This window comes from Serratia sp. AKBS12, from assembly GCF_024793895.1.
GTDB lineage: Bacteria > Pseudomonadota > Gammaproteobacteria > Enterobacterales > Enterobacteriaceae > Serratia_F.
Map to the genome: position 1 here is coordinate 115344 of NZ_JANUSB010000015.1, position 57671 is coordinate 173014.

General features: G+C 56.5%; 45 protein-coding genes and 2 pseudogenes (1 of these 47 only partly in view). 21 read left to right on the forward strand and 26 right to left on the reverse strand.

Going from position 1 to position 57671, the window contains the following annotated elements:
- The 13 genes from NYE85_RS10445 to NYE85_RS10505 form a co-directional block, all read right to left on the reverse strand.
- Positions 1-139, reverse strand: partial view of a mannitol dehydrogenase family protein gene (locus NYE85_RS10445; protein ID WP_259004663.1) — the start only. 1334 nt of this gene lie to the left of the window's left edge; only the first 139 of its 1473 coding nucleotides appear in the window; the start codon lies at positions 137-139; the stop codon falls past the left edge of the window.
- A gap of 56 nt (positions 140-195) precedes the next feature.
- A complete protein-coding gene (locus NYE85_RS10450; protein ID WP_259004664.1) occupies positions 196-1482 on the reverse strand; it encodes an MFS transporter in 1287 nt (428 codons plus the stop codon).
- A gap of 88 nt (positions 1483-1570) precedes the next feature.
- Complete coding sequence (locus NYE85_RS10455) at positions 1571-2587, reverse strand: Zn-dependent oxidoreductase (RefSeq protein WP_259006300.1); 1017 nt, start codon at positions 2585-2587, stop codon at positions 1571-1573.
- A 14-nt stretch (positions 2588-2601) separates the two neighbouring features.
- Positions 2602-3816, reverse strand: coding sequence for a starvation-sensing protein RspA (gene rspA, locus NYE85_RS10460; protein WP_259004665.1), 1215 nt, complete (start codon positions 3814-3816; stop codon positions 2602-2604).
- Positions 3817-3995: 179 nt separating this feature from the next.
- A complete protein-coding gene (yegS, locus tag NYE85_RS10465) occupies positions 3996-4895 on the reverse strand; it encodes a lipid kinase YegS (protein ID WP_259004666.1) in 900 nt (299 codons plus the stop codon).
- A gap of 405 nt (positions 4896-5300) precedes the next feature.
- Positions 5301-6653, reverse strand: coding sequence for a tRNA 5-hydroxyuridine modification protein YegQ (yegQ, locus tag NYE85_RS10470; RefSeq protein WP_259004667.1), 1353 nt, complete (start codon positions 6651-6653; stop codon positions 5301-5303).
- A 173-nt stretch (positions 6654-6826) separates the two neighbouring features.
- Positions 6827-7165 carry a YegP family protein gene (locus NYE85_RS10475; protein ID WP_004959869.1) on the reverse strand — a complete coding sequence of 113 codons (339 nt, stop codon included), beginning with the start codon at positions 7163-7165 and terminating at the stop codon, positions 6827-6829.
- 178 nt (positions 7166-7343) lie between these two features.
- Complete coding sequence (gene baeR / locus NYE85_RS10480; RefSeq protein ID WP_259004668.1) at positions 7344-8060, reverse strand: two-component system response regulator BaeR; 717 nt, start codon at positions 8058-8060, stop codon at positions 7344-7346.
- Positions 8060-9451, reverse strand: a complete 1392-nt coding sequence (baeS, locus tag NYE85_RS10485; protein WP_259004669.1) for a two-component system sensor histidine kinase BaeS — start codon at positions 9449-9451, stop codon at positions 8060-8062. Before baeS ends, baeR begins: the two co-directional genes overlap by 1 nt.
- On the reverse strand, positions 9451-10815 hold the full coding sequence (mdtD, locus tag NYE85_RS10490; RefSeq protein WP_259006301.1) for a multidrug transporter subunit MdtD: 1365 nt from the start codon (positions 10813-10815) through the stop codon (positions 9451-9453). The genes baeS and mdtD overlap by 1 nt, the downstream gene beginning before the upstream one ends.
- Before the next feature lie 139 nt (positions 10816-10954).
- Complete coding sequence (gene mdtC / locus NYE85_RS10495) at positions 10955-14035, reverse strand: multidrug efflux RND transporter permease subunit MdtC (protein ID WP_259004670.1); 3081 nt, start codon at positions 14033-14035, stop codon at positions 10955-10957.
- Positions 14032-17151 (reverse strand): MdtB/MuxB family multidrug efflux RND transporter permease subunit, encoded by a 3120-nt coding sequence (locus NYE85_RS10500; RefSeq protein ID WP_259004671.1) that lies wholly within the window; start codon positions 17149-17151, stop codon positions 14032-14034. The genes mdtC and NYE85_RS10500 overlap by 4 nt, the downstream gene beginning before the upstream one ends.
- The gene (locus tag NYE85_RS10505) at positions 17151-18398 is read right to left on the reverse strand and encodes an MdtA/MuxA family multidrug efflux RND transporter periplasmic adaptor subunit (protein WP_259004672.1); all 1248 of its coding nucleotides are present in this window, start codon (positions 18396-18398) and stop codon (positions 17151-17153) included. The genes NYE85_RS10500 and NYE85_RS10505 overlap by 1 nt, the downstream gene beginning before the upstream one ends.
- Before the next feature lie 362 nt (positions 18399-18760).
- Between NYE85_RS10505 and NYE85_RS10510 the strand changes: the two genes are divergently transcribed.
- Complete coding sequence (locus tag NYE85_RS10510) at positions 18761-19387, forward strand: pyridoxamine 5'-phosphate oxidase family protein (protein ID WP_259004673.1); 627 nt, start codon at positions 18761-18763, stop codon at positions 19385-19387.
- A gap of 155 nt (positions 19388-19542) precedes the next feature.
- On the opposite strand, the gene yegD is transcribed toward NYE85_RS10510, so the two are convergent.
- Complete coding sequence (gene yegD / locus NYE85_RS10515; protein ID WP_259004674.1) at positions 19543-20895, reverse strand: molecular chaperone; 1353 nt, start codon at positions 20893-20895, stop codon at positions 19543-19545.
- A 173-nt stretch (positions 20896-21068) separates the two neighbouring features.
- Between yegD and alkA the strand changes: the two genes are divergently transcribed.
- Entirely contained in the window at positions 21069-22562 is a 1494-nt protein-coding gene (gene alkA, locus NYE85_RS10520) for a DNA-3-methyladenine glycosylase 2 (RefSeq protein ID WP_259004675.1), read from the forward strand.
- An 18-nt stretch (positions 22563-22580) separates the two neighbouring features.
- On the opposite strand, the gene mgtE is transcribed toward alkA, so the two are convergent.
- The 4 genes from mgtE to ppk1 all read right to left on the reverse strand — a co-directional run bounded on the left by mgtE (position 22581) and on the right by ppk1 (position 28257).
- A complete protein-coding gene (mgtE, locus tag NYE85_RS10525; RefSeq protein WP_259004676.1) occupies positions 22581-24014 on the reverse strand; it encodes a magnesium transporter in 1434 nt (477 codons plus the stop codon).
- A 106-nt stretch (positions 24015-24120) separates the two neighbouring features.
- On the reverse strand, positions 24121-24273 hold the full coding sequence (locus NYE85_RS10530; RefSeq protein ID WP_259004677.1) for a YfgG family protein: 153 nt from the start codon (positions 24271-24273) through the stop codon (positions 24121-24123).
- A gap of 359 nt (positions 24274-24632) precedes the next feature.
- Complete coding sequence (gene ppx / locus NYE85_RS10535) at positions 24633-26183, reverse strand: exopolyphosphatase (protein ID WP_259004678.1); 1551 nt, start codon at positions 26181-26183, stop codon at positions 24633-24635.
- Between the two features lie 10 nt (positions 26184-26193).
- The gene (gene ppk1 / locus NYE85_RS10540) at positions 26194-28257 is read right to left on the reverse strand and encodes a polyphosphate kinase 1 (protein WP_259004680.1); all 2064 of its coding nucleotides are present in this window, start codon (positions 28255-28257) and stop codon (positions 26194-26196) included.
- A 236-nt stretch (positions 28258-28493) separates the two neighbouring features.
- Between ppk1 and NYE85_RS10545 the strand changes: the two genes are divergently transcribed.
- From NYE85_RS10545 to NYE85_RS10605, 13 genes and pseudogenes are all read left to right on the forward strand, one after another.
- A complete protein-coding gene (locus NYE85_RS10545; protein ID WP_259004682.1) occupies positions 28494-30671 on the forward strand; it encodes an ABC transporter permease subunit in 2178 nt (725 codons plus the stop codon).
- Complete coding sequence (gene pstA, locus NYE85_RS10550) at positions 30668-32317, forward strand: phosphate ABC transporter permease PstA (RefSeq protein WP_259004683.1); 1650 nt, start codon at positions 30668-30670, stop codon at positions 32315-32317. Before NYE85_RS10545 ends, pstA begins: the two co-directional genes overlap by 4 nt.
- Before the next feature lie 28 nt (positions 32318-32345).
- On the forward strand, positions 32346-33158 hold the full coding sequence (gene pstB / locus NYE85_RS10555; protein ID WP_259004684.1) for a phosphate ABC transporter ATP-binding protein PstB: 813 nt from the start codon (positions 32346-32348) through the stop codon (positions 33156-33158).
- A 497-nt stretch (positions 33159-33655) separates the two neighbouring features.
- Positions 33656-35335 carry a ShlB/FhaC/HecB family hemolysin secretion/activation protein gene (locus NYE85_RS10560; RefSeq protein ID WP_259004686.1) on the forward strand — a complete coding sequence of 560 codons (1680 nt, stop codon included), beginning with the start codon at positions 33656-33658 and terminating at the stop codon, positions 35333-35335.
- A 65-nt stretch (positions 35336-35400) separates the two neighbouring features.
- A complete protein-coding gene (locus NYE85_RS10565) occupies positions 35401-41283 on the forward strand; it encodes a DUF637 domain-containing protein (RefSeq protein WP_259004687.1) in 5883 nt (1960 codons plus the stop codon).
- Positions 41284-41288: 5 nt separating this feature from the next.
- Positions 41289-41651, forward strand: coding sequence for a DUF596 domain-containing protein (locus NYE85_RS10570; protein ID WP_259004688.1), 363 nt, complete (start codon positions 41289-41291; stop codon positions 41649-41651).
- Positions 41652-41790: 139 nt separating this feature from the next.
- Positions 41791-42027, forward strand: coding sequence for a hypothetical protein (locus tag NYE85_RS10575; protein WP_259004689.1), 237 nt, complete (start codon positions 41791-41793; stop codon positions 42025-42027).
- Positions 42024-42341, forward strand: coding sequence for a hypothetical protein (locus NYE85_RS10580; protein ID WP_259004690.1), 318 nt, complete (start codon positions 42024-42026; stop codon positions 42339-42341). The genes NYE85_RS10575 and NYE85_RS10580 overlap by 4 nt, the downstream gene beginning before the upstream one ends.
- A 64-nt stretch (positions 42342-42405) precedes the next feature.
- Positions 42406-43104 (forward strand): annotated as a pseudogene (locus tag NYE85_RS10585) (DUF637 domain-containing protein); the annotation flags it as partial.
- Complete coding sequence (locus NYE85_RS10590; RefSeq protein WP_259004691.1) at positions 43101-43484, forward strand: hypothetical protein; 384 nt, start codon at positions 43101-43103, stop codon at positions 43482-43484. The pseudogene NYE85_RS10585 and the gene NYE85_RS10590, both read left to right, overlap by 4 nt.
- Positions 43485-43594: 110 nt before the next feature.
- Positions 43595-43756: pseudogene (locus tag NYE85_RS10595) on the forward strand (DUF637 domain-containing protein); the annotation flags it as partial.
- Between the two features lie 105 nt (positions 43757-43861).
- On the forward strand, positions 43862-44236 hold the full coding sequence (gene imm2, locus NYE85_RS10600) for an Imm2 family immunity protein (RefSeq protein WP_259004694.1): 375 nt from the start codon (positions 43862-43864) through the stop codon (positions 44234-44236).
- Positions 44237-44426: 190 nt separating this feature from the next.
- The gene (locus NYE85_RS10605) at positions 44427-44633 is read left to right on the forward strand and encodes a DUF596 domain-containing protein (protein ID WP_309600864.1); all 207 of its coding nucleotides are present in this window, start codon (positions 44427-44429) and stop codon (positions 44631-44633) included.
- Positions 44634-44843: 210 nt separating this feature from the next.
- On the opposite strand, the gene speG is transcribed toward NYE85_RS10605, so the two are convergent.
- From speG to purM, 3 genes are all read right to left on the reverse strand, one after another.
- Positions 44844-45395: a spermidine N1-acetyltransferase gene (speG, locus tag NYE85_RS10610; protein WP_259004696.1), complete on the reverse strand. Its 552-nt coding sequence runs from the start codon at positions 45393-45395 to the stop codon at positions 44844-44846.
- A gap of 187 nt (positions 45396-45582) precedes the next feature.
- The gene (gene purN / locus NYE85_RS10615) at positions 45583-46221 is read right to left on the reverse strand and encodes a phosphoribosylglycinamide formyltransferase (RefSeq protein WP_259004697.1); all 639 of its coding nucleotides are present in this window, start codon (positions 46219-46221) and stop codon (positions 45583-45585) included.
- Positions 46221-47258, reverse strand: coding sequence for a phosphoribosylformylglycinamidine cyclo-ligase (purM, locus tag NYE85_RS10620; protein ID WP_259004698.1), 1038 nt, complete (start codon positions 47256-47258; stop codon positions 46221-46223). Before purM ends, purN begins: the two co-directional genes overlap by 1 nt.
- A gap of 255 nt (positions 47259-47513) precedes the next feature.
- On the opposite strand from purM, the gene upp reads away from it, so the two are divergent.
- A complete protein-coding gene (gene upp / locus NYE85_RS10625) occupies positions 47514-48140 on the forward strand; it encodes a uracil phosphoribosyltransferase (protein ID WP_259006302.1) in 627 nt (208 codons plus the stop codon).
- Positions 48141-48334: 194 nt separating this feature from the next.
- Positions 48335-49624 (forward strand): uracil permease, encoded by a 1290-nt coding sequence (gene uraA / locus NYE85_RS10630; RefSeq protein ID WP_259004699.1) that lies wholly within the window; start codon positions 48335-48337, stop codon positions 49622-49624.
- Between the two features lie 99 nt (positions 49625-49723).
- On the opposite strand, the gene NYE85_RS10635 is transcribed toward uraA, so the two are convergent.
- Entirely contained in the window at positions 49724-50248 is a 525-nt protein-coding gene (locus tag NYE85_RS10635; protein ID WP_259004700.1) for an E3 ubiquitin--protein ligase, read from the reverse strand.
- 234 nt (positions 50249-50482) lie between these two features.
- Here NYE85_RS10635 and hda point away from each other — a divergent pair, with 234 nt between their 5' ends.
- Positions 50483-51190 carry a DnaA inactivator Hda gene (gene hda / locus NYE85_RS10640; RefSeq protein WP_039992615.1) on the forward strand — a complete coding sequence of 236 codons (708 nt, stop codon included), beginning with the start codon at positions 50483-50485 and terminating at the stop codon, positions 51188-51190.
- A 17-nt stretch (positions 51191-51207) separates the two neighbouring features.
- On the opposite strand, the gene arsC is transcribed toward hda, so the two are convergent.
- Together arsC and NYE85_RS10650 are read right to left on the reverse strand one after the other, a co-directional pair.
- Positions 51208-51561, reverse strand: coding sequence for an arsenate reductase (glutaredoxin) (arsC, locus tag NYE85_RS10645; RefSeq protein ID WP_259004701.1), 354 nt, complete (start codon positions 51559-51561; stop codon positions 51208-51210).
- Positions 51562-51578: 17 nt separating this feature from the next.
- On the reverse strand, positions 51579-53048 hold the full coding sequence (locus NYE85_RS10650) for a M48 family metallopeptidase (protein ID WP_259004702.1): 1470 nt from the start codon (positions 53046-53048) through the stop codon (positions 51579-51581).
- Between the two features lie 300 nt (positions 53049-53348).
- Between NYE85_RS10650 and NYE85_RS10655 the strand changes: the two genes are divergently transcribed.
- A complete protein-coding gene (locus NYE85_RS10655) occupies positions 53349-54419 on the forward strand; it encodes an AI-2E family transporter (RefSeq protein ID WP_259004703.1) in 1071 nt (356 codons plus the stop codon).
- 61 nt (positions 54420-54480) lie between these two features.
- Here the strand turns inward: NYE85_RS10655 and bcp are convergent, their stop codons facing one another.
- The gene (gene bcp, locus NYE85_RS10660; RefSeq protein ID WP_259004704.1) at positions 54481-54948 is read right to left on the reverse strand and encodes a thioredoxin-dependent thiol peroxidase; all 468 of its coding nucleotides are present in this window, start codon (positions 54946-54948) and stop codon (positions 54481-54483) included.
- 2 nt (positions 54949-54950) lie between these two features.
- Positions 54951-55514, reverse strand: a complete 564-nt coding sequence (locus NYE85_RS10665; RefSeq protein WP_259004705.1) for a glycine cleavage system transcriptional repressor — start codon at positions 55512-55514, stop codon at positions 54951-54953.
- A gap of 142 nt (positions 55515-55656) precedes the next feature.
- Here NYE85_RS10665 and dapA point away from each other — a divergent pair, with 142 nt between their 5' ends.
- Positions 55657-56538, forward strand: coding sequence for a 4-hydroxy-tetrahydrodipicolinate synthase (dapA, locus tag NYE85_RS10670; RefSeq protein ID WP_259004707.1), 882 nt, complete (start codon positions 55657-55659; stop codon positions 56536-56538).
- A 16-nt stretch (positions 56539-56554) separates the two neighbouring features.
- Complete coding sequence (bamC, locus tag NYE85_RS10675; protein ID WP_259004708.1) at positions 56555-57607, forward strand: outer membrane protein assembly factor BamC; 1053 nt, start codon at positions 56555-56557, stop codon at positions 57605-57607.
- Positions 57608-57671: the final 64 nt, after the last annotated feature.

Sequence of the window (57671 nt, forward strand, 5' to 3'; positions counted from 1 at the left end):
GCCTATCGGCGTAGACTGCCTGATGGGCGCGGTGAAAAGCGCCAAAACCGAGATGAACGATACGGGTTTTCAATTGTTCGCGCGCATAGCCGGGGACGGTAATCGTCGCCGGTAGCAGGCTGTTGCTGGAGAGTGCCATCATCATAGTCCTTTAAAGTGACCGGCGTTACGGGGCGGCAAATGCCGCCCCATGCATCAGTGTTGCGTTGCCGCGTTAGCCGCGTTACGTGGTGTTTTGATCACGAACAGTACCAGCAGGGCACCCAGCGCCGCGATGCCGCCGGCCAGCATGAAGGCGCTGTCGAACTTGCCGGTGTGCTGCACGATATAGCCGGTCACGATAGGGCCAACGATGCCGGAAATACTGCCGATCAGGTGGATAAACCCGCTGGTACCGCCGACGCGGGACTTGTGCACCACGTCTTGGATAATGGCCCAGTAGATCGCGCCGGTGATATACAGGAAGAAAATGGAAACCGACATCAACATTACTGCCGGCACCACGCTGGTCACCGTACCGGCCAGCGCTACGCAGATGGCCGCAGCCAGCAGGCTGAACACCAGCACGATTTTGCGCGACAGCAGCAATTTGCCGGTAATGTTGAAGATTTTGTCGGAGATATAGCCGCCAAGCGCCAGGCCGATGAAGCCGACGATCCACGGGATCATGGTGGTCAGGCTCATTTCCTTGATGTTCAGGTTATGCGCCTGCACCAGGTAAGACGGAAACCAACTCAGGAAGAAGAACAGAATGTAGTTGTAGCAGAAGAAGGCAAAGGCGGTGACCAGAATGATGGGTTGCTTCAGGTAATAGCCCAGCCCGTGTGCCGCATTGCTCAGCTCTTCTTCGGCGCTGTGGGTTTCGGCTTTCAACGCGTTGACCAATGCGTGTTCTTCAGCGGTGACGCGCTTGCTTTTCGCTGGGTTATCAGCAACCAGGAAGAACCACACCAGCATCCAGATGATGCCGATGGAACAGATGATCATGAACGCCGGGCGCCAGCCGAAGGCCAGTGCCAGATAACCGACGATCGGACCGGCTACCGCTCCGCCCAGGGGGGAGCCGGCGCTGAGCAGGCCCATGGCGGTGGCTGCCTGCTTCTTCGGGAACCAGCCGTTGATCATCTTGTTGGCGGAGGAGCAGATCGGGCCTTCGGCCATGCCGAACAGCACGCGCAGGATCAGCATGGAATAGAAACCGGTAGCGATGGCGGTCATACCGCAGAAAATCGACCATAGGCCCACCGCAATGCCCAGCACCAGCGTTGGACCAAACTTGTCGACCGCCAACCCGCCGATAAAGTTGAAAATCGCGTAGCCGAAGAAGAAACTGCCGAAAATAATGCCGAACTGTTCGGCGTTCAGCATCAGATCCTGCTCGATCATCGGCACGGTAATCGACAGCGCCACGCGGTCGAGGTAGTTAATCATGTAAACCATGAACAGCAGGAATACGATGGTCCAACGTACGTTCTTAATCATAGAAAGCACTCCACTTGGTGTCGTTTTAATCGTGATGCTTCATTGTCAAACAGAACTGCTTCCCCCGGTTGTTACGCCGGGGCATTGCTCAGTCGAAGTGCAACAGGACCTTGCAGCAGGTGCGGCGATCTTCCTCGAACAGTCGTAATGCGTCGGCGACCTCCAGCGCATCAACGCAGTGGGTAATCAAGCGCTGTGGATCGATCAGCCCGTTGGCCATCCAGTCGATCACCTGCGGGAACCGAGCGCTGTTCAGACGCGATGAGAACAGAGACAGTTCCTTGCTGGTAATGCTTTGCTGGGTAATGGTGCAGGGATCGGCGGAGAAGCCCATAATGCCGATCCGTGCGGCCGGTGATGCCAGCGCGATGGCCTCCGACAGAATGGCCGGGTGACAGGCGGCGTCGACGATCAGCGTCGGGCGAATGCCGCGCTGCTCCAGTTCGTCCGCCAACGACGCCTGGGCATTGTCAAACACCCAATCCGCGCCGTTTTCCAACGCCATCGCCAGCCGTTCGGTGACCCGATCGACGACGATCACCTGCCGTACGCGATAGACGCCCTTCAGGGTCTGGATCACCGTCAGCCCCATCGGCCCGGCACCGTAGATCAGCGCCACGTCCTGTTCGGTGGGTTGCAGATGGGCAGTGATATTGGCGGCGATGGTGAACGGTTCGATCATCGCGGCATGCCGATCGCTGATGGTGTCCGGTATGCGGTAGGCATTGCGCGCCGGCACACAGGCGTAATCGCTGAAGCCACCGTCGCGATGAACGCCGATCACCTGGAGGCTGGCGCACACGTTCGGCCGGCCTACCGAGCACGGATAGCACTGGCCGCAGCTGACCACCGGATCGACCGAGACGCGCTCACCGAGCTGCCTGTCGTCGACGTCGCTGCCAATGGCGTCTATCACGCCGAAGAACTCATGGCCAATCACCCGTGGATATTTGGCGAACGGATTGTGGCCGTGGAAAATGTGCACGTCGGAGCCACAAATGCCGGCGAACTTCACCTTTACCCGCACTTCATCGGCGGCAGGCTGCGGCAGTTCGCGCTGCTGAATTACCAGCTTGCCCGGTTGTTCAATCACTACGCTTTTCATTTTCAGCTCTCCCATTACCAGTTCCACAGCGTGCCGTCTTCGAGCCGCGCAACCGGCAGATAGGCGGGGTCATACGGGTATTTGGCCGCCAGTTTTTCATCGAACTCGATACCGATGCCCGGTTTTTCGCCCGGATGCATATAGCCGTTGTCGAAGGTCCAGCTGTGCGGGAACACCTCCAGCATTTGTTCGGAATAGCCCATGTATTCCTGTACGCCAAAGTTCGGTACCCATAAATCAAAGTGCAGCGCGGCGGCCATGCACACCGGCGACAGGTCGGACGGGCCGTGGGAACCGGTGCGCACCTGATACAGTGAGGCAAAGTCGGCAATGCGGCGCATGCCGGTGATACCGCCGGCGTGGGTCAGCGTGGTGCGGATATAGTCAATCAGCTGCTCTTCGATCAGCTGCTTGCAGTCCCAAATGCTGTTAAACACCTCACCGACGGCGATCGGTGTCACGGTGTGCTGGCGAATTAAACGGAAGCATTCCTGGTTTTCTGCCGGGGTGGGATCCTCCATCCAGAACAGGCGATATTGCTCGATGCTCTTGCCGAAGCGTGCCGCCTCGATCGGGGTCAGCCGGTGGTGCATGTCGTGCAGCAGATGTTCGTCAAAACCGAATTTATCGCGCACCGCTTCGAACAGTTTTGGCGTGAAGTCGAGGTATTTTTCCGTCGACCACAGCTGCTCTTCCGGCCAGTTGCCCTTGGTGGCGGGTTCATAGGCCTGGCCTTTGCCTTTGGCCATGCCGTAGGTGGTCTTCATGCCCGGCACGCCGCACTGTACGCGAATAGCCTTGTAGCCCATTTCCTTATGGCGGGCGTAATCGTCCAGCACTTCGTCAACCGAATGGCCGGTGGTGTGGCAATACACCATGACGCCGCTACGCGAGGCGCCGCCCAACAGTTGGTACAGCGGCATGTTGGCGGCCTTGGCCTTGATATCCCACAGCGCCATATCGACGGCGGAAATTGCCGACATGGTCACCGGCCCGCGGCGCCAGTAGGCACCCTTGTAAAAGAACTGCCAGATATCTTCGATTCGTTGCGCATCGCGGCCAATCAGCTGCGGGCAGAGATGGTCTCGCAGGTAGGAGGCAACCGACAGCTCGCGGCCGTTGAGCGTTGCGTCACCCAGCCCGGTAATGCCGTCGTCGGTGGTAATTTTCAGCGTGACAAAATTTCGGCCCGGGCAGGTAACGAAGACCTCGGCGTTAACGATTTTCATGATATCCACTCCTGTACTTGCTAGCGTTGTAATGGGCGAAAAATACGCTACGTGCCAACTACCATACAAGTATGATTTGTGGGATTTGCAGGAGGGGATCACACTTCGGCGCGTTAACGTCGCACGGGTTACAGTAAAAATAGGCGGGGGAAGCGAGCGCCAGACGGCGCTCGTCAAGGTTAGCCGAGCAGTTGGCAGTTAGGCGGCAGGCGGCATTGAATGGCGTGCGGCAGCACTTCGATGCGGAAGTGGGTGCCTTTCAGCGGTTCACCGTCAAGGTTGAAGGTCATGGTATGCGGCGCGTCAATTTCCACCCAAGGCAGCGATGCGCCAATGACGTTTTTGTTTTCTTCGCCGTTGAACAGGCTGGCGACCAGCGCCGGCAGCAGCTCATCGGCAATCAGCAGGCGTAGCTGTAGCAGACCGTCGTTGATCAACGCATCCGGGCATAGCTGCTGCCCGCCGCCCGCCTGCTTGCCGTTGCCGATGCCAATCACCATAGCGTCGCCGGCCCAGTTGAAGTCCGGGCCGCGAATTTCGCAGCGGTCGGCTTTCAAGGTGTCCATGCGCAGCAGACCATGAATGAAATAGGAAACGCCGCCCAACGCTGCTTTCAGTTTTTCTGGTGTTTCGGTGGTGATACGTGCGCCGAAGCCACCGGTAGCCATATTGATAAAGTAGCGATCTTCGTTCACCTTGGCCAGATCGATCGGCACGGCGCGGCCCTTGATCGCCAGATTCAGCGCCTGTTCGGGCACTAACGGGATATTGCACGCCATGGCGAAGTCGTTGGCGGTGCCCAGCGGCAGGATGCCCAGGATCGGGCGTTGCTGCTCGGGAAGGGTGACAAGTGCGGCGGCGACTTCGTTAATGGTGCCGTCGCCACCACCGGCAATAATGTTGCTGACGCCGAGTTTTACCCCTTCTGCGACGTAGCGCGCGGCGTCCCCGTATTCCCAGGTAGCGCGTACGTGCAGGATTTCACCCGCTTCTCTCAACGTGTGAACGGCAGCGCGCACCAGTTCATCGCCGGCACCTTTACCGTTGATGATAAGCAGCGTTGGCGCGTGTTGACTCATTTGCGAACTCCAGACCCGATCATGTTGGGATAAACGATAAACCACAAGCCGGCGCTAAACCATCAGAATATTCAGTTAACAGCGCAGGTGAACGGGATTTAAACACGGTGTTATTTTACTCAAGAGGAAATAATATATCGACTTAACCCGATGGGATATTAATATTATAAATAACGTGAATGTTTAAAATAATTTTCTTGGCTGGTTATTGACGCAATAGAAAAAAGAAAAAGCCAGCCCAAGGGAGATTGGACTGGCTAAGGAGGTGGTTCCTAGTATTGCTATGCAAGTATTTTTCGTTATTGGTTTTAAGCAGCCTGATATTAACCAGGCTGACAGCAAATTACCGTGATCCAATTCTAATATTTGCCAAAAAAACCGCGGCAGCGACGGCAACGGGGCTAATCAGGCGGTCGGGTTATTTCCCTGTGGTAAATTACGGATCAGTAACGCATATTCCAGCTCGATATCCTGCGGGATCGGTAAATAAACAATGTGGCCGTTACCCGGCGCCACGTCTATTGGCTGGTCTTTTTTATTGCGCATGTTCTCCAGCGTAAACTGGATGTTGCCGCCCGGCGTCATCAACTCAACGTTGTCGCCACAGGAAAATTTGTTTTTTACGTCAACTTCGGCCCAACCGTCGCGACGTACGCCGGTGAATTCCCCGACAAACTGCTGGCGTTCGGAAACCGAAGAGCCGTACTCATAGTTTTGCTGCGATTCATGGCTATGACGGCGCAGGAAGCCTTCGGTATAGCCGCGGTGCGCCAAGCCTTCCAGCGTGGTGAGCAGCGACGGATCGAACGGTTTGCCGGCGGCGGCGTCGTCTATCGCCCGGCGATAAACCTGAGCGGTGCGGGCGCAATAGTAAAACGACTTGGTGCGGCCTTCGATTTTTAACGAATGCACGCCGAGCTGCGTCAGGCGCTCTACGTGCTGGATGGCACGCAGATCCTTGGAGTTCATGATATAGGTGCCGTGCTCGTCTTCAAACGCGCTCATGTATTCGCCCGGCTTCTGCGCTTCGGACAGCATAAACAGCCGGTTGGTCGGCGCGCCGATGCCCAGCGTCGGCTCGACGGTTTGCAGCGGGATGGGCTCATGTTGGTGAACGATATTGCCCGCGTCGTCTTCCTTGCCGGGTTCCGCCTTGTATTGCCAGCGGCAGGCGTTGGTACAGGTGCCCTGATTCGGATCACGCTTGTTTATGTAGCCAGACAGCAGACAGCGGCCGGAGTAGGCCATGCACAGCGCGCCGTGGACAAAGATTTCCAGCTCCATGTCCGGCACCTGGCTGCGGATTTCCGCGATCTCTTCCAGCGACAGCTCGCGCGACAGAATGACACGCGTCAGCCCCATCTGCTGCCAGAATTTCACCGTCGCCCAGTTGACCGCGTTGGCCTGCACCGACAGGTGGATCGCCATTTGCGGAAAGGCTTCGCGCACCATCATGATCAGGCCAGGGTCCGACATGATAAGCGCGTCCGGGCCCATCTCAATCACCGGTTTCAGATCGCGCAGAAAGGTCTTCAGTTTGGCGTTATGCGGCGCAATATTGACCACCACATAGAATTTTTTGCCCTGCGCATGGGCTTCGTTGATGCCGAGCGCCAGATTTTCATGATTGAATTCGTTATTGCGTACCCGCAGGCTGTAACGCGGTTGGCCGGCGTAAACCGCATCGGCACCATAGGCAAAGGCGTAACGCATGTTTTTCAGCGTTCCGGCCGGGGAGAGGAGTTCCGGTATAAACATGAAGGTTCTCAGTCTGATTTCAGGTCAGTACCACGCCACCTGATGGCGCGGTGAAAGCGCAGAATTGTAACGGCAGCCCGCGCCAAAATCAGCAATTAACCGGAATTATTCAGGGGAGATTGATCTGCATCATGTGGAAAACGCGCGGCCGTGGCGCCGCGCGTAAAAAAGCCTCAGGCGCTCAGATCGCGCACGTCGGTCGTCGGGCCGTTCTTGATCACCGACTGGATACCGCTTTTGGCGCTGGCATCCGAGCTGTACATCTGGCTGACGCCGATGATCTGATGGTTTTTGGCTTTCAGCACGAAATACGGTTTGTCGCTGCTGCTGACCTTGGTTTCGTATTGCGCTTCGTTGGGGGAATTGGTTTGCACCGAAGCAATACCGTTCTCCGCCGACGCCTTGCTGGCGTACATTTCGCTGGAAAGAATAATCTCTCCATTACTGGCTTTCAGGGTGAAGTGGTACTGTCCGTTGGACGACTTTTTCAACTCATAGTGGCCGGTTGCCATGGGTCCTTCTCCTGTTGGGTCGATAATTGCAGTAAGTGTAGTCAATCCCTTGAATTTTGGGCGACTGTGCAAACAGACCTAATTAGCGTAGCGTAAAAAAACGCCGAAATATTTGCGGCCGTCGGAAATTTTCATTTTGCCGCAGGCACAACGCACAGGAAGCTAACCACCCGGTGGCTCAGAGAGGATTGACCAACCGGCACGCTTCCGCCTCCCAACGGTAACCGACACCATATACCGAACGGATAAACGCCTTTTCACCGTCGAGCGCTTCCAGCTTGCGGCGCAGATTCTTGATATGGCTGTCGATAGTGCGGTCGGTGACCACGCGATAATCGTCATACAGGTTGTTCAGCAGTTGCTCGCGTGAAAAAACGTTGCCGGGCTGGCTGGCGAGGGTTTTCAGCAGGCGAAATTCCGCCGGCGTGAGATCCAGCATCTGGCCTTGATAACTGGCCTGAAAACGCGGTTCGTCGATGTATAGCAGGGCATCTTCCTGCTGGGGTTCCTGCGGCCGGTAGCAGCGGCGCAGTATGGTTTTCACCCGCGCGACGACTTCACGCGGGCTGTAGGGCTTGCAAATATAATCATCCGCGCCGATCTCCAGCCCCAGCAGCCGATCGATCTCTTCGATTTTTGCCGTGACCATCACGATCGGCAGCTCGGTAAAGCGGCGCAGTTCGCGACAGACCGACAGGCCGTCGCTGCCCGGCAGCATCAAATCCAGCAGGATCAACGCCGGCGGCTGCTGATGCACCGCCGCGACTACCTCACTGCCGTTGGTCAGCCAGCGGGTGGCATAGCCGGCAGCCTGGAGATAGTCCACCAGCAATTGGCCCAGCTTGGGCTCATCTTCGACAATCATGATCTGCAATGGCTGATTTTGCGTTTCCATTAGGGCGCCTTGTTCTTTACCGACGAAATTAGGTCGGGGAATTCTACCGTAATACGCACGCCACCCAAAGGCGAGTGCTGCGCACGGATATGGCCGCCGTGCGCTTCGACGATGTTTTGGCTGATGGAAAGGCCAAGGCCTGAGCCACCGCTGGCGCGGTTGCGCGATGCCTCGGTGCGATAAAAACGTTCAAAGATGCGCGACAGTTGCTCGTCGTTGACACCGGGGGCGCTGTCCTGCCAATAGATAACCAGCCTGCTGGCGTGCGTTTCGATGCCGATCTCCAGCTTGCCGCCGGCGTCGGTATAACGCAGGCTGTTTTCCAGCAGATTGTTGAACAGTTGATTGAGACGATCCGGATCGCCGAACAGCAACGCGCGCTCCGGCAGGCGAGTGACAATCTCCAGGCCCTTGGCGTGGAAACGTTCGCGAAACACCGCAACGGCTATTTGCAGCAAATGCACACAGTCGACCCGGGATTTGCGGTAGGCCAGCGCGCCGAGATCGGACAGTGACAGCTGATGCAGATCGTCAACCAGTTTGGTCAGGGTGGACACTTCTGCCTGCAATGAGCTGAGCGACGCCGGCGTCGGCTGGCGCACGCCGTCTTGCAACGCCTCCAGCTCACCGCGCAGCACCGCCAGCGGAGTACGCAGTTCATGCGATACGTCGGCCATGAAGGCACGGCGCATCTGTTCGTTTTTTTCCAGCGAGGTGGCGAGCTGGTTGAAGTCCAGCGCCAGGCGACCCAGCTCATCCTGACTGCTGACCGCCACCCGCGCGCTGAAATCGCCGGCTGCCAGACGGTGGGTGCCGGCGACCAACCGCTTCACCGGTGCCAGCAGGCCGCGCGACATCAACAGCGTGACCGCCGCCGCCAGCAGGGTCGACAGCGCGACAATCCACCAGCTGGTGCGACGCTGCTGACGGTCGAAGTTAATGTCGGCGTTGCGGGTCAGGCGTTCCGGTGGGGTGGCGATCACCCAGCCGACAATTTGATTGTTGTAGCGAATCGGCTGGCGGTTGCCTTCCTGGGGAATGTGGCCGGCGTGGCCGACCAGCCGATTGTACTGGCTGTCAACCACCCAGAACTGGGTGCGCCAGCCTTTGGGTGGCAGGTTGTGGCTGCTGTCGCTGTTCTGTTCGAACGAACGCATGATCTGGTAGACCACCTGATCGTTGTTGCGCAGAAACTGCCAGTTGCCGTGGCGGCTGTATTGGTCTTCCAGCGCATCGCTGAGCATGGCGATACGCTGTTCGTTACTGTGCTTGATGTAATCGATAAAGCCGCGTTCGAAGCTGAGACGAACGCCCCAATGCATGGTGATCAACACCAGCATGCAGGTGGCGAAGATGGCTAAAAACAGCTTTGCGGTAATGCCTATTCTCATTAAATCCTCGTTGAGCTGTTACCCGGCCCTTTGGTCAATGTGCGGTTGGTGATGTTGATGACCGGTACGCGAGCGAAGGCCAGCGCCGGCAGTGCAATGATCAGCGCCATGCACAGGTAGCTGTAGATGAAGGCATTGTGGATCGCCGGGCTGTCGGCCACCACCTGATGGTGGGCAAAGCTGCCGATTAAAATGCCGGCGATGCTGACGCCGATGCTCATGGAAAGCTGCATCACCATCGACAGCAGGCTGTTGCCGCTGCTGGCGAGCCGGTCCGGCAGGTCTTTCAGCGTCAGCGTATTCATCGCCGAAAAGCGCAGCGAGTTGATCATGCCCTGGAACACCAGCACCACCGGCAGCAGATACAGCCAGCCCAGCATCGCCACCAGCAAAAATAGCACGGTGATCAGCGCCAGCAACAGGGTGGCATACACCAGCACGTTGCGATAGCCAAAACGGTTGACCACCTGCACCACGATGCGTTTCATGCCCATGCTGCCAAGGATCATCGGGATCATCATCAATCCGGCGTGGAACGGAGAAAACCCCATGCCGACCTGCAGGAACAGCGGGGTCATGAACGGTAGCATGCCGCTACCGATGCGCCCCAGCAGGCTACCGGACAGGCCGACCTTATAGGTTTCGGTAGCAAACAGCGACAGCGAAAACAGTGCCCGTGAATTGCCACGGGCATACCACCAGTAGCCTGCCAGCGCGGCGGCACCCAGCGCCACCAGGCCAGCGATGGCGGCCGCCGACAGCCCCATGCCCTTATGGCCGTCGAGCGCCAGCGTCAACGCCGCCATACCGATGGCCAGCATGATAAAGCCGCTGATGTCGAAGCGCCGGGTCTGCATGCGGTAGTTGGGCATCAGCATCAGCGTGGCGATGGCGCCGGCAATGCCGACCGGAATGTTGATCAGGAAAATCCAGTGCCAGCTGGCGTATTCCACCAGAAAGCCGCCGAGCGCCGGTCCCATCAGCGGGCCAATCTGCCCGGGCAGGGTAACGAAGGTCATTGCCGCCATGTATTGGTCGCGCGGCACGATTTTCATCACCGTCAGGCGGCCGACCGGCACCATCATGGCGCCGCCGATCCCCTGTACCACACGCCAGGCAATCAACTGGTTCAGCGTTTCCGCACGGGCGCACAGCAGTGAGCCGAGGGTAAATAACACGATGGCACTGAAAAATATCCACTTTACGCCGACCTTATCCGCCAGCCAGCCGCTGGCCGGCAGCATTACCGCCACCGTCAGCACATAGGAAACTATCACCGATTGCATGCGCAGCGGGCTTTCACCCAGGCTGACGGCCATGGAAGGTAACGCGGTATTGACGATGGTGGTGTCGAGCGTTTGCATGAAAAAACCAAATGCGACGATCCACAGTTGCCATTGTACGGACGCGGGTTGCTGTTTCACGAACCTTGCTCTCCCCCTGGTCTCTCACGCCGCGGATGGATGGGGCAGTGCCGAATCAGGCACCGCCCGGCCTCATCGGTTATTCAGGTAATGGTTGCAGTTTTTTGCCGCGGCGAAAACGCATTTGCAGCCGGTCGAAATACAGGTAAATCACCGGCGTGGTATACAGCGTCAGCAACTGGCTCATCAACAGCCCACCGGCAATGGTAATGCCCAGCGGCTGACGCAGTTCGGCACCGTCGCCGCTGGTCAGCACCAGCGGTAGCGCGCCAAACAGCGCGGCCAGCGTGGTCATCATGATCGGCCTAAAGCGCAGCAGGCTGGCCTGGAAAATCGCCTCGCGTGCGTTGATGCCGCCGTTGCGTTGCGCATCCAATGCGAAATCGACCATCATGATGGCGTTTTTCTTGACGATGCCTATTAACAGCATAATACCGATCAATGCGATCAGGCTAAACGAGGCATCGAACAGTTCCAGCGCCAGCAAGGCGCCGACTCCGGCGGAGGGCAGGGTGGACAAAATGGTCAGCGGGTGGATGTAGCTCTCGTACAGTATGCCAAGCACGATATACACCGTGGCGATGGCGGCGACGATCAGCAACAGCTGGGATTGCAGCGTCTCCTGGAATACCTGTGCGGTGCCGGCAAATGCGCCGCGTACCGTACCGGGCACGCCGAGCGCGGTCATGGTGCGTTCGATGGCCGCGGTGGCGTCTGACAGGCTGCCGCCGTCCGGCAGGTTAAACGAAATGGTCGAGGCCGCCGACAAGCCCTGATGGTTGACCGATAATGGCGCGTTGGCCGGTTGCCAGTGGGCGAAATACGACAGCGGGATCGCCTTGCCGTCGTTATTGATCACGAACATTTTTTCCAGCGAACTGACATCCTGGGTATAGGGCGGCGCCACTTCCATCACCACCTTGTACTGATTGAGCGGCTGATAGATGGTCGAAACCTGGCGTTGGCCAAAGGCATTATTGAGCAGGTTATTGGCATCGGAAACGGAAATGCCCAGCCGCGCCATGGTTTCGCGGTCATACACCAGATCCATTTCCGACCCCTTGTCCTGCTGGTCCGAATTGACGTCCGCCAGTTGCGGCAAGGCAGCCAGCGCGGTGCGGATCTTCGGTTCCCATTCGCGCAGCGCACTCAGATCGTCGGCCAGCAGGGTGTATTGATAGCTGGCGTTCGACTGCCGCCCGCCAACGCGAATATCCTGCACCGCCATCAGAAACAGACTGGCTCCCGGCTCCTGCGCCAGCTTGGCGCGCAGTCGGGCGATGACCTGCTGCGCGTTGGCGCGGCGTTCGGATAACGGCTTGAGCGAAATGAACATCGAACCGGCATTGGTGCGTGAACCGCCGGTGAAACCGGTAACGTTGTCGACGTCGGGATCTTCACGCACGATTTTCATAAAGTCTTCCAGCTTGCCGCGCATTGCCTGGAACGAAATGCTCTGATCCGCCTGTATGAATCCCATCAGGCGGCCGGTGTCCTGCTCGGGGAAAAAGGTTTTCGGGATGCTGACATACAGCCACACGTTAAGGGCGATGGTGGCGAGAAACACCGCAAGGATCCAGCGCGAATGGCCAAGCACCCAGTTGAGGGAACGCCCGTAGCCCTGCTGCAACGCCACCAGCAGTCGGCCGAATCCGCGATTGCGACGCTGGGCTCGCGCCGGCTGGTGGCGTAGCAGATAGGCGCACATCATCGGCGTCAATGTCAGCGAAATTATCAGCGACAGGCCAATGGAAACTGACAGCGTGACGGCGAATTCGCGGAACAGTCGGCCGGGCAAGCCGCTCATCAATAACAGCGGGATAAATACCGCCACCAGCGACACGCTCATGGAAAGCACGGTAAATCCGACTTCGCGCACGCCTTTCAACGCGGCGTGCAACGGCTTTATGCCGGCTTCGACGTGGCGCGAAATGTTTTCCAGCACCACGATGGCGTCATCGACCACAAAGCCGGTGGCAACGGTGAGCGCCATCAGCGACAGGTTGTTCAAACTGAAGCCGCACAGATACATGGCGGCGAACGAACCGATCAGCGAAACCGGTACCGCCACCGCCGGGATCAGCGTGGCACGGCCGGAGCGCAGGAAGATGAACACCACCAGAATCACCAGCCCAATGGCAATGGCCAACGACTGTTCGACTTCCGCCAGCGAGGCGCGGATGGTGGGGGAGCGATCCTGCGCGATGTTCAGATGGATCGAGGCGGGGATGGTTTCCTGCAACGTCGGCAGTTCGGCGCGAATGCGATCGACGGTTTCAATAATGTTGGCATCCGGCGCGCGGCTGACGGTCAGAATGATCGCCGGCTCGGCGTTGGTCATCCCGGCGTTGCGCACGTCCTGCACCGCGTCCTTGACCTCGGCGACGTCACCGAGCCGCACCGCCGAGCCATTGTTGTAATGCACGATCAGCGGCTGGTAGTCGGCGGCGGTTTTCAACTCGTCGTTGGCCTGTAGCTGCCAGCGCTGCTGCTGGTTTTCCACCGCCCCCTGCGGCCGGCGAACGTTGGCACTGCTGATGGCCTGCCGTACGCCGTCGAGTGAAATTCCCTGATTAAATAACGCACCCGGGTTGAGTTCCACCCGTACTGCCGGCAGCGAACTGCCGCCCACCGACACGTCGCCGACCCCTTCGGTCTGGGCGATTTTTTGCGCCAGCTGGGTCGAGGCGAAATCATACAGCTGCCCCTGGCTATAGGTGTCCGAGGTCAGCGTCAGGATCATGATCGGTGCGTCTGACGGGTTCACCTTACGGTAGCTGGGGCGATTGGGCATGCCGGTTGGCAGCAGGCTTTGCGCGGCGTTGATTGCCGCCTGCACGTCACGTGCCGCGCCGTTGATATCGCGATCCAGATCGAACTGCAAAATGACTCGAGTGCTGCCTAGCGAACTCATCGAGGTCATTTCGTTGACGCCAGCAATGCGGCCAAGCGCGCGTTCCAGCGGCGTTGCCACCGATGACGCCATGGTTTCCGGCGACGCGCCGGGCAGCGAGGCGCTAATGACGATCACCGGGAAATCCACCTGCGGCAGCGGTGAGACCGGCAATAGCCGGAACCCCATTACCCCGGCGATGGCAATCGCCAGAGTCAGCAGCGTGGTGGCCACCGGCCGGTAGATGAACAGGGCAAAGAATTTCACGGCAGCTCCTGCGGGTCGGGCTGACGGCGAGTATTACGCGCCAGTTTGTCAAACAGCAGGTAAATCACCGGCGTGGTGAAAAGCGTCAGGATCTGGCTCATGACCAGACCACCCACCATGCATACCCCCAGCGGATGGCGTAGCTCGGCGCCGACGCCGGTGCTGAGCATCAGCGGCAGTGCACCAAGCAGCGCCGCCAGCGTGGTCATCAATATGGGCCTGAAACGCAGCAGACAGGCCTGATAAATCGCATCGTACGGCGTCATGCCCTGTTCACGTTCGGCGGCCAGCGCAAAGTCGATCATCATGATGGCGTTTTTCTTGACGATGCCAATCAGTAAAATGATGCCGATAATGGCTATCACGTCCAGCTCGCTGCCCGCCGCCATCAATGCCAACAGTGCGCCGACGCCGGCGGTCGGCAGGGTGGACAGAATGGTCACCGGGTGGATAAAGCTCTCATACAACACGCCGAGCACGATATACATTGCAACAATTGCCGCCAGGATCAGCCACAGGGTGCTGCCAAGCGCCGCCTGGAATGCCAGCGTGGCCCCCTGGAACCGGGTGGTGATGTCATTGGGCAGATTGAGTTGCCGTTCCGCCTGGTTAATGGCGTCCACCGCCTCGCCCAGCGAATGGCCATCCGTCACATTGAACGACACCGTTGCCGACGGGAACTGGTCAAGGTGGTTGACCGACAGCGGACCAAAGCGCTGCTCTATTTTTGCCATGGCGCTGAGCGGCACAATGGTGCCGTTGCTGCTGGTCAGGCGAATATCGTTGAGTGCCGTCAGCCCTGGCGTCTGGCTGACGTCGTGCTCCAGCACCACGCGGTACTGGTTGGCCTGGGTGTAAATGGTGGAGATCAGCCGTTGGCCAAAGGCGTTATACAGCGCGTTGTCGATGTCGCTCATGCTGATGCCGAGGCGCGAGGCTGAATCGCGATCGACGTTGACGTAAGCCACCAGCCCCTGATCGAGCCAGTTGCTGGTCACGTCGGTCAACTCGGGCGTCTGTTTCAGCGCCGCCAGCAGTTTCGGCACCCACAGACTCAGCTCATCCAGCGACATCGCCTGTAAGGTAAATTGGTACTGGGTGCGGCTGACCTGGGTATCAATGGTCAAATCCTGCACCGGCTGCAGGTACAGTTTCATGCCGGGGAAATGCGCAGTTTGCCGTTGCAGGCGGGCAATCACCGCCGGAATGCGATCGCTGCGTTCATTGAGCGGCTTCAGATTGATCTGCAGCCGGCCGCTGTTGAGCGTGGCGTTGCTGCCGTCGACGCCGACGAACGAGGTCAGGCTTGCCACCGCCGGATCGCGCAGGATTTCTGCGGCTACCTGCTGTTGGCGTTCGGCCATATTGCTGAACGACACGCTTTGCGGCGCTTCCAGCGTGCCCTGAATGATGCCGTTGTCCTGTACCGGGAAGAAACCCTTGGGGATCAGCAGATACAGCAACACCGTCAGCGCCAGCGTGCCCAGCGCCACGCCGAGCGTCAACCATTGGTGGTTGAGCACCACCTTCAGCCAGACGCCGTAGCGGGCGATCGTCCGGTCAAAGAACCGTTCGCAGGCGCGAGAGAAACGGTTTTGCCGGCGCAGCGATTCATGGCTGAGCATGCGTGCGCACATCATTGGCGTCAGCGTCAGCGACACCACGGCGGAAATCAGGATCGCCACCGCCAGCGTAACGGCGAACTCGCGGAACAGTCGGCCGACGATGTCGCCCATAAACAGCAGCGGGATCAGCACCGCCACCAGCGAGAAGGTCAGCGAGATAATGGTGAAGCCGATTTCGCCGGCGCCTTTCAGCGCCGCATCCCGCGGCTTTTCGCCTTTTTCGATGTAGCGCGAGATATTTTCGATCACCACGATGGCGTCGTCGACCACAAACCCGGTGGCAATGGTCAACGCCATCAGCGTCAGGTTGTTAATCGAAAAATCGAGGAAATACATGGCGGCAAAGGTGCCGACCAGCGACAGCGGTACCGCTACGCTGGGAATAATGGTGGCGGGCACGTTGCGCAGAAAGACGTAAATCACCATCACCACCAGTGCAACCGCCAGCAGCAGTTCAAACTGTACGTCATTGACCGAAGCGCGAATGGTGGTGGTGCGGTCGGTCAGCACCTTGACGTCAACCGACTTCGGCAGGCTTTTGACCAACTGGGGCAGCATGTCGCGAATGCCGTCGGAGGTGGCGATCACGTTCACCCCCGGCTGGCGCTGAATATTGAGCACGATCGCCTGCTGTTGGTTGGCCCAGGCCGCCAGACGCGTGTTTTCAGCACCCTGCTCGATGGTGGCGATGTCCTGCAGGCGGATTGCCGCGCCGTTCTGATAGGCGATGATCAACTGGCGATAGTCTTCGGCCGATTTCATCTGATCGTTGGCGGACAGCGTGACCGAGCGGGTTGGGCCATCGAGACTGCCCTTGGCGGAATTGACGTTGGCGTTGCTGATGGCGCTGCGCACCGTTTCGCTGTCCAGACCGTAGGCGGCAACCGCCGCAGCGTTCAGCTTGACCCGTACCGCCGGGCGTTGCCCACCGGACAGCGTGACCAGTCCAACGCCGTTCACCTGGGAGATTTTCTGCGCAACGCGGGTTTCCACCATGTCTTCCACCTGGGTCATCGGCATGGCGCTGGAGGTGACCGCCAGCGTCATGATCGGCGGATCGGCAGGGTTGACCTTGCTGTAGATCGGCGGGTAGGGCAGGTCGCTCGGCAGCAGATTGGTGGCGGAGTTTATCGCCGCCTGCACTTCCTGCTCGGCAACGTCGAGCGGCAGTTCCAGCTGAAACTGCAACGTAACCACCGACGCGCCGCCGGAGCTTTGCGATGACATTTGCTTGAGGCCGGACATCTGGCCGAACTGGCGTTCCAGCGGTGCCGTGATGGCCGAAGTCACCACGTCCGGACTGGCGCCGGGGTACAGCGTTACCACCTGAATGGTCGGGTAGTCCACTTCCGGCAGCGCGGAAACCGGTAATGCGCGATAGCCGATAATACCGGCCAGCAGAATGGCCAGCATCAGCAGCGTGGTGGCGACCGGGCGCAGAATAAACAGGCGGGATGGCCCGCCACCGGCGTTCGGCGGTGTGGCGTGCATCAGGATTTCCCTTGAAGGTGCGGTTGCTGGCGCGGCTTGGCCGCCGCCGGGGTTTCCTGCGGCGTCAGCACTTCAACCTGCGCGCCTTCGGTCAGGCGATCGATACCGTCGGTTACCACCCGGTCGCCGGCGCTCAGGCCGGCGCTGATCACCACCTGCTGGCTGTCCTGCACCCCGGCGGTCACCAGGTGCTTGCTGACGCGATTATCGTCGCTCAGGGTCCAGACAAAGTTGCCTTCGTTGCCCATTTGCAATGCGGCGGTCGGGATCACCACCGCGTTGTGCAGGGTGTCGACCTTCAGCCGTGCGTTGACGAACTGATTGGGAAACAGCGCGTCGTCCTGATTGTCAAAACGCGCTTTGAGTTTGATGGTACCGGTGGCGGTATCAATCTGGTTATCCAGACTCAGCAGTGCGCCGCTGGCGAGCCGTTGCTGATTGGTGCGATCCCAGGCTTCCACCGTGACCGGGCCGGCTTTTTGCGCCTTCACCAGATCGGCAATATTGCCCTCGGGCAGGGTAAATATCACGTCGATCGGCTGCGTCTGGGTGATCACCACCAGCCCGGTGGTGCTGCCGCTGCTGATATAGTTGCCGACGTCCACCAGCTTCAGGCCGACGCGCCCGTCAATCGGTGCGGTGATACGGCTGTAGGTGATTTGCAGTCTGGCACTGTCGACCGCGCCCTGATCGGCCTTGATGGCCCCTTCGGTCTGGCGCACCAGCGCTTGCTGCGCGTCGAGTTCCTGACGTGATATCAGGTTGGTTTTCACCAGTTGCTGATAACGCGCCAAATCCTGCCGGGCATTGGCCAGCGTGGCCTGATCCTTCGCCAATTGCCCCTGCGCCTGGGTAAGCTGGACGTTGAACGGTCGCGGATCGATTTCCGCCAGCAGATCCCCGGCTTTTACCTGTTGTCCCTCGGTAAAGTGCAGCGCCATCAGTTGACCATCGACGCGGCTGGTGACGGTCACGGTATTGGCGGCGGTAGCGGTGCCCAGCCCGGACAGATAACGCGGCACCGTCTGTTGGCTGGCGGTGGCTGCCTGCACCGGAGACATCGGCATACCGCGCCTACCGGCGGCAGGCGTTGCGCGTGCGTCCTTGCCGGCGGCCTGGCGGGCGCTTGGCATCGCCTCGGGCTGCGTCGCAGAGAAATGGCGCCACAGCATAACGGCAGCAATAACCACGATAATCAGCGCCAGCAGGCGCAGTATCCAGGAGCGACGTGTGGGGTTTGCATTCATGACGGTGAAAATTTTCTCCAAAGGCAGGCGTACTGACGGGCATTGATTGCCGAAAAGCGGTCTTTCTATAGGATACTAGTTTAGCGGTTGGAGACTTGATAAAAATGAAGGAAAAATGGAGGAATCGTCAGTTTTCCATGAAGAGTTCGGGGATTTTCCGTATTCCAGACTAATCTTGTCTGTTAGTACGGCTTTTTATCGCGTGCCGGGTGCGACGCATCTGGCTGGTTGAGCCTGACTCGACGCGGAGGTTATGCAGCGGTTGCAGCAGGCCAGTGCCGCATAGCCGACCCTTGCTCTCCTTTGGCGGGATTTTGCTCTATCCTCAATGGGGGTCTAGATGATTCACTCAGGGAGCAGCAATGTGCAACGAGACCGTTAACGATTTAGCCACGCTTGAGCAAATTTACGGCCAACCGGCCGCCCCGTCGGTGTTCAAGGAAGTCAGTTACCTTCACCCGTCCTATCGCCCCTTTATCGAGGCCGCTACCTTTGCCGCGCTGGCGAGCGTGGGGGCGGACGGTATGGACGTGTCGCCGCGCGGCGATCCGGCCGGTTTCCTGCATATCGAGGATGAAAAAACGCTGTTGTTGCCCGATCGACGCGGCAACAATCGCATCGACAGTCTGCGCAATATTCTGCATGACAACCGCGTCGCGCTGCTGCTGCTGATTCCCGGGGTGAATGAAACGCTGCGTATCAACGGCCGGGCAGAGATTGTGATCGCCCCAACGCTATTGCAACGCTTTGCCCATCGCAACATGTTGCCGCGCTCGGTGCTGCGTATCACGGTGGAGGCGGTATTCTTTCAGTGCGGCCGGGCCATCTTGCGTTCCGGCCTGTGGGATGCGTCGACGCAGATCTCGCGCCAGTCGCTGCCCAGTACGGGTACCCTGCTGGCCGAAATCAGCAAAAGCAGCAAAAGCGGCTTTGACGGCGAGCAGTATGACGCCGAACTGCCGCAGCGGCTGCGCGATACGCTGTATTGACTCGCTGACATCAGCCGCGTGTACAGCTCGTCGAGGCTGTCCCGTTCGGTTTTGCCGGCGGTATCGAACCGCGGCATCGGTGAGTGTCAGAAGGGAGATTCCCGCGCCCTCATCTCTTGCCAGCGCGGGAATTTCAGCCCGTAGCCAATGACGAGCTAGCGAAACAGCGTTTGTGCCCAGCGCGCCAAGCCGGCGGTGACCGAGCCGAAGTCGTTGCCGCCGACGATCGGAATGCCTGGCAACTGTTGCTGTAGTGCGGCGCGCAGCAGCGGCGAACGTGCACTACCGCCGGTGAGATAAATCACCTGCGGTGTGCTTTGGCTGGTGGCCAATGCCGCAGTAACCTGTTCCTGGATCCGTTGCAGCGGCTGTGCAATTGCCTCGGCCAACTGACCCTGGCCGATGGTTTCAGCCAGATCGGGCTGAACGAACGCCAGCGGCACCTGGGTACTGTCCTGAGCGGACAGGGCTATTTTGCTTTCTTCTGCCGCCCGCACCAATCGGTAGCTCAGACGTTGCTGATAGACCTTCAGCAGGCGCTGAACCTTCTCCGGTTCGGCGGCGTCGCGGATCAGATCGCGCAACAGACGGGCATTGGCGCTAGCATAAAAATCGTTCTGCGCCGGCACGTCGTTGGTGGCAACCGCGTTCCAGTAAGGCAATGCCGGCAGCGCGATGCCTTTTTCGGTTTCGCCGCCCATGCCGAACAGCGGCATCAACTGCTTGAATGCCAGCATGATATCCAGATCGTTACCGCCAACGCGGCAGCCGCTGTGGCCCAGCAGGCTTTGCTGACGGTCGGCGCGATCGCGCCATTGCGGGCCCATCAGCAACACCGAGCAGTCGGTGGTACCGCCGCCGATATCCACTACCAGAACGGTTTTTTCTTCGCTCAGCGTAGCTTCAAAATCCAGCCCGGCGGCCACCGGCTCGAACTGGAACTCGATGTCTTTAAAGCCGGCGCGCTGGGCAGCACGTTGCAGGATACCCTGCGCCTGTTGGTTGGCCTCGTCGCCGCCGGTGCCCTGGAAGTTGATTGGACGGCCAATCACCGCCTGATCGATCTGCTGCTGCAACGCCCCTTCAGCCTGGCGCTTGATGTGGAACATCATGGCGCATACCAAATCTTCGAACAGCGCGATCTGCTGCGCTTTCAGCCCGTTGGCCCCGAGGAAGGATTTGGGCGATCGAACGAAGTACACCTCTTGCGGATCTTCGACGTAATGCGCCAGCGCTTGCAGGCCGAACAGCACGCTATCGGCATTAACCGGAATGTCTTCCTCGCGGTTGAAGCTGATGGCGCGTCGCAACAATTGCTGATTTTCGTCGCTGCCGGTCGGTACCTGCCAATGGCGGTGCAGGCACTCGCTAACCGCTTCGCGCGTTGGCGCGCACAGCATTGACGGCAAATAGGGTTCGTTGTTTTCCAACGCCAGCAACTCTGGGCCATTGTCGCCCATGACCGCCACGGAGCAGTTTGCTGTTCCATAATCAAAACCAATAAACATTGTCTTTCCCCATGCCAATGAAGGGGGGCGACTTTACCCGAGAGCGGGCGTCTGGGCAACGTGCAGCGCGTCAAGCGGCTAAAAATTTAGCGCAGTGGCCGTTGGCATGCTTAACTGTTTGCCACAGGTTAATGTCCGAATTCCGCACGTCAGGGCGCAGCGCGAGCAGCATAATGATGAAAAAACCGACATTGAGCGTAATCATGAGTAATCAACAGGCATTATATGCCGCGCTGCAGGCGCGCGATCGCAAGTTTGACGGCCGATTTTTTGTCGGTGTTTCTTCAACCGGTATCTATTGCCGCCCGGTATGCAGCGCCCGCACGCCAAAAATTGAAAATTGCAGCTTTTACCCCAGCGCGGCGGCGGCCGAACTGGCCGGGTTTCGCCCTTGTCTGAAATGCCGGCCTGAACTGGCACCGGGGCTGGCGCTGATCGATCTGGGCAACCGCTATGCGCAGGTGGCGGTACAGCTGATTGAGCAGGGCTATCTTTCCGAACACGGTTGTGAAGCGCTGGCGGCGCGGCTGGGGATTTCCGATCGTCATCTGCGGCGGATATTTGCCGAACGCTTCGGCGCGTCACCGATTGATTATGCGCAGTCGCATCGGCTGTTGCAGGCCAAACGGCTGTTGGCAGATACCAGCATGCCGCTGAGCGAAGTGGCGTTCGCCGCCGGTTTCGGCAGTCTGCGGCGCTTTAACGAGCTGTTCAAACAGCGTTACCGCCTGGTGCCGTCGGCCTTGCGTGAAAGCAGCGCGCGGCAGTCTCGCGCCGCTGCCAGCGGACTGGTGTTTCACCTGGGCTATCGGCCGCCGTACGACTGGGCACGCATGCTGACATTTTTACAGGCACGTGCGGTTAGCGGCGTGGAAAGCCTGCGGGACGGTCAGTATTGCCGCTCCATTGCGTTGCAGCAGGGTGGGGAGGAATATCACGGTTGGGTCAGCGTACTGCCGGAGCCGGCGCGCAACCGGGTGCGGGTAGAGATTGCGCCGTCGCTCAGCCGGGTCACCACCGAGGTGCTACGGCGCGTACGTCAGCTGTTTGATCTGGACGCCGCACCCGATCTGATCGCCGATGCGCTGGGTGAGCTGGCTGCCGACGCGCCCGGCTTGCGGCTGCCCGGTTGCGTCAACAGCTTTGAACAGGCAACGCGCGCGGTGCTGGGCCAGCTGGTCAGCGTCAAGATGGCCGCCAGCTTTGCCGGGCGGATGGCCGAACGTTGGGGGACGCCGCTTGAGCAGCCGTACGCCGGCATCACTCACCTGTTCCCGACCGCGCAGCAGGTAGCGCAACTGCAACCGCAGGATCTGCGGCCGCTTGGTGTTCAGCTCAAACGCGCCGCGGCGCTGATCGCCATCGCCCGGGCGGTGGTGGAAGGGCGGCTGGCGCTGGATAACGTGCTGGATATCGATGCTGGCATCAAGGCGTTGACCGCACTGCCGGGGATTGGCAACTGGACGGCCAATTATATCGCGATGCGCGCCTGGTCATGGCCGGACGTATTTTTGGCCGGCGATTACCTGATTAAACAGCGTTTTCCCGGCATGACGCCGCGACAGATGGAACGCTACGCCGAACGTTGGCGACCGTGGCGATCTTACGCCACGCTGCACCTCTGGCACAATGAGCGCTGGCAGCCTCAGCCGGCGAGTGAGGAATAACCTGCCGGTCGCGCGGGCCTACAGCAGAAACAGCGTAGCGAGGCCAAGAAAGATAAAGAATCCGCCGGTATCGGTCAGCGCGGTGATCAGCACGCTGGATCCGACCGCCGGATCGCGGCCGAACTTGAGCATGGTCATTGGAATGACGACGCCCATCAATGCCGCGACCAGCAGGTTAAGTATCATTGCCAGGGTCATCACGCCGCCCATCGCCCAGTCGCCATACAGCAGATAGGTCACTACGCCCATGATACCGCCCCACACCACGCCGTTGATGACTGCCACGCCCAGTTCCCGGAGCATCAGTCGCGATATGTTGCCAACTTCGATCTGGTGCAGGGCCAGGGCGCGCACGATCATGGTAATGGTCTGGTTGCCGGTGTTGCCACCGATGCCGGCGACGATCGGCATTAACGCCGCCAGCGCTACCAGTTGGGAGATGGTGTGCTCGAACAGACCAATGACGCGCGAGGCAATGAAGGCGGTGCACAGATTGATCGCCAACCAGGCCCAGCGGGTTTTTACCGCTTTGCCGACCGGAGCGAACACGTCTTCTTCCGGGCTCAAGCCGCCCATCCGGCGCAGGTTGCTTTCGCTTTCCTCATTGACCACGTCGACGATTTCTTCGATGGTCAAACGCCCCATCAGCTTGCCTTTGGCGTCGATCACCGGTGCGCTGATCAGGTCGTAGCGTTCAAATGCACCCGCCGCCGCTTCGGCCTTGTCCTCTGGCTGAAAGGTGGTGGGATCGCTGTCCATCACCTCGAATACCGGCGTTTGCGGATCGTTGAGCAGCACCGCGGTCAGCGGCAGTTCGCCCAGCAGGGTATTTTTACGATCGGTAACGAAGATTTTATCGGTCGCATCGGGAATGGTTTTGCGCAGGCGCAGAAAGCGGTGCACCGCGCCCAGCGTGACGTCGGCGCGTACCGTGATCAGCTCGAAGTTCATCATCCAGCCGACGGTTTCTTTGCCGTAGTGCATCATTTCGCGCACTTGCGCCCGTTCATCAGGTTCCAGCGAGGTGAGCAGCCGCCCCATCAGGTTACGCGGCAGAAATTGCGCCAGATAGGCTTGTTCATCGACGTCCAGCGTCTTGATCGCCTTGAGCAGATCCTTATCGCTCATCTCTTCGATCAGGCTGTCCCACACCGGTTCGGCAACTTCCACCAGCGTTTGGCCACGCTTGGCGTTGCCGACCAGCCGCCACAGCGCCAGCCGCTCGTCCTGCGGCAGCGCTTCCAGCAGGTCCGCCAGATCGGCGGCGTGCATGTCTTCGACAATCTGGGTGATTTCAGCGGTCTGATTGAGCCGTTCACTTTTGTCGAGTGGTTGCCCGTCGCCGGGACGGCCAAGAATGCCATCGACCAGCTCTTTGTTATTCAATAGCAAAGACAGAATGCGCTGACGGTATTCAGCGACTTTTTTGACGTTATGTGTAGCGGCTGACATGGTATTCCTTAACGCGTTACTCGCACAGTTCCCGTATGACGGCTTTAACAAGATAGAACATGCTGACGCAGGACGTCAGTTTTATGGGGCACAACAGAAGGTGGGGTTACAGACGTTGGTCGTACTGTTGCGAGGACGCTTTCTTCTCCTGGTGATGCGGCACGGCAACTACGGCTGCGTACAGTAATCGGCCGATCAGTATGATAAAACTGACAAACAACACGATCTTGGTCATTTGTCCGGTGGTTCTTTTTTTCATATATCACCCGAAGTTATCGGTTCCTTATCAAGGGGTTGGCAGCAGCCTGCTGCGCACGATTACTGCAAGTTTAGGCCGGGTGAATAAAATTTGTCTATTTGTTTCCTGAATGGTTTAGCCATCGTTTAGCGTTTATTTTACGCGGTATAGGGGCTCGGCCGGTTTTCATTGCCGCTATCATGCCGATTGTGATGCGCCGGGCGTGGCTGGCGGTGAGGCGGGATATGCCAGGAATTAGCGCCGGTGCGTTGCGTAATCGATGCCGACCAGACGATGGCCGCGGGGGATAGCGGGCGGTATGCCGCCACGCCACGTTACCCGGCTTGCCCTCTGGGGGATCAAGGCAAGCCGGTAAGGCGTTATGCCGAACGCTGTTCGTCGTTCTGGGCGTCTTCTTCTATCATCAGTTTCCAGCCAACCACGTCGTTCCAGTAGGCCTGTTCACGTTCAAAATCCAGTTGCACCAGATTGTTCTGCGCCAGATAGCCGGTCGGGAAGCGCAGCGTCCAGTGATTGTCATCGGTGATCAAACGCAGCGTTTCCGGCGTGGTGGTAGACTGCCGCTGGTTGTTGAGCAGAGTGCTCAAGCGCAACAGCTGAATCAATGGCAGATAATGTTTCTTTTTGAACAGGTTCAGGCGCGGCAGCTCATCCAGCTTGATTGCCTTGCGGTGGAAGCGTACCAGCGCTGCCAGCAATAATTGCTGTTCCTGATTAAAGCCCGGCAGATTGGAGTTTTGCAAAATATACGCCGAGTGGCGATGCATGCCGCTGTGGTTAATGCTCAGGCCGACTTCGTGCAGCATTGCCGCCCACTTCAGCAGGGCTTCCAACTGCGGATGCACCAGCTTGGTGTTTTGCGCCATCCACTGTGCGTACAGCAGCTCGGTGGTTTCCAACACTCGTTTGGCCTGTTCACGATCGATATTATAGTGATCGGCCAGGCTTTTGGCGGTGCGGCTGCGGATGTCCTGATGGCGGAAACGGCCTTCCATTTCATACAGTACGCCTTCGCGCAGCGCGCCGTCAGACAGGCGCAGATCGCGGATCGCCAGCGCGTCAAATACCCCGCACAGAATAGCCAGCCCGGGCACAAATACCGATTGGCGATCCTCCGACAGGCCCGGCAGGCTGAGGGCGCTGAAGTTTTTGAACTGCAGTACTTGCTCGACCAGCATTTCCAGCCGGTCAGGGGTGATCAGGCCGTCTTTCTCGCCCAGTTCCACCAGTACTTCATGCGCAGCCTTGATGGTACCCGAGGCACCCAGTGCGTACTGCCAGCCCTGGATGCGGTACTGCCAGGCCAGGGTTTCCAGCTTTTGCGCGGCGGCGAGGCGCGCGCGCTTGAAGTTGGTCTTGCTGATTTCGCCGCCGGGGAAAAACATCTGGGCGAAGCTGACGCAGCCCATGCGGCGGCTTTCCGCCAGCAGCGGTTCGAAATCCTCGCCGATCACCAGTTCGGTTGAGCCGCCGCCGATGTCGACCACCAGCTTGCGGCCTTTTTCCGGTTGGGTATGCTCGACGCCCATAAAGATCAGGCGCGCTTCCTCCTGCCCGGAGATGATTTCAATCGGGTAGGGGATGACCTTCGCGGCGCGCTTGAGAAACGCTTCGGCATTGACCGCCTGACGCAGGGTGTGGGTACCGACGATGGTGACGTTATCCGCCGGAAAGCCTTGCAGCCGCTCGGCAAATAATGCCAGGCAAGCCAGACCACGTTCTATAGCCTCTTCACTGAGTACATTGTTGGCATCCAATCCATCGGCGAGGTGAACCCGTTGTTTCAAACGGCCTAAAACCTGCAAGGCGCCGTTGACAACGCGGGCGATCACCATGTGGAAACTGTTCGAGCCAAGATCGATGGCAGCAATTTCCTGCGGTTTATGAGTTGTGGTGCTGTTTAGCGGCATAGTTACTGGCCTAGTGTCCTGGTTGTTCCAGAGCGTTTAAATACTCGTAAATGGCAATCTGCGACCGCACCTTGCGGCGGTTGCCGCGCGGCACGTACTGATTGCTCAGTTCTTTATCAATATAACGGGCTTTGACCGTGTCGCTAAACAGGATCTCCAAAATATCCAGCACCCGCTGTTTGAGCGCCGGATCCAGCAGAGAAACCGCCACTTCGATACGGTAATCGATGTTGCGGGTCATCCAGTCGGCAGACGACAGATAGACTTTTTTGTCACCCTTGTTTTCGAAAACGTAGACGCGATCGTGTTCCAGATAGCGGTCAACGATACTGATAACCTGAATATTGTCACTGATTCCCGGCAGGTTGGGAATCAAAGAACACATTCCGCGCACCAGCAGGCGGATTTTTACGCCGGCGCCAGAGGCGGTATATAACCGATCCACCAGCCCTTTATCCACCAGATTGTTTATTTTCAGCATAATGCCGGCCGGTTCGCCCGCCTGCGCGTTGGCGATTTCATTGTCGATCAGTTGGTACAGCATGCGGCGCGAGTTTTGCGGCGACACCATCAGGTTGTCGAAGCTGACCGGGCGGTACGGGTTTTCAATAAAGTTGAATACCCGCCGCACTTCGTTGGTGATGCGTGCATCTGCGGTCAATAGCGAGTAGTCGGTATAAATGCGCGCGGTTTTCTCGTTGAAGTTACCGGTGCCGATGTGCGCATAGCGCACGATAGCATCGCCCTCGCGGCGGGAAATCAGGAACAGTTTGGCGTGGATCTTCAGGCCCGGCGCCGAGAAAATAACGTGAACCCCGGCTTCGGTCAGGCGTTTTGCCCAATGAATATTGGCTTCTTCGTCAAAACGTGCCTGCAATTCCACCACCACCGTGACTTTCTTGCCGTTGTGGGCGGCATGGATCATCGATTCGATGATGCGCGAGTCTTTCGCCACACGATAAATATTTATTTTTATCGCCAGTACGCTGGGGTCGAACGAGGCCTGACGCAGTAGTTCCAGCACGTGCTCGAAGGTGTGGTAAGGGTAGTACAGCAATACGTCCTTTTCCCGAATGGCATCAAAGCCGTTACGGAAGTTGTCAAACCAGATATGGCGCAGACGCGGCAGCGGTCGGTTGACCAGATTGGCTTTACCGACGTTAGGGAAGCTGATGAAATCCTTGAAGTTGTGGTAACGACCACCGGCAATCACCGAGTCGTAGTTGGAAATGCCGAGCTTGCCGCGCAGCAGTTCGACCATTTCGTTTGGCATATCGCGCTGATAGACAAAACGCACCGGTTCGGCGGTCAGACGCTGCTTCAGGCTGGAGGACATCAGTTCCAGCAGGCTGGATTCCATTTCGGTTACCAGATCGTATTCGGCGTCGCGCGTCATCTTCATCGAATAGGCGTTCAACGCGTCGTAATCGAAAAAGCCCTTGAAGATATCATCCAGGCAGTAGCGCAGAATGTTATCCAGCAGGATCATTGGCTTGCGGCGGCGCGGCGCTTCCGGCGGCAGGTTGACAAAGCGCGGAACCTTATCGGACGGAATTTCCAGCAGCGCGTAGTCGATGCGCGTCCCGCGGATGATTTCGACCGCCAGATAGGTGTAGTCGTCCTTCAGGAACTGCACCAGATTGGTGTCATGGTTAATCAGAATCGGGGTAATGTGCTGGCGCAGGTGCTGTTTGAAATACTGCCGCAGCCAGATTTGCTGATTTTCCGAAACCTGTCGCTCGTTAATCAGGAAGATCTGATTACGAGCCATTTCCAACAGCAGATCGTTGTACAGGCTGTCGAACTCCTGATCGGTTTTCAGCACCTTCGCCTGGATTTTTTTCAGCAGATGGCGTGATGCGCCGGCGGAGCCCTGTTCTTCGCTGATCAGGATACGCCGCTTCAAGTCGGCAAAGCGGACTTTATAAAACTCGTCAAGGTTGTTGGAGTAAATGCCAAGAAACCGCATGCGCTCAATCAGGGGATTGCTCTTATCTGCGGCTTCCTGCAATACGCGCTCATTAAAGGATAACCAGCTTAGTTCTTTTTCGATGTAGAGCTTTTCCTGACCCATTATTACTCCGCTTTTGCATGGGGAAAATCGAATGGCATCCTCTATGATTCAGGGCATGGGTTGTGCCGGATGCCGCTCTAATGTCCTACAACATTATTGCGAGAGATTGACAATAAAGTCCATTAGATTACCCACTTGCCTAACGGCAACTTTGTCATGCAAACGTCACCAATCTGACATAAGATGCCCGGTTATCTTACGGCGCAAGCCCAGCCAGCAAAACGACAGCGAGACACATGGTACAGACTACGGCAAATCAACATCCACGGGATCGTCTGCGGGCGCGTATCGATCGCGGCGTACAGGCAGCGGTTACCGTCAGCGGGTTGCTGGTGCTGATGACGCTGATGCTGATCTTCGTTTATCTGCTGTATGCGGTACTGCCGCTGTTCAAGTCGGCGTCGATCGATGTGGCACAGTCGATAGCGATCGAGCGCAGCGCTCCGACGCTGGCACTGGGTATGGATGTACAGCAGCGCGTCGGTTATCGCATCGATACGCAGGGCGAAGGCCGATTCTATTCGTTGACCTCGGCGGACAATCGTCCTGCCGGCACGGCGATCGCGCAGCAACGGCTGTTGAAGGCACCCGCGCTGTTGGCACAGGCGGTTGGCGCCCGGGATACCTTTGCGCTGGCGGGGGCTGATGGCCGTTTTATCATTACGCAGGCCGAATTTGCCGCGACGCAACAAGGGTTGCCGCGCTGGGCGTTGCCGCTGGGCGCCCGGCCGCAGGCGCTGGATCGACGCGGCCGGGCGCTGACGCTGTTGGCATTGACCCCGGTGCGCCCTGCCGGCCAGTTTTTGCTGGCGGCGGTCACCGACGATCGCCGTCTGCTCCTGGGGCGTTTTGGCAGCGAACAGGCCGCCACGGTGAGTGAACTGCCGCTTGATGCCGCAGCGCAGCAGCTGATCATCACCCCAGACGGTCGCCAGCTGTATCTGTTGAGCGGCGATCGGCTGGCGCGCTACCAGATCGATGGCGATCGGCTGCAACTGGGCGAAACCCGCAGGCTTGGTGGGCAAGGGCCTTACCGCATCAGCGCCTTGCCGGGAGGCAGCGCGCTAATCGTTCACGCCGCCGACGGCGAACTGCGCGAATGGTTCGACGTGGAGAAAAACCAACGCTGGCAATTGACGCCGGCGCAACGCTTCCAGCCACACGCCGTACCGCACAGCCTGCTGCTCAGCGAGCCGTATCGCCGGGTGTTTGCCACCCTGCAGCCAGACGGCGCCTTTGCGCTGTTTTCCACCCTGCAAGCGTCGCCGCTGCTGAGTGCGCAGCTGCCGGCGGGCGTGCAACATGCCGCGTTTGCGCCGCGCGGCGACGGGCTATTGCTGGAAAGCGCGCAGGGCTGGCAGCGCTACGCACTGGACAATGCCTATCCCGACGTGACCTGGCGCTCGCTGTGGCAGCGCATGTGGTATGAAAACTACCCGCAGCCGGCGTTTGTCTGGCAATCCACCTCCGGGGAAGACAGCTATCAGGCCAAGTTCAGCCTGATACCGGTGATTTTCGGCACCTTCAAGGCCGCGGCTTACGCCATGCTGTTTGCGGTACCGCTGGCGTTGGCTGGCGCTGTTTATACCGCCTATTTTATGTCGGCAGCGCTGCGCAGGGTGATAAAACCGGCGATTGAAGTGATGGGAGCATTGCCAACGGTGGTAATTGGGCTGGTGGCCGGTATCTGGCTGGCGCCGGTAATAGAACAGCATTTGCTGGCGGTGCTGGCATTGCCACTGCTGTTGGCGGCCGCGGTATTGCTGTGCGGCGCGGCGTGGCATCGCTGGGGGGCACGCCGACTGGCACCGGGCATCGACTTGCTGCTGTTGCTGCCGGTAGTGGCGCTAACGGTGTGGGGCGCCTTTGCCGTGGGTCCATGGCTGGAGCTCAGCCTGTTCGACGCACCGCTGCACGTGTGGCTGGGGGATGACTTCGATCAGCGCAACGCGCTGGTGGTGGGCGTGGCGATGGGGTTCGCGCTGGTGCCGATTATCTTCTCGCTGGCGGAAGATGCGCTGTTCAGCGTACCGGCCACACTCAGTCAAGGGTCGCTGGCGCTGGGCGCCACCCCGTGGCAGACGGTGGCGCACGTGGTGCTGCCATCCGCCAGCGCCGGCATTTTTTCGGCGTTGATGATTGGTTTTGGCCGTGCGGTAGGGGAAACCATGATTGTGCTGATGGCGACCGGCAATACGCCGATCGTTGACGGTAGCCTGTTCCAGGGGTTGCGCGCGCTGGCGGCCAATATCGCGATAGAAATGCCGGAGGCGGTGTCCGGCAGCAGCCATTATCGGGTGCTGTTTCTCACCGCGTTGGTGCTGTTTGTTTTCACTTTTATTTTCAATACGCTGGCCGAAGCCATTCGCCTGCGGCTGCGTGAGCGCTATACCCTGAATCAGGAGGCGCCATGAAGAACTGGCTGAAGTCCGGCTCGCCGTGGGTCTGGCTCACTGCCGCCTCGGTTACCGTCAGCCTGCTGGCGCTGATCGGCATTCTATTATTGCTGGCGGGACAGGGGATGCGCTATTTCTGGCCCAGCCCGGTGTACCAGTTCGAGCTTGAGCAGCCGGCGGCCGGGCCGGTGACGATGATTGGCGAACTGTACCAGCAGCACACCATTTCACGTCGTCAACTGCTGGAATCCGGCGTTACGCCGCCGGGCGACGCACAACGCTATACCCGTTATCTGATCAAGGTCGGTAATCGGGAAAGCGAAGGGCAGGATTTTCGCACTCTGCTGAGCAGCGATGTGCGTCGTCAAACCACGCCGCGTAACCTGTTGGTGCTCGAACGCAACAGCAATGGCACGGCGTATGGCTATCTGGCCGGGATGCTGGAAGACGGACAACCGCTCACCGGCCGCGATCTCGGCCAGGCGTTGCAGCAACGTTTGCCGCAGATAGCCGCCTTGTCGCGCCAGGCGCATGATATCCAGTTCCGCGCTATGGCGCGCATCAATGAGCAATTCGCTGCGCTGAGCCTGCGCGAAAAACGCCTGCTGCGTGACGATCGGCTTGATGCGCGCGCTCAGGCGTCGATCAAAGCCGAACGGTTGGAACTGCAGCGGCAATACCGCCAGTTGGCAGAAAAATTATCGGGGCTGAACCGCGATCGGCAGCGTGACGCGTTGCTGTTGCGCGATATGCATGGGCAACTGCATACCATCGCGCTGAGTCAGGTACGCGATGCCTGGTATCCCAACGCGATGAGCGTCGGTCAAAAAGTGGCGCACTGGGGCGATCAGGTCAGAAAATTCCTCATGGACAGCCCGCGCGAGGCCAACACCGAAGGGGGGGTATTTCCGGCGATTGTCGGTACCGTGCTGATGGTGATTTTGATGTCGATGGTGGTGATGCCGTTTGGGGTGATTGCTGCGGTCTACCTGCATGAGTACGCTGGCAATAACCTGCTGACACGGCTGATACGCATCGCGGTGGTCAATCTGGCCGGCGTGCCGTCGATCGTGTATGGCGTGTTCGGGCTGGGCTTTTTTGTCTATCTGATCGGCGGTACGCTTGACCAGCTGTTTTACCCCGAGTCGCTGCCCAATCCGACCTTCGGTACGCCGGGCGTGCTGTGGGCCGCATTGACGCTGGCGTTGCTGACGCTGCCGGTGGTGATCGTGGCGACCGAGGAAGGGCTGTCACGCATTCCTGCGACCTTGCGTCAGGGATCGTTGGCGCTGGGCGCCAGCCGAGCGGAGACCTTATGGCACATTGTATTGCCGATGGCGGCGCCGGCGATGATGACCGGACTGATTCTGGCGGTGGCGCGTGCGGCGGGTGAAACCGCGCCGCTGATGCTGGTCGGGGTGGTGAAGTCGGTACCGGTGCTGCCGGTAGACGACATTTTCCCCTATCTGCATCTGGAGCGTAAATTCATGCATCTGGGCTTCCAGATTTACGATATGGCATTCCAAAGCCCAAGCGTTGAGGCCGCAAGGCCGCTGGTATTCGCCACCGCATTGCTGTTGGTGGTGATTGTAATCGGGCTGAATCTGGCGGCAATGGGCATTCGTCATGCGCTGCGAGAGCGTTATCGGGCATGGAGTCAGTAACTGCAATGAACTATTTGGGAAGTGTGCAATGGGTTTAATGACGCCAGGCAGTTTGCCCCGGCTGGATGTCCAGCATCTTGAACAGCAGCATACCGCGCTGTCGGTCAGCGACCTGAACCTGTTCTATGGCGACAAGCAGGTGCTGCATGATATTTCGCTGCGTATCCCGCGCCACCGGGTAACTGCGCTTATTGGCCCGTCCGGCTGCGGCAAGTCCACGCTGTTGCGCTGTTTTAATCGTATGAACGATTTGGTAGACAACTGCCGTCTCGACGGCGAGTTGCAGCTGAACGGCGAAACGCTGTCCGGGCCGCATATCGACGTAGCGGCGCTGCGGCGGCGGGTGGGGATGGTGTTCCAGCGGCCCAATCCGTTCCCCAAATCAATTTATGAAAACGTGGTGTATGGCCTGCGTTTGCAGGGCATTCGCGAACGACGCATTCTGGATGAGGCGGTGGAACGCTCGCTGCGCGCCGCCGCGCTGTGGCACGAGGTCAAAGACCGGCTGCGTGAAAACGCATTTCGCCTGTCCAGCGGCCAGCAGCAGCGTTTGGTGATTGCGCGCGCGATAGCCATCGAGCCGGAAGTGTTGCTACTGGATGAGCCGACTTCGGCATTGGATCCGATTTCAACGCTGACCATCGAAGAGCTGATTTCTACCCTCAAGCAGCGTTATACGGTGGTGCTGGTGACGCACAACATGCAGCAGGCGGCGCGGGTTTCTGACTACACCGCCTTTATTCACCAGGGCAGGCTGGTGGAGTATAACGACACCGACGCGATATTTACCTCGCCGCGCCAGCGCCGCACCGAGGATTATATTACTGGGCGCTATGGTTAATCTGCCATACCCCTCTATAAATTTATCTGCCAACGCCATTGGTCAGATGCGAGGTGCGCGCGGCGGCATGGCCACCGGCTTAAGCTGGTATCAGAGCTTGATGACAAAGTTGCCTGTTGGCTCGAGATAGCCGGGCCCAGCCGCAACAACGGGGATTATGGGTCAATCTAAAGGTTGTTTAAATTGGCTGCCGGCAAATTTGTCCGGCGGCTGATGCCGCAACTCGCCCAACGGCACGCTCTCCCTGATATGTGTCTTTGTCAGCAGTCTCCATCATAGAATTTTTACATGCCCTCGTCGCTGGTCGAGGCTTGATGGCGCCGAATGTCGCGTCATCAGGCTTGCTCGCACCTTCCTTGATTATTTCCCCGTCTCCTTTCGGCTTAAACGTTACCGATGTCACTATAAATAAAAATAATTCTCATTTAGATTGACCATGAGCTTTTGCTGTTTATAATTCGATCAATTTGTAAGTAAAAGTAAATGGATGATTAAAAATGTATGCATGGAAGCTTGCTGTCTGGGCGCTGCTACCGACGTTTTATTGCACGTTAGTGGGGCTGGCGCAGGGCGCAAAAATGGCCAATCCCATAGAGCGCGATAATGCGACCCAACAACAAAAACTGTTGTTGGAACAGGCACAACGGCAGCGCGAGGCGTTACAAACTGCCATCACGCTGCCGTCGCTACCGCTACCGGCGTCGACTAAAAGCGGTGAAACCTGCCATTGGGTAAGGCAGATCGGCTTTCAGAACGCCGAGCGGCTCTCCTGGTCGGTAAAAGAACGGCTGGCGCGTCCGTATCAGGGGCGTTGCCTAACGCTGGCCGACATTAACCGCCTGGTGCGCGAAACGACCAACGCCTACCTGCATCGTGGCTATGTTACCTCGCAGGCTTGGCTACCAGAGCAGGATATTTCGAGCGGTGAGTTGAAGGTGAGTGTCAGTGAGGGGCGGATTTCTGACATCACCTTGAACGGCGAACAGACGCTGGCAATACGGATGGCATTTCCCGGTCTGATCGGTCGCGTATTAAATTTGCGAGACATTGAACAGGGCCTGGAACAGCTCAATCGGCTACCTTCGCAACAGGTAACCATCGATATCCAGCCTGCTGAAAATCCGGGCTTTTCCACGGTGATTTTGCAGCGCAGTGCCATGTACCCACCGATCTCGCTCTCTCTCGGTTTCGATAACAGCGGTCAGAAAAGCACCGGCACTGGCCAGGTTAACGCTGGCATAACGCTGGATAATCCGCTGCATTTGGCGGATAGGTGGGCGATTTTTGCTGCGCATAGCGATGACTTCAGCCGTCGGCACCGGAGTCGCAGTTTGAACGGCAGCATCACTGTGCCCTACGGGTATTGGTTGTTCAACTATCAACATAGCTGGAGCGATTTCTTTCAACATGTACCGTTTAACGGTAACGCTTATCGCTATCAAGGCAGCAGCCAGACCCATCGCCTGGGCACCAACCGCACATTGCTACGAGATGGTAAACGCAAGATAGCCGCAGATATCGGACTGACGCGGCGCACTACGGAAAATCGCCTGGCGGGTGAACGGCTGGGTGTCAGTAGCCACACGCTCAGTATTGCCAGTTTGGGGCTCAATTACAGTACGGTGCTGGGCCGCGGTTATATGACGCTGAACCCGACGGTAAGCCACGGTTTGCCAACGCTGGGAGCAACCGCTGACGATCCGAACTATGCAGAGGCACCGCGCAGCGAGTTTCGCAAGCTCAGCCTCAGTGCCAGTTATTTTTATCCACTAACGCCTGCTCTTTATTACCTGACGTCTAGCTACGGGCAAATCAGCGCAGAGAATTTGTATGTCGGCGAGCGTGTTGCCGTCGGTGGGCAATATTCGGTGCGCGGTTTCAAAGAACAATATCTGACCGGTAATCGCGGTGCATATTGGCGCAATGAGCTCAATTGGCAATGGATAACGCTGCCAGGGTTGGGAAACCTTGATCTGTCGGGCGCATTAGACGCCGGTTGGCTGCAAGGGCGAGCAGAGCAAATCGACGGTGGAAATGTCGCCGGCGTAGCGCTGGGCGCGGCGTTAAGCAGCCGGTGGTTCAATCAATCATTCACCGTAGGTCGGCCACTGGTATATCCCGGCAGCCTGCAAGCGGATCGTTGGGTGGCCTACTGGCAAGCCACCGTAACCCTATAACGCCAGCGAAGGATATGGGAGCGCCGACAGGCGTTCAAAACTCAGGTCGCTTCAAAGGAATGAATATGAATACGCTCAATTCTCCGTTGGCACGCGCTGCCAGCTACTTGCTGATCTACCTGACGGCTTTCCAGCAGTTGCACCCGGCGTTCGCTGCTGGCATCAATGCCGCCAACGGCAACACCCAAGTTCATATGAAACCGGGCAACGTGCCGGTGGTGAATATCGCCACGCCGAACGGGGCGGGGATTTCGCACAATACCTACAAGGATTTCAACGTCGGTACGCCCGGTGCGGTGCTGAATAACGCCATCCAGCGTGGTAAGACCCAACTGGGCGTGACTATTGAGAATGCAAAGGGCAACCCGAATCTGAAAGGGAAACCAGCAGAACTTATCATCAATGAGGTTCTCGGCGGCAGGCGCTCCGAGTTGCGCGGTAAGCTCGAGGTCTTTGGCAATAAAGCCAGCGTGATGATTGCCAACCCTAATGGCATTACCTGTGATGGTTGTGGTTTTATCAACGCGCCGGGCGTAACTCTGACTACCGGCAAGCCGCGGTTCGACAAACAAGGTGCACTGAAGGCACTGGAAGTAAAAAAAGGGGCCATTACTATCGGTGGAAAAGGGCTGGGTGGCACCAGTGCCGATTACGTCGACATCATCAGCCGTGCCGCGGTGCTGAACGGTAAAATCAACGCCAAAACCCTGTCGTTAACCCAGGGCGCCAACCGCATCAACTTCAAGGACGGCAGTATCAAGCCGATCGCCGGTGAAGGCGCTAAGCCCCAACTGGCCGTGGATACCAAAGCGCTGGGCGGCATGTACGCCAACAAAATCCGCCTGGTGGCCAACGAAAATGGCGTGGGAGTAAATCTGAGAAATCTCTCCAGCAACCAGCGTGACATCATGCTGAGTGTCAACGGCAAGCTTGTGCTGAATGGCAATACACAGAGTAAAACTGATCTCAATGTCAGTGCCAAGGGGTTGCACATTACGTCGGGCGCTATCGTGCAGGCAGACGGCAACGCTACGTTGGCGACGACGACGCTGGTGAATGATGGGCAAACCAGCACCAGAGGCGATATGCGTATCTTTGGCGACCATATCCGCAACGCGGGGGAAAACGCCAAGTTGCACGCCAATAAAAATATGTGGATCCAAAAGGATGCGCAGGGCAACAAGGCTAAATCCGTCGAGAACCGTTCGGCGAAAATCCTGACCAACAGCGGCGATTTAGTGATACGCACGGAGAGTTTGAACAATGTGAGGCAAGAGGTTCAAGCCGTTTGGAAAAGTACTCCCGGTAACTCCAAAGCGTTCAATAAATCCTTGGTGGGAAGTTATTACGACTCACGGCAAGGTGTTGACGCTATTGTACTGCTGGAACCTGAACTGAAGGACTTTGGCATCGGCAGTTGGTTTGGCGAAATCAATCTGTCGAAAGGCGACAGGGTTAATGTGGGGAAAGACGAGTATCTCCTGGTGAAATCGCAGGCGCCGGGGGTGATAAATTCAGGCAACAACGCTTATATCAACGCGACAACGTTATGGAACGATCAGTCGAATATCAGCGCGGCCAAAGATCTGATCCTGACGGGGAATGATTTTACCGTAAAGAGCATTCAACTCGGTCAGAAAGATCGGTACTGGCGCCTAGGAACGAACACGTTTGGCGTTGGGGAGTTTGTCCGTGACGAAGATGCGCCTCCCGGAGATTGGGATCTGCTGTATGTCATGGAAAAAGCCCCTTATACCAAGCAGCAAGAGCTTGTTGTCTGGCAAGCAAAGGGGCAGCAAAAATCATCGATTACTGCCGGCAATAATCTCACTGCGGATTTTAAAAATAAGATAGAAATCAGTACGCCGACGCCCCATGAAAATCAGCTGAATGAAGTGGTCACCTCCGGCAGGCCAGAGTCGCTTAAGGCGCGGAATGTTCTGCTGCATGCCAAAAACATCGTCGGCACTGATGCGATTCGTGCCGATGACAATATCACCGCGATTGCCGAAGATCGGATTGTTTTTGGGCAAGGCATTTTGGCCGCCGGAAAAGGGCTGTCTCTGACGGCAGTCAACGCTATCGACGCGTGGCAAAGTGAGCTGAAAGGGCAGGACGTCACGTTAAACGCCAAAAATGGTGAGATAAAAATACATTCCAGCGAGAAACCTCACTACTTCCGCCCTGACGGTTCTCGCTGGTTGGGCAGCCTTGAGGCTTCAGGTGATTTGTCTCTCACGGCTGGCAGTACTATCACGTTGCTGAATACGCTGCTGGCACCTCAAAGCCGTAATATCGCCATGACGGCTAACGGCAGCATTGCAATCGTAAAAAACAGCGCGTTGTTGGAGGGGCCGCTATTGGAGGGGCCGGTCTCTCTGGCCAAACAGCAACAATACTTCAACCAGCTATTGGCCAGCGGTCAAATGAAAGCAACAGGTTCCGTTTTGCTCAACAGCGGCGGTTCCTTAGGATTACGTGGGATAAAGATAAACGCAGGCAAAGATGTCACGCTTTTATCCGGTCATAACATCGATCTGAAATACCGAGAGCTTGATGAGAAATTCAACTCTCTGTTCCCTGCCTCACGCACCGCCGAATTAAGTAGCAAAGTACATGCTGGCGCAAATCTGCTGATTAATTCGGCCCGCGATCTTGATACGCAGGGTGGTACGCTTTCTGCTAACGGCAATATTTCATTATTGGCGGGAAACAGTCTGCGGTTAGCGGCATTAGGATATTCCGCCATAGCTGCCACCAATGATAATAACAAAGACGATCGCCATGTGGTCACTACGATCAATGCCAGAAAAAACGTGACGGCAGCCGCTAACAACCAGTTGCTGACCTATGGCGCCAAACTTACCTCCGGCGGCAATATGACCCTGACCTCTGGCGGAGATATGCGCTTTGAAGCGGTGCAGAACCATAGTTACCGAGAGGCCCGAAACGAATATACCGAAAAGCGAACCCAGCTAGGTACTAGTCTCAATGCCGGTGGCCTGATGACGATCATTTCCAACGGCAGCATTCTTTTCCAGGCCACTAAACTGGTGGTCAAAGATTTGGGAAAGAACTGGAAGTCGCCGGTAGCGGTAACGCATTGGGGGCAGCGTATCGCAATAGTTGAACAACAGCTGCAACATGCTCGGCAGCAGATTAACCAAGCCCAACAGGATAAGGCGAGCGCAGAACGCATTGTCATACAAAGAATTGCCTCCGTTCAGCAAGCGGAGGCCACATTTAGAAACGCTAAGGACAGACGTGATGAGTTTATACGTAATAATCCACCTCACGAATATGGCAGGGGGTGGTCAACTGAAGTAAAAAACTGGGATAAATTTGTAGCACGGCATCAAGAAGAACTGAAGGCTGAGAAAAATAGCCTTGCGGTTGCGCAAAATAACGTTGCGCAAGCAGAACAACGAATTAATCAAGGCAACAATACAAAACGCGAAGCACAAAACCGTCTAATAGCAGCACGTCAGGAAGCCCACCGTAAAGGTATTGGCGAAGCTAAGTTAAAAGCCCAGGTCGACGCCTATAACCTGGCCGAAGCTATGCGGGGCGGAAATATGGATATCGCCGCCAAAGGCGGCTATCTCTACGCTCAGGCGATGGAAGAGTCCAGTCACTACGAGAAAACGGAAACCAAGCGTAAATGGTGGGGTAAGAAAACCGAAATTAAACAGACCCGCCATGACGTGACCAATAAGGTCACCGAGTTTACCGCCGCCGGCAACATCAATCTGATGAGCCGTGACGACAGCACCTATGAGGCCAGTAAAATCGCAGCCGGGCAAAACGCGCGCCTGAGCAGCTCTCGGGGGCAGATTCACTTTCGGGCAGTTAAAAATACCGCATTCGAACAACACATCAGTAACTCGAAAGGCTTCTTTATCAAGCAGGCCAGCAAGGGCTACGAAAACAATAAATGGGTATTGCCGAGCATCCATACCGGTGGTGCCTTGACCGTGGATCCTGCCAAGGGTATCAGCGCTGACGTGAAGGCAAAAAACGGCCAGGCGTTGCAAAGTGCCATCCATGCCTTGGGTAATACTCCGGGTACTATCTGGGCAAAAAATCTGAACAAGCGCAATGACGTGCAATGGAACGTAGTGAAAGACGCTTATGACGGTTGGGATTACAAAAAACAGAGTTTGAATCCGGCGGTAGCGGCGGTGATTGCCATCGCGGTTGCAGCGGTGACTGCGGGAGCGGGATTGGCAGGCATGGCCGGGGCGGCTGCGGTGAGTTCTACTGGCGCGACTGGCATCACGGCTACCATGGTTTCTGGTGCTGCCGCTGCGGGAACAAGTGCTTTGACCTCTCAGGCCGCCGTGGCGTTAGTGGAAAACCAGGGAAACGTGTCGAAGACGCTACGCGTGTTGGGTAAAAGTGACACGGTTAAAGCCACTGCCACCGCGATGGTTATTGGTGGAGCGCTAAACGGTTTTGATAGTGCTATGGGGTGGAGTAAAGATGCGGCAGGCAAGACGGTAAATCCGAATAACGTCAGGTTACCTCAACTGAGCAACGGTGACTGGAGCAAGGTGGCGCAGCGGGTGGCCGGCCAATCGGTCATCAGCTCCAGCCTGAATACCACCATCAATGGCGGCAGCTTCAAAGACAATCTGACCAATGCCTTGCTGGGCAATATCGGCAGCCAGGTTCAGGCCGAGGGCGCCAACCTGATAGGGAATAACGGTGACATCCTGAACGTGCCGGGCCGTGCCGTAAGCCATGCGGTTCTGGCGGGCATCAGTGCGGAAATCGGCAAGGGCAATGCCAAAGGCGCGGCAGCAGGGGCGCTGGCGGCGGAGCTGGCCGGGGTCGTGATGCAGAGCACGCTGTTCGAACCGGCCAATCTCAACGAAAAGGAACGCCAGCTCTACCGTTTGCAGGAAGCGCTAAACGGCAATGAAGTAAAAGAGCAAACGGCGCGAGTTATCGGGGCTTTGACCGGGGCATTGACAACGCATACGCCGGAAGGCGCCTACAGTGCTGCGGACAGCGCGCAGTCAGTTTATCGCTACAACATGACCGAACATATGTTGATGCAGTATGCGCTGGATAATCAGAAAGACATTTTGGCCGCTGATAAAGGTGATGTTGCTGCGGCAAAACGTGTTGTGGCTCGCCGAGAAGCTGCCGCAATAGTGGCGACCGTTGGTGGTGGCGGTCTGGTACTTACTGCGGGGGGAATGACGCTGGTGGGAGCTGCGCCAGAATTGGTTCTGGCTGCACGATTGGCGATTGCCGGTTGCAAAACCAACCCCGCGTTTTGCCTGAACCAAGCCGGTATTTATGCGGCAGACATTGTGGCTCCAGAGGCGATTATTGGTACTGGCGCCGTAACGACCGGCAGCACATTGATTTTGGGTAAGACTGAAGACAGCGTGAGGAAGTTGAGCCGACAGCTGGTGAACGCTTCCGATGAACTATACAAAACAAAAACATTCAACACTCAGCCGGTTGCCGATTTTATCAAAGGAGAAACGGCAGCCGGGACGAATTTGTCGACTAAAACGACAGATTATCTGCGGGACATGCAGAAAGCTAACACTAACCAGTTGGTCAAGGTGTTTGATCCGAAACAGAACGAAAGTAAGCTGAACGTGTTTGGTCAGCAGTTTGAGCAGGTGTTAGGTGAGGGTGGGGGTAACAAGTCCGGAACAACAAAAGTATTTGCGACGGAAAAATTGTCAAAACAAGAAATCATCGACTATGCCCAATCGTTGGCTGGTGCGGCACCATTGGAAGAGAAGATAACACCATTGGGGCTGATTTATGTTGCGAAAAAAGATGGAATGACTATTAACCTTAGAGAGTTTTCGAGCAGCATGGACAAAACAAAGGCTCGATGGACGATAGATATCATCAATAATGAACAAGTTAGTAATCTGCAAGGTAAGTCAAAAAAACCTATCGAAATTAAATTTAGGTGATATTTATGAAAGCTACATGCAAAGAGTTACTTGAATATAAAGAAAATTTAGAGGGGTGTGCCATTAGTACAGTTTGGTACGTGACACCACCGGAAAGATTCAGTGAAAAAGATTTCAATTTTAATCAACGAAAGGAGTTTTTCCTTCAACTGTTACGTATGCTTTTGGAAACAGGGAAGATCAAACTAGGTAAGCATGGTGAATTTCTGAAGGGTAGTGTTGATGAACTAATCAGTCATTATGATGCGGCCTTCCCGAAAACAGAAAATGAATGGGAAAACAGAGGTGAGCATCTATGGTTTTACGAGGATGATTGCCCCGGTGGCATCGTCTGGATCCATGATAGCGGCTATGAGGATTGGACCTGACCCACACACAGAAACGGCTCTTCGGAGCCGTTTTCTCTTGATTTTTTATTCCATATAAACGCCGATAGGACGCGGCGGGTGACCGGGCAACCGGTCATCAGCCCCTCGCGATTTGAATGAACAGGTGTTGTGGAATTTGGTGAAGCAAAATCCTGAAAAAGGGATGGAGTTGAAGCTAAATAAAGATCCCAAATTTTCTGCTACAGCGGGATTCCAAAAAATGCAGGCTTTACATGAACTTCCAGATGGTAACAATATTGTTATTCACTATCAGTATGATAAATATACTGGCAAGGCATACGATATGAAATTTGACTCACCAAAACATAATGATTTGCAGCCCGGTCCGTCCATTAAAGGAGGCAAGAAAAAATGAGGATTAAAACTAGAAGAGGAACCATAATTGACGTTTTTGCGTTCTATGCCATAGAAGACGAAAAGGTCTTTTATGGTTTACCACCCGGTTATGGAGGACTGCTTGCATATAGGAAAGAGGAAGTTACCATTGTCGACCCTGACATCACGTGGAGGGCTATGTTTTTCTCCAATGGTATTTATCATCACTCCTTAATAAAAGATGGATTACTTGAAGGTTTGATAGAAGTAGATAAAGAAAGTTACAAGAAGTTTGTTGCTATCTTGAAAGCAGAGGGGTCTATTCAACAAGATTTTCCTGAGGATTTAGACTAGCCTAAAAAAACGGCTCACCGGAGCCGTTTTTTCTTGATTTTTTATTCCATATAAACGCCGATAGGACGCGGCGGGCAAACCGCTCAATCCAAACAACGTCAAACTGCCGCAGCTGAGCAACGGCGACTGGAGCAAGATGGCGCAGCGGGTGACCGGGCAATCGGTCATCAGCTCCAGCCTGAATACTGCCATCAATGGCGGCAGCTTCAAAGACAACCTGACCAATGCCTTGTTGGGCAATATCGGCAACCAGGTTCAGGCCGAGGGCGCCAACCTGATTGGGGATAACGGTCAGGTTCTCGATATACCGGGCCGGGCCGTAAGCCATGCCGTTCTGGCGGGCATCAGTGCGGAAATCGGCAAGGGCAATGCCAAAGGCGCGGCGACAGGGGCGCTGGCGGCGGAGCTGGCCGGAGTGATCATCAATGATAGTCTGGTCAGAAGTGAAGGTTGGCAGGAGCGTCAGGCTCAAATCAGTCGCGTAGCGGGCGCCTTTGCAGGGGTTATCGTAACCGCCAAAGCAGCAGGCGCCACCAGCGGTGCAAATGCGGGTGAGTTTGTTGAGCGTTTCAATCGACAGTTGCACCAGGAAGAACTCAACGCCATTAAAGCGTTGGCTAAGGGGGTTACCATTTTTACTGAGCGTGTAGCTTGCGACAGTTGCCTTGGTGTCGTGGAACAGTTTCAGAAAAAATACCCAGGAATCAAGGTGGAAGTGATCGATAACAATAATATACTGCTGATACCTCGGAGATTGAAATGATAGATGACGAACGTATGAGTTATAAGGATATACGAACTGATTTTTTAGACTGTTTCTACAGCTGTTGCCGAAACATTTTAGATACGAGTAATAAGTCAGGCGAGAAGCCTTCGTATGACGGTATAGAAATAGGATATGCATCATATCAATATGAGCATGTACCTTTTATACCTATAGAAAATCTAATGTTAAATGTATTTAAGCTTGTTTTAATGGCTGGTAGGGGGCCAGAAGGGGTGGAAATTAATATCAGAAATAACATATCTGACATATTAAAGGATAGATCTCTAGAAGAGTTGCTGCTGGACGCTAGCGAAGAAGAAAAAAACGACTTGCTTTATGATATGGAGCTACTTGGGTTACTGGAACAGTGTAAGTAATACTGTAGTTCGGTAATAATTTTTTCCATGAATGGTTCTTCGGAGCCGTTTTCTCTTGATTTTGTATTCCATATAAACGCCGATAGAACGCGGTGGGCAAACCGCTCAATCCAAACAACGTCAAACTGCCGCAGCTGAGCAACGGTGACTGGAGCAAGGTGGCGCAGCGGGTGGCCGGGCAATCGGTCATCAGCTCCAGCCTGAATACCGCCATCAACGGTGGCAGCTTCAAGGACAACCTGACCAATGCGCTGCTGGCAAACATCGGCAGTACGTTTAAAGTTACTTTAAGCAATTCGAAAGTAGGTATCCAGGGGAGAGATTGACGTTTGAGAAAATAACGGCGTGTGCTTGATCCCAACAAGAGGTAAATAACAATGGGTGTGATGAGTTATGATGAAATAAGAAGTAGTTTTGCCCATTCAAGTTACGTTTATTGCAGGGAGATAATTGACCTACTGAAAGATGGGGGTAACCATGGGGTTTGTGATACAACTGATCAGGCGTTTGCGTATGAGTCATTAGAAGGTTCGTTTGAAGAACCAATAGAATGTCTCATGCTTGAGCTAGTGACGCTCATCTTTATGGCTGGTAGATGTAGTGATAAAACAGTAAAGTTCCACACAGATATCATATTAAAAATTTTATCTGCAAATGATTTATCCGAAATGCTTAAGGATGTAACTGAAGATAACAAAAACGAAATTTTAAACGATCTTCGATTGCTTAGCTTGATCGATAAGCCTGAATAAAAGGATGCTCGTGTGGATTTATGTGTGTTGTCTAACGTCTGGATCCATGACAGCGGCTATGAGGATTGGACCTGACCCACACACAGAAACGGCTCTTCGGAGCCGTTGTATTCCATATAAACGCCGATATGAAACATCTATTAGTACGATATGGTCTGCGATGAGGGCTGGCAATTTCGGAAAAACTGCAATGTCCTATGAGGATAAAAAAGCTTATTTTTTAGAGCTCCTTCATCGGCTGATGCTGGAAGGGAAAATAAAGCTGGCCAGCCGAGGAAAATTCCTGGAGGGAGGTATCGCTGAGCAGATTGCACTGTATCGCGAGAGGTTTCCCAAAAATCAGCAGAAAATGGATGCCGATGCCTTCGACGGATGCTGGTTTCTGACAGAAGAATAAGAATGCCCCGCAGGCATTGTCTGGATCCACGAAAACGGCTATGAAGATTGGACCTGAGCCTCGCACCTTAATCAAACAAACGGCTCTGTGGAGCCATTTGTCCGGTGTGCCGGGCAGATCTCGCCAATAGTTTTGTCTCACTCTCAGCTCTTCAAGGTGAGTAATCAGGCGTTCACTGAACTTCGCGGTTTTTTCTTTTCATGTCCGGCCTTACTTCACCAGCGGCTTCTCAACCAGTGTTTTGAACTTCGCCAGATACTGCGGTTGGAAGATGCACATACGCAATACGGTGCGATATTCGCCATTGACGAAGAACTCGTCAATCAGCTCGCCCTCAACCTCAAAGCCCAGCTTGCTGTAGATGTGGATCGCCTTCGGGTTTTCCTTGTCGACGATCAGATACAGCTTGTACAGGTTCAGCACCGAAAAACCATAATCCATCGCCAGTTTGGCGGCGGTGCTGGCGTAGCCTTTGCCCTGGTGTGCCGGATCGATGATGATCTGAAATTCTGCACGGCGGTGGATATGATCGATCTCCACCAGTTCTACCAGGCCGACTTTGGCTCCCTGGTGTTCAATGATAAAGCGGCGCTCGCTTTGGTCGTGGATGTGCTTGTCATACAGATCGGACAGCTCGACGAAGGCCTCGTAAGGCTCCTCGAACCAGTAGCGCATTACGCTGGCGTTGTTGTCCATCTGGTGGACGAACGTCAAATCATCCCGTTCCAATGGGCGTAATCGGACGCTGGCAGTGCTGGACATGTTGGTTCCTCTATGTCGGTTATCCCCGCGCTAGCTCGAGCCACACGATTGTGACTGTCACGCAACGCAAATGATCGGGGATAAAAAGTTAAATCCCCCAAATTATAACTTCATGAGATGTAATGCGGCGAAAAAAAACGGCGCCTGCGAGGCGCCGTCTAGATTGGGGTCATTCAGTTTGCGTCGCTCAGTCCGCCGCGTGTCCCTGCTCTGGCAGGCGTTGGCCATCGAGCCAGGCTGCGCCGTCACGCATCGCCAGACGACCTTCGACAAACCAGTTCACCACCAGCGGGTAGAGGGTGTGTTCCTGCGCCTGCACGCGTTCTACCACCTCATCTTCCTCGTCGCCAGGGAAAATAGGCACTTTGGCTTGCAGAATTACCGGCCCGCCGTCGAGCTGCTCGGTAACGAAATGCACCGAGGTACCGTGTTCGCTGTCACCGTTGTCGATAGCCTGACGATGGGTATGCAGGCCCGGGTACTTCGGCAGCAGGGAAGGGTGAATGTTCAGCATACGGCCAGCGTAGTGCTGCACGAACGCGGCGCTGAGAATGCGCATGTAGCCAGCCAGCACCACCAGATCCGGCTGGTATTGGTCGATGGCCTGCGCCAGCGCGGCGTCGAACGTATCGCGATCGGCAAAGGCTTTGGCGTCCAGCGCATGGGCGGCAATGCCTGCCGCTTCGGCGCGTTGCAAGCCATAGGCCTGCGCCTTGTTGCTGAATACCGCCACGATCTCGGCGGCAACGCGGCCCTGCTGGCAGGCGTCAATCAGCGCCTGGAGATTGCTCCCCTGACCGGAGATCAACACCACAATCTTTTTCATCACTGAATAACCACTTGCTGTTGGTCGGCGCTGGTGGTCAGTTTGCCAATCTTCCAGGCTTTTTCGCCTGCGGCGGTCAGCAAGGCGATGGCCGCTTCCACTTCGGCTTCCGGCAGGGCGATAAGCATGCCAACGCCGCAGTTGAAGGTGCGGTACATTTCATGACGGCTGACGTTACCGGCCTGTTGCAGCCAGTTAAATACCGCCGGCCACTGCCAGCTGGCTTCGTCGATCACCGCCTGCATACCTTCTGGCAGCACGCGTGGAATGTTTTCCCAGAAGCCGCCGCCGGTCAGGTGGGCGATGGCGTGAATATCATGCTGTTCAATCAGTTGCAGTACCGATTTCACGTAAATCTTGGTTGGTGCCAACAGATGGTCGGCCAGCGGTTTGCCGTCGAGGTCGGTGGTCGTCGGATCGGTGTTGCTGACTTCCAGGATCTTGCGCACCAGCGAATAACCATTGGAATGCGGGCCGGAAGCGCCCAGGGCAATCAACGCGTCGCCAGCCTGAACTTTACTGCCGTCGATGATTTCCGACTTTTCTACCACACCGACGCAGAATCCGGCGACGTCATAGTCTTCGCCGTGGTACATGCCGGGCATCTCAGCGGTTTCACCGCCCACCAGCGCACAACCTGACTGTTTGCAGCCCTCGGCGATGCCGGTGATCACACTGGCCGCGGTATCCACATCCAGCTTGCCGGTGGCGTAATAATCAAGGAAGAACAGCGGCTCGGCGCCTTGCACCACCAGATCGTTCACGCACATGGCGACCAGATCGATACCGATGGTGTCGTGGCGTTTCAGATCCATCGCCAGACGCAGCTTGGTGCCCACGCCGTCAGTACCTGAGACCAGGATCGGTTCGCGGTATTTTTGTGGTAACGCACACAGGGCGCCAAAACCGCCCAGACCACCCATCACTTCCGGGCGGCGGGTCTGTTTTACTACACCTTTGATGCGATCTACCAATGCGTTGCCAGCATCGATATCGACACCTGCGTCTTTATAGCTGAGAGAGGTTTTGTCGGTCACTGCGCGATCCCCACGACGGTTTGCGGTTTGAAAACGGTGCTTCCGGCATTGATTCCGGAATAAGGCGCGGCAATTCTAACAGCGCAGGCAAACGTTTGCGAGTGGCTTGTGAGCTTGCTCTGATTTTTCGTCTTCTATAATCATTATCAATCTTTAGTTGATCTGGATCGGGCTATTGTTAGTGGCGTGTCCGCAAAAAGGAGGTATAATCCCGCGATTTTTTTGGCCGTCAACCACCTTAATAGGAGAAAAATGATGAAGATCGTTGAGGTGAAACACCCGCTGGTAAAACACAAGCTTGGCCTGATGCGCGAACACGATATCAGCACCAAACGCTTTCGTGAGCTGGCTTCCGAAGTGGGTAGTTTGCTGACCTATGAAGCGACCGCCGATCTGGAGACTGAAAAAGTCACTATTGAAGGCTGGTGTGGGCCGGTTGAAATCGATCAGATTAAAGGGAAAAAGATCACCGTAGTGCCTATCCTGCGTGCCGGTCTCGGCATGATGGAAGGCGTGCTGGAGCACGTGCCAAGCGCACGCATCAGCGTGGTCGGCGTCTATCGCGATGAAGAAACGCTGGAGCCGGTACCGTATTTCCAGAAGCTGGTTTCCAACATTGAAGAGCGCATGGCGCTGGTGGTTGATCCGATGCTGGCAACCGGTGGTTCGATGATCGCCACCATCGACCTGCTGAAGAAGGCCGGCTGCAACAGCATCAAGGTACTGGTGCTGGTTGCCGCGCCGGAAGGCATCAAGGCGCTGGAAAAGGCGCACCCGGACGTTGAGCTGTACACCGCCTCGATCGATCAATGCCTGAACGAGAAGGGCTACATCGTTCCTGGTCTCGGCGATGCCGGCGACAAGATATTTGGTACTAAGTAAAATTTAAGCTGACAAGCCGACTTTAATGAGTCGGTTTTTTTTGCATAAAATATTTATCCCCCGATTACTGCTGTTGCATCACGGCGGCAAGCGAGGCACTGCCGATTAACTGACGCCTGTCAGTGATGCGCGCGTGCGCGCAGCCAACGACGAGGCAGCGGCAAGTGCGGCCGGGATAGCAGAGGAAAAACCGTATGACCCGTCGCGCCATTGGCGTCAGTGAACGCCCGCCGCTGCTTCAGACCATTCCACTCAGCTTCCAGCATCTGTTCGCGATGTTCGGCGCCACCGTGCTGGTACCGATCCTGTTCAAGATTAACCCGGCCACGGTGCTGTTGTTCAACGGCATCGGCACGCTGCTGTATCTGTTTATCTGCAAGGGTAAAATCCCGGCCTATCTGGGGTCGAGCTTCGCGTTTATTTCACCGGTATTGCTGCTGCTGCCGTTGGGCTATGAGGTGGCGCTCGGCGGTTTTATCATCTGCGGCGCGTTGTTCTGCCTGGTGGCGCTGATCGTCAAACAGGCTGGTACCGGCTGGCTCGACGTAATGTTCCCGCCGGCGGCGATGGGGGCGATTGTGGCGGTAATCGGTCTGGAACTGGCGGGCGTGGCGGCCAATATGGCTGGCCTGCTGCCGGCTGACGGCGCTACGGTTGACGGTACCACCGTGACCATTTCACTGGTAACGCTGGCGGTAACCGTGCTTGGCTCGGTGCTGTTCCGCGGTTTCCTGGCGATTATCCCGATCCTGATTGGCGTGCTGGTGGGGTACGCGCTGTCATTCTTTATGGGCGTGGTGGATCTGACGCCGATTCGTGAAGCGCACTGGTTTGCACTGCCAACCTTTTACACTCCGCGCTTTGAGTGGTTTGCCATCTTCACCATTCTGCCAGCGGCGCTGGTGGTGATTGCCGAACACGTTGGCCACCTGGTGGTGACGGCGAATATCGTCAAAAAAGATTTGCTGCGCGATCCCGGCCTGCATCGTTCGATGTTCGCCAACGGCGTTTCGACCATGTTCTCCGGCTTTTTCGGTTCGACGCCGAACACCACTTACGGTGAAAACATTGGCGTGATGGCGATTACCAAGGTTTACAGTACCTGGGTGATCGGCGGCGCGGCGGTGCTGGCTATTCTGTTGTCCTGCGTTGGTAAACTGGCTGCGGCGATTCAGGCGGTGCCGGTGCCGGTGATGGGCGGTGTCTCGCTGTTGCTGTACGGCGTGATTGGCGCATCCGGTATTCGCGTGCTGATTGAATCCAAAGTGGATTATAACAAGGCGCAGAACCTGATTTTGACCTCGGTGATCCTGATCATCGGCGTCAGCGGGGCGAAGGTGCATATTGGCGCGGCCGAACTGAAAGGCATGGCGCTGGCGACCGTGGTCGGCATTGGCCTGAGCCTGCTGTTCAAGCTCATCAGCCTGTGGCGCAAGGAAGAAGAGGTGATTGACGTGGTGGAAGAGCGCGTCGATCAAAAATAACGCGCGCGTTATTGGTGACTAGTCCTGCTATTTAGGACGGGTCATGGCCAGTAAAAAGGGCGGCTTTTGCCGCCCTTTCAGCAATTTGCCGTTGGTCGACTACTGGTTGGTCGCCGGAGCTGGCTGTGGGTCAGCCGGGGTGGTGGCGGCATCCGCCTGGTTTTGAGCGTCTTGTACTTTATTGTCCATGCTTTGCTTGATTTCAGCCGTTTTGGTTTTGGCCTGTTCGGTCAGATCGTTTGCGCCGCTGATGGCATCGTTTTTAATATTTTTAGCCTGCTCAACCAGTTGCTGGCTTTGTTTGTCCGCTTCCTGCTTGATGGCTTCGGTCTTGGCCTTGGCATCGTCGGTCAGCACATCAGCCTGTTTGGCGGCCTCGTCCTTCAGCGAGGAAGCCTGGTCTTTTAGGCTGTCGGCCTGTGCGGATGCCTGTTGCTTGATCTCGTCCGCTTTGGCTTTCGCGCTGTCTGTCAGCTGCTCGGCCTTCTTGTCAGCGGCGTCTTTCAGCTGTTCGGCGCTGTTTTTTGCCTTGTCCAGGTTAGCGTCTACTTTGGAGGCATCATCACAGCCGGCGACCAGTAAGCCGATGACCGATGCCAACAAGACTTTATTCCATGATTTCATTGTTTACGTCCTTTCGGTAACCCAAATGGTGGAAATTGCAGTTTGCCTCTCCATACTAGGACAGGTTATAGCAAAAATACAAACTCGCCCGAGGGACATTGTTGGCGCCCAGTCGCCGCCAGACGGCGATCGTGCGCTAATGTCGCTTACTATTGCGGCATAAAATCCTGCCGGTTCAACAGTCGCCGTTTTCTGTGTTAGACTGATGCCGTTTTCCTGCCAGTTTTGGTTGAGGTGCTTCTGAATACGCCGGCACAGCTTTCACTGCCACTTTATCTTCCCGACGATGAAACGTTCGCCAGTTTTTATCCGGGGGAGAACCCATCCCTATTAGCTGCGATCCAGTCTGCCGTTGTTCAGGAACATGGCAGTTATATCTATTTCTGGTCGCGCGAAGGCGGTGGGCGCAGCCATTTGCTGCACGCCGCCTGCGCCGAGCTGTCGCAACGTGGCGAAGCGGTTGGCTATGTGCCTTTGGACAAACGCGCCTATTTTGTGCCGGAAGTGCTGGATGGCATGGAGCAACTGGCGCTGGTGTGTATTGATAATATTGAATGCATTGCCGGCGATGAAGCCTGGGAAATGGCCATTTTCAATCTCTACAACCGCATTCTGGAAACCGGCCGCACGCGGCTGTTCATTACCGGCGATCGCCCGCCGCGCCAGCTGAATCTGCAATTGCCGGACCTGGCCTCTCGCCTTGACTGGGGGCAAATCTACAAGCTGCAACCGCTGTCCGATACGGAAAAACTGCTGGCGCTGCAACTGCGTGCCAAACTGCGGGGTTTTGAACTGCCGGAAGATGTGGGGCGCTTTTTGCTCAAACGACTGGATCGTGAAATGCGCACATTGTTCATGACGCTGGATCAGCTCGACCGCGCGTCGATCACCGCGCAGCGCAAGCTGACCATCCCGTTCGTGAAGGAAATTCTCGGCTTATAAGGGTGCGGATCCCGTAGTTACAAGATCTCCAGCACCTGCTCCGGTGGGCGTCCGATACGTGCCTGATGACCGTTTACCACGATCGGCCGCTCGATCAGCTTCGGGTTGTCCACCATCGCTTGCAGCAGTTGCTGTTCGCTTAGCCCCTGGTCCGCCAACTGCAGTTCCTTATATAAATCTTCTTTTTTACGCATCAAATCGCGTGCCGAACCGAAGCCCAGCTGTTGCAGTAACCGTGTCAACTGTGCCACCGACGGCGGGGTATCCAGATACAGTACTACCTCGGGCTGTACGCCGTGCTGTTCCAGCAATGCCAGGGTTTCGCGGCTTTTGGAGCAGCGAGGGTTATGGTAAATCGTGACGTCTTTCATCGTGTTTCCTTGTTAAATCAACTGCGCTGATATTGGCGGAAGCGCTGCTGCAACTGGCGCAGCTGGTCGATGCGCGCGTCATAACGCGCCTGTTTCAGGCTACCGAGTTTTTGCAGCGAACTGGCGTTGCTAAGCAGGCTGATGGATTGATCCAGTCGCCCGGCCAACGCCAGGCTTTCGGCGCGTGCCGACAGTTCTTCGTCACGCAGCCCCTGCGCCGCGCTGGCCTGCGCCAACAGATCCCAGCCGTTCGGATCGTCCGGGTGGGCAAAAGTATAACGGTTGAGGATTTTTGATGCCTGTGCCGGCTGGTTGCCCTCAACGTAGGCGTTGGCCAGATTGAGCTGCAACACCGGATTATTGCTTTGCGCCGCGTTGGCGGCCTGCAGGCGAGCAATGGCCTGCGATGCCCGTTTCTGGCCCAGATCGATGTCGGTCATCAGATCGAGGAACCAGACGTTATTACTGTCCTTGGCCAGCAGCGGCGCAATGATATTGCGTGCGCTGTCGTACTTCTTCGCTTCGTAAAACAGGATTGCACGGCCGTATTTGGCAGCGATTTGCTGGCGCACGTTACCCTTGGCATAACTGTCCAGCAGATCTTCCCTCAGCCCGTAGCCGACGCTGCTGTACATGCCTAACGCACGGACCTTGGCCATATAGTAATCCTCGGTGGATTGCGTGATATGGCGCGGCATCTGGTTGGCGCGGTTGCGGGCATCGGACAGGCGGCTGTCAGGCAAAGGGTGGGTCAGCAGCATCTCCGGCGGTTTGGAGGCATAGCGCGCCTGGTCGGCCAATTTTTGCAGGAAACTCGGCATCGCCTCCGGATCGAAGCCGGCGCGTTGCAATACCTGAATACCAATGCGATCGGCCTCCTGCTCGTTGGACTGGGTGAAGCTGATCATGCCTTGCTGGGTGCCGGCCATGGTGCCGCTCAGCGCGGCCATGCCCATCGTCGGGTTGGCCATCGCCAACAGGATCGAACCAAGTGCGCCAACCCAGGTCAGCGGGGCATTGCGTTGTTGATCTTCCATCGCGCGTGCCAGGTGGCGTTGGGTAACGTGTGAAATTTCGTGCGCCAGTACTGACGCCAACTGGCTCTCGTTGTCGGTTTCCCGGAACAGGGCCGAATGCAGCACCACGTTGCCGCCAAAGAAGGCGAAGGCGTTGATTTCGTCGTTGCGCACCAGGAAGAAATGGAACGGCGTGCGCACCGAGTAAGCGCTTGCCACCAGCCGGTTGCCCAACTGATTGATATAGGTATTCAGCAGCGGGTCGTTAATCAGCGGCGTACTGGCGCGCAACTGGCGCACGTAAAAATCGCCCATCGCCAATTCCTGACCGATGCTTAAGGTTCCGCCGGCGGTGGTGCCCATATCCGGCAGTTGATCCTGCGTCTCCGCACTGACAGGTGCCACCGCAGTGGAACTGAGCGTGCCGAGTAACAGAAACGCAATCGCTGTTTTGGTCAACCGGGTGGTCATAGTCAGGGGTATCCCTCGTGATGTGGTAGTAACTAGGACGCCTATCGCCGATAAGAGTTCTTCTTCCGTGCCGGACTCTCCAGTACAATCAGCCCGAAGGTGCGCTGGTTCACAAAAATGTCGTTTGCGCACCGTGGGACAGTCCCATCACATCATAGTCAGCCGTGAGCCACAATGAAACTTTTGCCCAGGGATATTCGGGCTAAAATTGTGTTAAAACAAATAACAATGTTACCCCGCTGGGCCGCCAGGGAAAGGTGGACAACGATCCTCATTCATGGAATCAAGGAGCACTCTCTGATGTTGGAGATGTTATTACAGTGGTACCGTCGTCGTTTTACCGACCCGCAGGCCATCGCGCTGTTGGTGATTCTGGTGGCCGGGTTCTGCATTCTCTACTTTTTTCACGGCATCCTGACGCCGCTGCTGGTGTCGATCGTACTGGCCTACCTGCTGGAATGGCCGACCGCGCGTTTGCAGCGTATAGGGTGTTCACGCACCTGGGCGGCCAGCATGGTGCTGGTGGTGTTTGGTGGTATCGCCATGCTGCTGGTACTGGTGGTGGCGCCGACCGCCTGGCAGCAGGGCATCAACCTGATGACCGATCTGCCGGGGATGGTTAACCAGTTCTACAACTATGCCGCCACCTTGCCGAAGCGTTATCCAGCGCTGGTGGATGCCGGCATTATCGACATGATGGCGGAAAACCTCCGCGCGCGGCTTTCCGGCCTGGGCGAGTCGGTGGTGAAGTTTTCGCTGGCGTCGCTGGTGGGCCTGTTGACGCTGGCCATCTATCTGATTCTGGTGCCGCTGATGGCGTTCTTCCTACTCAAGGACAAGGAGCAGATGCTGAACGCGGTGCGCCGGGTGCTGCCGCGCAACCGCGGGCTGGCCGGCCAGGTGTGGATCGAGATGAATCAGCAGATCACCAATTATATCCGTGGCAAAGTGCTGGAGATGGTGATTGTCGGCGTTGCTACCTATCTGGTGTTTATCATTCTGGATATGCGCTATTCGTTGCTGTTGGCGGTGCTGGTCGGGTTCTCGGTACTTATCCCCTATATTGGCGCGGTGCTGGTGACCATTCCGGTGGTGGTGGTAGCGATGTTCCAATGGGGCGTCGGTGCGGATTTTTGGACGTTGATCGTCGCCTATCTGGTGGTGCAGGGGCTGGACGGCAATCTGCTGGTGCCGATTCTGTTCTCGGAAGCGGTTAACCTGCATCCGCTGGTGATTATCCTGTCGGTGATCGTTTTTGGCGGGCTCTGGGGGTTCTGGGGGGTATTCTTTGCCATTCCGCTGGCAACGCTGGTGAAGGCGGTAGTGCACGCCTGGCCGGACGATATGCTGGTCGATATGGAAAAAGAGTGAGTTGAAGCAATAAAAAAACCACCTCGAACGAGGTGGTTACGGATTTCCGACCGGCGACGACTCAGTGCTCTTGCAGGTAGCCCAGCACGATATCGTGGTGATTGGTGGTTTTGAAATCATCAAACACCTTTTCAACCTTGCCGTTGGGGTCGATCAGGAAACTGATGCGGTGAATGCCGTCATAGGTCTTGCCCATGAAGGTTTTCTCGCCCCAGACGCCAAACTGCTGTGCTACCTGATGATCCTCATCGGACAGCAACGTGAAGTTAAGCAACTCTTTCTCGACAAAACGGGACAGTTTTTCCGGTTTGTCGGTGCTGATGCCAAGTACTTCGACACCGGCCTTTTTCAATTCGTCCATATTGTCCCGCAGGCCGCAGGCTTGCACGGTGCAGCCTGGCGTCATTGCCTTGGGATAAAAATAAACCAACACTCGCTGTCCCTGGAAGTCGGCCAAACTAATTTCCTCGCCGTCCTGGTCGAGCAAACTAAATTTTGGCGCTGTATCACCGGCTTTCAATGGGCTCATCACTACTCTCCATCTTTCTCGTCATGCTGTGGATAGTTCACAACGCTAATACTGCCTTGCGCATTCAATTCTGTACATAGGCGATGAAAGGCTTGCTCAATATTTGATGCCGCCTGGTTGCCGGAGCTGTGTGCGGTGATCTGAATATAAAGCTGTGGCGACCGGTCGTCGTCGGCCGGCTGGGTGCGCGACACCAATTCGGCGATGTTCATCTGGCTGGTGTCGAACAGATCGGTAAAACGCTCGATGATATGCGGGGAGTCCTTGACTTCGACCTGCACCCACACGGTGGCCGGCATTGGCGGCCGTTCATGTGAATTTGTGCGTTTCATCACAATCAGCAGATCGAGCTCGGCGCCTTTTTGCGGCAGCGTGGATTCGATCAGCGTGATGGCGTTCCAACTGCCGGACAGCAGCATGATAAAGGTGAACTCTTCGCCCAACATGGCCAGACGGCTATCTTCAATATTGCACCCGCAGCTGCTGACGTGGCGAGTGATGGTGTTGACGATACCGGGGCGGTCTGCGCCGAGCGCGGTAATCACCAGATAGTGTTCATCTGACATGGAGGTTCCTGCATACTAAAAGGGTATATCAAGGTAAACATAAAAAAAACCGCCTGCCAAGCGCTTACAACACCGTTGTTTGCTTGCTTTTGGATAGGCAGCAAAAGTACCATGAGTGACTTGTTTGTGGAGGGGACGGCCAATGTTTACGGGAAGTATAGTTGCACTGGTTACGCCGATGGACGCCAAAGGCGCGGTCGATCGTGCGAGCCTAAAAAAACTGATTGATTATCATGTCGCCAGCGGAACCTCGGCAATCGTATCCGTAGGCACCACTGGTGAATCCGCAACGCTTGCCCATGATGAGCATGTGGACGTGGTATTGCAGACGCTGGAACTGGCCGATGGCCGCATTCCGGTCATTGCCGGCACCGGTGCCAATGCCACCGCTGAAGCGATTTCATTGACCGAACGTTTTAACCATAGCGGCGTTGCAGGTTGCCTGACGGTCACGCCTTACTACAATAAACCGACCCAGGAAGGGCTGTATCAGCACTTCAAGGCTATCGCCGACAGCACCGACCTGCCGCAGATTCTGTACAACGTGCCTTCGCGCACCGGCTGTGACATGCTACCGCCGGTGATTGCGCGTCTGGCCAAAATCAAAAATATTGTTGCCGTTAAAGAAGCTACGGGGAACTTAAGTCGTGTTAGCCAGATCCAAGTGCTGGTTGATGATGAAGACTTCATCCTGCTGAGCGGCGACGACGCCAGCGGTCTGGACTTTATGCAACTGGGTGGCAAAGGGGTTATCTCCGTTACCGCCAACGTGGCGGCGCGCGAAATGGCGCAGCTTTGTCAACTGGCGGCGCAGGGCAATTTCGCCGAAGCACGCCGACTAAATCAGCGCTTGATGCCGTTGCATCAGGATTTGTTTGTAGAAGCAAACCCAATTCCGGTGAAATGGGCCTGCAAGGCATTGGGATTGATGGCAACCGATACGCTGCGTCTGCCAATGACGCCGCTGACCGACGCCGCCCGCCCGGTGGTGGAGCGCGCGTTGAAAAGCGCCGGTTTGCTGTAACTCTAAGGGAAATTTGATGGCTTATTCATTGCAAAAGTCGACGGTAGCAAAAGTCGTTGGGATCTCGCTGGTAATGATGCTGGCGGCTTGTTCCAGCGATCAGCGTTACAAACGCCAGGTAGGCGGCGACGAGGCTTATCTTGACGCAGCGCCGCTGAAGTCGCTGAACGCGCCGGCCGGCATGATTTTGCCGATTCAGAATGGTAACTACGACGTTCCGCCAGTTGCCGCCAAAGGCGCCTATGGCAAGCAACTGGACATTCGTCCGCCGGTGCAGCCACTGGCATTGCTGAGCGGTTCACGCGCGCAATACGCCGGCGACAGCGGCACGCTGCTGCTGGAAAACAGCCCGCAGAACCAGAACCTGTGGTCGCGGGTGGTCAGCATGCTGCAAGCCAAGAACATTCCAATCGCTTCACGCCAGGACGCCGGTCAGAGCCTGACCACCGACTGGGTGAAGTGGAACCGTCTGGATGAAGACAATCAGTATGAAGGTCGCTATCAGATCAGCGTACAGCAGCAGGGCTATCAGCAGGCGCTGATCGTAAAATCGGTCGGCCTGCAGCAGCAGGGCAAAACCGAACCGGTGACCGATGCCTCGGAAATCCAGCGCTATAACGGCATGATGATGAACACCATCACCGAAGGCCTGGACAAGCAGGACAATCTGGCGAGCAACCAGAACGCCAACCGTTTTGGTGCGCTTGACGTGCAGAGCGGTGCTGACGATACCGGCCTGCCGGTGCTGATCGTGCGTGCGCCTTACACCGTGGTATGGGATCGCCTGCCGCCGGCGATGGAAAAACTGGGGATGAACGTGGGTGACCGCAGCCGTCCGCAGGGCACCGTCGCAGTGACCTATAAACCGCTGAGCAGCGGCGATTGGGACGCCTTGGGCGTGAAGGATCCGGAGCTGTCCGCCGGGGATTACAAATTGCAGGTCGGTGATTTGAATAACCGTACCAGCCTGCAATTCATCGACTCGAAAGGCAAGCCGCTGACCCAGTCGCAGAACGACGCTCTGGTCGCGGCCTTCCAGGCAGCGTTCAGCCAGACCAGCGCAAAATAACCATAAAGGGGCTTCGGCCCCTTTTTGTTTTACGAATACGGTATCGTTTGCGTGGCAGGTTTGG

Bases quoted from the DNA above. Each gene is read 5' to 3' on its own strand.
- NYE85_RS10450 (WP_259004664.1), bottom strand. From the start codon at position 1,482: ATGATTAAGAACGTACGTTGGACCATCGTATTCCTGCTGTTCATGGTT.
- NYE85_RS10455 (WP_259006300.1), bottom strand. From the start codon at position 2,587: ATGAAAAGCGTAGTGATTGAACAACCGGGCAAGCTGGTAATTCAGCAG.
- rspA (WP_259004665.1), bottom strand. From the start codon at position 3,816: ATGAAAATCGTTAACGCCGAGGTCTTCGTTACCTGCCCGGGCCGAAAT.
- yegS (WP_259004666.1), bottom strand. From the start codon at position 4,895: ATGAGTCAACACGCGCCAACGCTGCTTATCATCAACGGTAAAGGTGCC.
- yegQ (WP_259004667.1), bottom strand. From the start codon at position 6,653: ATGTTTATACCGGAACTCCTCTCCCCGGCCGGAACGCTGAAAAACATG.
- NYE85_RS10475 (WP_004959869.1), bottom strand. From the start codon at position 7,165: ATGGCAACCGGCCACTATGAGTTGAAAAAGTCGTCCAACGGACAGTAC.
- baeR (WP_259004668.1), bottom strand. From the start codon at position 8,060: ATGGAAACGCAAAATCAGCCATTGCAGATCATGATTGTCGAAGATGAG.
- baeS (WP_259004669.1), bottom strand. From the start codon at position 9,451: ATGAGAATAGGCATTACCGCAAAGCTGTTTTTAGCCATCTTCGCCACC.
- mdtD (WP_259006301.1), bottom strand. From the start codon at position 10,815: ATGCAAACGCTCGACACCACCATCGTCAATACCGCGTTACCTTCCATG.
- NYE85_RS10500 (WP_259004671.1), bottom strand. From the start codon at position 17,151: ATGCACGCCACACCGCCGAACGCCGGTGGCGGGCCATCCCGCCTGTTT.
- NYE85_RS10505 (WP_259004672.1), bottom strand. From the start codon at position 18,398: ATGAATGCAAACCCCACACGTCGCTCCTGGATACTGCGCCTGCTGGCG.
- NYE85_RS10510 (WP_259004673.1), top strand. From the start codon at position 18,761: ATGTGCAACGAGACCGTTAACGATTTAGCCACGCTTGAGCAAATTTAC.
- yegD (WP_259004674.1), bottom strand. From the start codon at position 20,895: ATGTTTATTGGTTTTGATTATGGAACAGCAAACTGCTCCGTGGCGGTC.
- alkA (WP_259004675.1), top strand. From the start codon at position 21,069: ATGATGAAAAAACCGACATTGAGCGTAATCATGAGTAATCAACAGGCA.
- mgtE (WP_259004676.1), bottom strand. From the start codon at position 24,014: ATGTCAGCCGCTACACATAACGTCAAAAAAGTCGCTGAATACCGTCAG.
- NYE85_RS10530 (WP_259004677.1), bottom strand. From the start codon at position 24,273: ATGAAAAAAAGAACCACCGGACAAATGACCAAGATCGTGTTGTTTGTC.
- ppx (WP_259004678.1), bottom strand. From the start codon at position 26,183: ATGCCGCTAAACAGCACCACAACTCATAAACCGCAGGAAATTGCTGCC.
- ppk1 (WP_259004680.1), bottom strand. From the start codon at position 28,257: ATGGGTCAGGAAAAGCTCTACATCGAAAAAGAACTAAGCTGGTTATCC.
- NYE85_RS10545 (WP_259004682.1), top strand. From the start codon at position 28,494: ATGGTACAGACTACGGCAAATCAACATCCACGGGATCGTCTGCGGGCG.
- pstA (WP_259004683.1), top strand. From the start codon at position 30,668: ATGAAGAACTGGCTGAAGTCCGGCTCGCCGTGGGTCTGGCTCACTGCC.
- pstB (WP_259004684.1), top strand. From the start codon at position 32,346: ATGGGTTTAATGACGCCAGGCAGTTTGCCCCGGCTGGATGTCCAGCAT.
- NYE85_RS10560 (WP_259004686.1), top strand. From the start codon at position 33,656: ATGTATGCATGGAAGCTTGCTGTCTGGGCGCTGCTACCGACGTTTTAT.
- NYE85_RS10565 (WP_259004687.1), top strand. From the start codon at position 35,401: ATGAATACGCTCAATTCTCCGTTGGCACGCGCTGCCAGCTACTTGCTG.
- NYE85_RS10570 (WP_259004688.1), top strand. From the start codon at position 41,289: ATGAAAGCTACATGCAAAGAGTTACTTGAATATAAAGAAAATTTAGAG.
- NYE85_RS10580 (WP_259004690.1), top strand. From the start codon at position 42,024: ATGAGGATTAAAACTAGAAGAGGAACCATAATTGACGTTTTTGCGTTC.
- NYE85_RS10590 (WP_259004691.1), top strand. From the start codon at position 43,101: ATGATAGATGACGAACGTATGAGTTATAAGGATATACGAACTGATTTT.
- imm2 (WP_259004694.1), top strand. From the start codon at position 43,862: ATGGGTGTGATGAGTTATGATGAAATAAGAAGTAGTTTTGCCCATTCA.
- NYE85_RS10605 (WP_309600864.1), top strand. From the start codon at position 44,427: ATGTCCTATGAGGATAAAAAAGCTTATTTTTTAGAGCTCCTTCATCGG.
- speG (WP_259004696.1), bottom strand. From the start codon at position 45,395: ATGTCCAGCACTGCCAGCGTCCGATTACGCCCATTGGAACGGGATGAT.
- purN (WP_259004697.1), bottom strand. From the start codon at position 46,221: ATGAAAAAGATTGTGGTGTTGATCTCCGGTCAGGGGAGCAATCTCCAG.
- upp (WP_259006302.1), top strand. From the start codon at position 47,514: ATGAAGATCGTTGAGGTGAAACACCCGCTGGTAAAACACAAGCTTGGC.
- uraA (WP_259004699.1), top strand. From the start codon at position 48,335: ATGACCCGTCGCGCCATTGGCGTCAGTGAACGCCCGCCGCTGCTTCAG.
- NYE85_RS10635 (WP_259004700.1), bottom strand. From the start codon at position 50,248: ATGAAATCATGGAATAAAGTCTTGTTGGCATCGGTCATCGGCTTACTG.
- arsC (WP_259004701.1), bottom strand. From the start codon at position 51,561: ATGAAAGACGTCACGATTTACCATAACCCTCGCTGCTCCAAAAGCCGC.
- NYE85_RS10650 (WP_259004702.1), bottom strand. From the start codon at position 53,048: ATGACCACCCGGTTGACCAAAACAGCGATTGCGTTTCTGTTACTCGGC.
- NYE85_RS10655 (WP_259004703.1), top strand. From the start codon at position 53,349: ATGTTGGAGATGTTATTACAGTGGTACCGTCGTCGTTTTACCGACCCG.
- bcp (WP_259004704.1), bottom strand. From the start codon at position 54,948: ATGAGCCCATTGAAAGCCGGTGATACAGCGCCAAAATTTAGTTTGCTC.
- NYE85_RS10665 (WP_259004705.1), bottom strand. From the start codon at position 55,514: ATGTCAGATGAACACTATCTGGTGATTACCGCGCTCGGCGCAGACCGC.
- dapA (WP_259004707.1), top strand. From the start codon at position 55,657: ATGTTTACGGGAAGTATAGTTGCACTGGTTACGCCGATGGACGCCAAA.
- bamC (WP_259004708.1), top strand. From the start codon at position 56,555: ATGGCTTATTCATTGCAAAAGTCGACGGTAGCAAAAGTCGTTGGGATC.